Source organism: Pseudomonas sp. THAF187a (assembly GCF_009363395.1).
Lineage (GTDB): Bacteria > Pseudomonadota > Gammaproteobacteria > Pseudomonadales > Pseudomonadaceae > Aquipseudomonas > Aquipseudomonas khazarica.
The window spans coordinates 2,106,946-2,164,616 of sequence record NZ_CP045349.1 but is presented as its reverse complement, the minus strand read 5'-3'; the positions used below and the strand labels follow the sequence as shown (position 1 = coordinate 2,164,616).

General features: G+C 64.6%; 49 protein-coding genes and 7 tRNA genes (2 of these 56 only partly in view). 13 read left to right on the top strand and 43 right to left on the bottom strand.

The genetic code is table 11. The features are described 5' to 3' along the window. From atuF to FIV02_RS10020, 3 genes are all read left to right on the top strand, one after another. Nucleotides 1-568: the end of a geranyl-CoA carboxylase subunit apha gene (atuF, locus tag FIV02_RS10030; RefSeq protein ID WP_152488526.1), read on the top strand. 1,421 nt of this gene lie to the left of the window's left edge; 568 of the gene's 1,989 nt are visible here — the last part of the coding sequence; the start codon falls outside the window, past its left edge; the stop codon is at nt 566-568. A gap of 101 nt (nt 569-669) precedes the next feature. Further along, a complete protein-coding gene (locus FIV02_RS10025) occupies nt 670-1,494 on the top strand; it encodes an NAD(P)-dependent oxidoreductase (protein ID WP_152488525.1) in 825 nt (274 codons plus the stop codon). Nucleotides 1,495-1,747: 253 nt separating this feature from the next. After that, entirely contained in the window at nt 1,748-3,574 is a 1,827-nt protein-coding gene (locus tag FIV02_RS10020) for a long-chain-acyl-CoA synthetase (protein WP_152488524.1), read from the top strand. A 36-nt stretch (nt 3,575-3,610) separates the two neighbouring features. Here FIV02_RS10020 and FIV02_RS10015 read toward each other — a convergent pair whose 3' ends face one another. The 8 genes from FIV02_RS10015 to FIV02_RS09980 form a co-directional block, all read right to left on the bottom strand. Then, a complete protein-coding gene (locus tag FIV02_RS10015) occupies nt 3,611-4,102 on the bottom strand; it encodes a hypothetical protein (protein WP_256663114.1) in 492 nt (163 codons plus the stop codon). A gap of 91 nt (nt 4,103-4,193) precedes the next feature. After that, a complete protein-coding gene (locus tag FIV02_RS10010; RefSeq protein ID WP_152488522.1) occupies nt 4,194-4,874 on the bottom strand; it encodes a hypothetical protein in 681 nt (226 codons plus the stop codon). Then, nucleotides 4,871-5,443 (bottom strand): RNA polymerase sigma factor, encoded by a 573-nt coding sequence (locus FIV02_RS10005; RefSeq protein WP_152488521.1) that lies wholly within the window; start codon nt 5,441-5,443, stop codon nt 4,871-4,873. The genes FIV02_RS10010 and FIV02_RS10005 overlap by 4 nt, the downstream gene beginning before the upstream one ends. Continuing rightward, on the bottom strand, nt 5,440-7,143 hold the full coding sequence (locus FIV02_RS10000; protein WP_152488520.1) for a VWA domain-containing protein: 1,704 nt from the start codon (nt 7,141-7,143) through the stop codon (nt 5,440-5,442). Before FIV02_RS10000 ends, FIV02_RS10005 begins: the two co-directional genes overlap by 4 nt. A gap of 85 nt (nt 7,144-7,228) precedes the next feature. After that, complete coding sequence (locus FIV02_RS09995; RefSeq protein ID WP_047587759.1) at nt 7,229-8,674, bottom strand: PLP-dependent aminotransferase family protein; 1,446 nt, start codon at nt 8,672-8,674, stop codon at nt 7,229-7,231. 187 nt (nt 8,675-8,861) lie between these two features. Next, on the bottom strand, nt 8,862-9,674 hold the full coding sequence (locus FIV02_RS09990) for an OmpA family protein (RefSeq protein ID WP_037054375.1): 813 nt from the start codon (nt 9,672-9,674) through the stop codon (nt 8,862-8,864). Continuing rightward, nucleotides 9,674-10,024, bottom strand: coding sequence for a DUF4398 domain-containing protein (locus FIV02_RS09985; protein WP_152488519.1), 351 nt, complete (start codon nt 10,022-10,024; stop codon nt 9,674-9,676). The genes FIV02_RS09990 and FIV02_RS09985 overlap by 1 nt, the downstream gene beginning before the upstream one ends. 9 nt (nt 10,025-10,033) lie before the next feature. After that, nucleotides 10,034-10,867, bottom strand: coding sequence for an ABC transporter substrate-binding protein (locus FIV02_RS09980; protein WP_152488518.1), 834 nt, complete (start codon nt 10,865-10,867; stop codon nt 10,034-10,036). Nucleotides 10,868-10,980: 113 nt separating this feature from the next. On the opposite strand from FIV02_RS09980, the gene FIV02_RS09975 reads away from it, so the two are divergent. Then, on the top strand, nt 10,981-11,913 hold the full coding sequence (locus FIV02_RS09975; protein ID WP_152488517.1) for an alpha/beta fold hydrolase: 933 nt from the start codon (nt 10,981-10,983) through the stop codon (nt 11,911-11,913). 57 nt (nt 11,914-11,970) lie between these two features. Here the strand turns inward: FIV02_RS09975 and FIV02_RS09970 are convergent, their stop codons facing one another. Together FIV02_RS09970 and FIV02_RS09965 are read right to left on the bottom strand one after the other, a co-directional pair. Next, nucleotides 11,971-12,900: an electron transfer flavoprotein subunit alpha/FixB family protein gene (locus FIV02_RS09970; protein WP_152488516.1), complete on the bottom strand. Its 930-nt coding sequence runs from the start codon at nt 12,898-12,900 to the stop codon at nt 11,971-11,973. Then, nucleotides 12,901-13,650, bottom strand: coding sequence for an electron transfer flavoprotein subunit beta/FixA family protein (locus FIV02_RS09965; protein WP_037054384.1), 750 nt, complete (start codon nt 13,648-13,650; stop codon nt 12,901-12,903). A 323-nt stretch (nt 13,651-13,973) separates the two neighbouring features. On the opposite strand from FIV02_RS09965, the gene FIV02_RS09960 reads away from it, so the two are divergent. Next, entirely contained in the window at nt 13,974-15,638 is a 1,665-nt protein-coding gene (locus tag FIV02_RS09960; protein WP_152488515.1) for an electron transfer flavoprotein-ubiquinone oxidoreductase, read from the top strand. Nucleotides 15,639-15,780: 142 nt separating this feature from the next. Here FIV02_RS09960 and FIV02_RS09955 read toward each other — a convergent pair whose 3' ends face one another. The 15 genes from FIV02_RS09955 to leuC all read right to left on the bottom strand — a co-directional run bounded on the left by FIV02_RS09955 (nt 15,781) and on the right by leuC (nt 33,240). Beyond that, nucleotides 15,781-16,557, bottom strand: coding sequence for an SDR family oxidoreductase (locus FIV02_RS09955; protein ID WP_152488514.1), 777 nt, complete (start codon nt 16,555-16,557; stop codon nt 15,781-15,783). 2 nt (nt 16,558-16,559) lie between these two features. Further along, the gene (locus FIV02_RS09950) at nt 16,560-17,771 is read right to left on the bottom strand and encodes an O-succinylhomoserine sulfhydrylase (RefSeq protein ID WP_037054391.1); all 1,212 of its coding nucleotides are present in this window, start codon (nt 17,769-17,771) and stop codon (nt 16,560-16,562) included. Nucleotides 17,772-17,882: 111 nt separating this feature from the next. After that, complete coding sequence (gene purF, locus FIV02_RS09945) at nt 17,883-19,391, bottom strand: amidophosphoribosyltransferase (protein WP_047587742.1); 1,509 nt, start codon at nt 19,389-19,391, stop codon at nt 17,883-17,885. Between the two features lie 75 nt (nt 19,392-19,466). Further along, complete coding sequence (locus FIV02_RS09940; protein ID WP_037054393.1) at nt 19,467-19,988, bottom strand: CvpA family protein; 522 nt, start codon at nt 19,986-19,988, stop codon at nt 19,467-19,469. Between the two features lie 226 nt (nt 19,989-20,214). After that, on the bottom strand, nt 20,215-20,820 hold the full coding sequence (locus FIV02_RS09935) for an SPOR domain-containing protein (protein ID WP_134677815.1): 606 nt from the start codon (nt 20,818-20,820) through the stop codon (nt 20,215-20,217). A 15-nt stretch (nt 20,821-20,835) separates the two neighbouring features. Further along, on the bottom strand, nt 20,836-22,113 hold the full coding sequence (gene folC, locus FIV02_RS09930) for a bifunctional tetrahydrofolate synthase/dihydrofolate synthase (protein WP_152488513.1): 1,278 nt from the start codon (nt 22,111-22,113) through the stop codon (nt 20,836-20,838). Continuing rightward, entirely contained in the window at nt 22,110-22,994 is an 885-nt protein-coding gene (gene accD, locus FIV02_RS09925; RefSeq protein ID WP_037054398.1) for an acetyl-CoA carboxylase, carboxyltransferase subunit beta, read from the bottom strand. Before accD ends, folC begins: the two co-directional genes overlap by 4 nt. 120 nt (nt 22,995-23,114) lie before the next feature. Next, nucleotides 23,115-23,765, bottom strand: coding sequence for a phosphoribosylanthranilate isomerase (locus tag FIV02_RS09920; RefSeq protein WP_152488512.1), 651 nt, complete (start codon nt 23,763-23,765; stop codon nt 23,115-23,117). A 46-nt stretch (nt 23,766-23,811) separates the two neighbouring features. Beyond that, nucleotides 23,812-24,675: a tRNA pseudouridine(38-40) synthase TruA gene (gene truA, locus FIV02_RS09915; protein ID WP_152488511.1), complete on the bottom strand. Its 864-nt coding sequence runs from the start codon at nt 24,673-24,675 to the stop codon at nt 23,812-23,814. An 8-nt stretch (nt 24,676-24,683) separates the two neighbouring features. Continuing rightward, nucleotides 24,684-27,497, bottom strand: a complete 2,814-nt coding sequence (locus FIV02_RS09910; RefSeq protein ID WP_152488510.1) for a FimV/HubP family polar landmark protein — start codon at nt 27,495-27,497, stop codon at nt 24,684-24,686. A gap of 154 nt (nt 27,498-27,651) precedes the next feature. Beyond that, complete coding sequence (locus FIV02_RS09905) at nt 27,652-28,662, bottom strand: aspartate-semialdehyde dehydrogenase (RefSeq protein ID WP_152488509.1); 1,011 nt, start codon at nt 28,660-28,662, stop codon at nt 27,652-27,654. Nucleotides 28,663-28,797: 135 nt separating this feature from the next. Beyond that, the gene (asd, locus tag FIV02_RS09900) at nt 28,798-29,910 is read right to left on the bottom strand and encodes an aspartate-semialdehyde dehydrogenase (protein WP_150609276.1); all 1,113 of its coding nucleotides are present in this window, start codon (nt 29,908-29,910) and stop codon (nt 28,798-28,800) included. A gap of 56 nt (nt 29,911-29,966) precedes the next feature. After that, nucleotides 29,967-31,046, bottom strand: coding sequence for a 3-isopropylmalate dehydrogenase (gene leuB / locus FIV02_RS09895; protein ID WP_047584383.1), 1,080 nt, complete (start codon nt 31,044-31,046; stop codon nt 29,967-29,969). Between the two features lie 107 nt (nt 31,047-31,153). Next, nucleotides 31,154-31,801: a 3-isopropylmalate dehydratase small subunit gene (leuD, locus tag FIV02_RS09890; protein WP_047584382.1), complete on the bottom strand. Its 648-nt coding sequence runs from the start codon at nt 31,799-31,801 to the stop codon at nt 31,154-31,156. Between the two features lie 11 nt (nt 31,802-31,812). After that, nucleotides 31,813-33,240: a 3-isopropylmalate dehydratase large subunit gene (leuC, locus tag FIV02_RS09885; RefSeq protein ID WP_047584379.1), complete on the bottom strand. Its 1,428-nt coding sequence runs from the start codon at nt 33,238-33,240 to the stop codon at nt 31,813-31,815. A 221-nt stretch (nt 33,241-33,461) separates the two neighbouring features. Here leuC and FIV02_RS09880 point away from each other — a divergent pair, with 221 nt between their 5' ends. After that, nucleotides 33,462-34,343: a LysR family transcriptional regulator gene (locus FIV02_RS09880; RefSeq protein WP_037054419.1), complete on the top strand. Its 882-nt coding sequence runs from the start codon at nt 33,462-33,464 to the stop codon at nt 34,341-34,343. A gap of 102 nt (nt 34,344-34,445) precedes the next feature. Next, entirely contained in the window at nt 34,446-37,733 is a 3,288-nt protein-coding gene (locus tag FIV02_RS09875; protein ID WP_152488508.1) for a bifunctional diguanylate cyclase/phosphodiesterase, read from the top strand. Between the two features lie 57 nt (nt 37,734-37,790). Here FIV02_RS09875 and FIV02_RS09870 read toward each other — a convergent pair whose 3' ends face one another. Then, entirely contained in the window at nt 37,791-38,240 is a 450-nt protein-coding gene (locus FIV02_RS09870; RefSeq protein ID WP_047584376.1) for an Hsp20 family protein, read from the bottom strand. A 106-nt stretch (nt 38,241-38,346) separates the two neighbouring features. Next, complete coding sequence (locus tag FIV02_RS09865; protein ID WP_152488507.1) at nt 38,347-39,312, bottom strand: tRNA-dihydrouridine synthase; 966 nt, start codon at nt 39,310-39,312, stop codon at nt 38,347-38,349. A gap of 100 nt (nt 39,313-39,412) precedes the next feature. On the opposite strand from FIV02_RS09865, the gene FIV02_RS09860 reads away from it, so the two are divergent. Beyond that, the gene (locus FIV02_RS09860) at nt 39,413-39,808 is read left to right on the top strand and encodes a hypothetical protein (RefSeq protein WP_152488506.1); all 396 of its coding nucleotides are present in this window, start codon (nt 39,413-39,415) and stop codon (nt 39,806-39,808) included. Between the two features lie 7 nt (nt 39,809-39,815). On the opposite strand, the gene FIV02_RS09855 is transcribed toward FIV02_RS09860, so the two are convergent. Beyond that, nucleotides 39,816-40,265 (bottom strand): thioesterase family protein, encoded by a 450-nt coding sequence (locus FIV02_RS09855; protein WP_037054427.1) that lies wholly within the window; start codon nt 40,263-40,265, stop codon nt 39,816-39,818. 202 nt (nt 40,266-40,467) lie between these two features. On the opposite strand from FIV02_RS09855, the gene FIV02_RS09850 reads away from it, so the two are divergent. Further along, entirely contained in the window at nt 40,468-42,330 is a 1,863-nt protein-coding gene (locus tag FIV02_RS09850) for a diguanylate cyclase (protein ID WP_256663113.1), read from the top strand. Here FIV02_RS09850 and FIV02_RS09845 read toward each other — a convergent pair. From FIV02_RS09845 to FIV02_RS09800, 10 genes are all read right to left on the bottom strand, one after another. After that, nucleotides 42,300-43,139 carry an alpha/beta fold hydrolase gene (locus FIV02_RS09845; protein ID WP_037054430.1) on the bottom strand — a complete coding sequence of 280 codons (840 nt, stop codon included), beginning with the start codon at nt 43,137-43,139 and terminating at the stop codon, nt 42,300-42,302. The two genes, FIV02_RS09850 and FIV02_RS09845, sit on opposite strands and share 31 nt — an antisense overlap. A gap of 23 nt (nt 43,140-43,162) precedes the next feature. Further along, nucleotides 43,163-43,702, bottom strand: a complete 540-nt coding sequence (locus FIV02_RS09840) for a TetR/AcrR family transcriptional regulator (RefSeq protein WP_152488505.1) — start codon at nt 43,700-43,702, stop codon at nt 43,163-43,165. 171 nt (nt 43,703-43,873) lie between these two features. Further along, a tRNA-Glu gene (locus tag FIV02_RS09835) sits at nt 43,874-43,949 on the bottom strand. 48 nt (nt 43,950-43,997) lie between these two features. Then, nucleotides 43,998-44,073: transfer RNA gene (locus tag FIV02_RS09830), tRNA-Ala, on the bottom strand. Nucleotides 44,074-44,120: 47 nt separating this feature from the next. Continuing rightward, nucleotides 44,121-44,196 (bottom strand) — tRNA-Glu (locus tag FIV02_RS09825). A gap of 48 nt (nt 44,197-44,244) precedes the next feature. Then, a tRNA-Ala gene (locus tag FIV02_RS09820) sits at nt 44,245-44,320 on the bottom strand. 49 nt (nt 44,321-44,369) lie between these two features. Beyond that, nucleotides 44,370-44,445 (bottom strand) — tRNA-Glu (locus FIV02_RS09815). A 60-nt stretch (nt 44,446-44,505) separates the two neighbouring features. Beyond that, a tRNA-Ala gene (locus FIV02_RS09810) sits at nt 44,506-44,581 on the bottom strand. A gap of 191 nt (nt 44,582-44,772) precedes the next feature. Continuing rightward, the gene (gltX, locus tag FIV02_RS09805) at nt 44,773-46,254 is read right to left on the bottom strand and encodes a glutamate--tRNA ligase (protein WP_152488504.1); all 1,482 of its coding nucleotides are present in this window, start codon (nt 46,252-46,254) and stop codon (nt 44,773-44,775) included. Between the two features lie 35 nt (nt 46,255-46,289). Then, on the bottom strand, nt 46,290-47,210 hold the full coding sequence (locus FIV02_RS09800; RefSeq protein WP_037054083.1) for a LysR family transcriptional regulator: 921 nt from the start codon (nt 47,208-47,210) through the stop codon (nt 46,290-46,292). A 107-nt stretch (nt 47,211-47,317) separates the two neighbouring features. On the opposite strand from FIV02_RS09800, the gene FIV02_RS09795 reads away from it, so the two are divergent. After that, nucleotides 47,318-48,367: an HlyD family secretion protein gene (locus FIV02_RS09795; RefSeq protein WP_047584216.1), complete on the top strand. Its 1,050-nt coding sequence runs from the start codon at nt 47,318-47,320 to the stop codon at nt 48,365-48,367. A gap of 49 nt (nt 48,368-48,416) precedes the next feature. Continuing rightward, nucleotides 48,417-49,910 (top strand): MDR family MFS transporter, encoded by a 1,494-nt coding sequence (locus tag FIV02_RS09790; protein ID WP_172979211.1) that lies wholly within the window; start codon nt 48,417-48,419, stop codon nt 49,908-49,910. Between the two features lie 471 nt (nt 49,911-50,381). On the opposite strand, the gene uvrB is transcribed toward FIV02_RS09790, so the two are convergent. Next, the gene (uvrB, locus tag FIV02_RS09785) at nt 50,382-52,397 is read right to left on the bottom strand and encodes an excinuclease ABC subunit UvrB (RefSeq protein WP_152488502.1); all 2,016 of its coding nucleotides are present in this window, start codon (nt 52,395-52,397) and stop codon (nt 50,382-50,384) included. A gap of 246 nt (nt 52,398-52,643) precedes the next feature. Here uvrB and FIV02_RS09780 point away from each other — a divergent pair, with 246 nt between their 5' ends. Together FIV02_RS09780 and FIV02_RS09775 are read left to right on the top strand one after the other, a co-directional pair. After that, the gene (locus tag FIV02_RS09780) at nt 52,644-53,840 is read left to right on the top strand and encodes an amino acid aminotransferase (RefSeq protein ID WP_134677803.1); all 1,197 of its coding nucleotides are present in this window, start codon (nt 52,644-52,646) and stop codon (nt 53,838-53,840) included. Between the two features lie 217 nt (nt 53,841-54,057). Beyond that, nucleotides 54,058-54,133, top strand: a tRNA-Asn gene (locus FIV02_RS09775). A gap of 424 nt (nt 54,134-54,557) precedes the next feature. Here FIV02_RS09775 and FIV02_RS09770 read toward each other — a convergent pair. The 4 genes from FIV02_RS09770 to FIV02_RS09755 form a co-directional block, all read right to left on the bottom strand. After that, nucleotides 54,558-54,881 carry a helix-hairpin-helix domain-containing protein gene (locus tag FIV02_RS09770; RefSeq protein WP_152488501.1) on the bottom strand — a complete coding sequence of 108 codons (324 nt, stop codon included), beginning with the start codon at nt 54,879-54,881 and terminating at the stop codon, nt 54,558-54,560. 89 nt (nt 54,882-54,970) lie between these two features. Further along, nucleotides 54,971-56,956, bottom strand: coding sequence for a nucleoside-diphosphate sugar epimerase/dehydratase (locus FIV02_RS09765; RefSeq protein ID WP_152488500.1), 1,986 nt, complete (start codon nt 56,954-56,956; stop codon nt 54,971-54,973). Nucleotides 56,957-57,049: 93 nt separating this feature from the next. Continuing rightward, nucleotides 57,050-57,601, bottom strand: a complete 552-nt coding sequence (locus tag FIV02_RS09760; protein WP_152488499.1) for a sugar transferase — start codon at nt 57,599-57,601, stop codon at nt 57,050-57,052. Between the two features lie 22 nt (nt 57,602-57,623). Beyond that, nucleotides 57,624-57,671, bottom strand: partial view of an NAD-dependent epimerase/dehydratase family protein gene (locus FIV02_RS09755; RefSeq protein WP_152488498.1) — the 3' portion only. It continues 906 nt past the right edge of the window; the window shows 48 of its 954 coding nt (coding positions 907-954); the start codon falls outside the window, past its right edge; the stop codon is at nt 57,624-57,626.

Here is a 57,671-nt window from a genome sequence, read left to right as displayed (position 1 = left end):
AGCAGCCGCGCGCGCACATCAGCCGGGGCTGTCCGGCTGGCGCAACGCAGGCGGTGCGCCCTGGCGCTGCGTGCTCAAGCAGGGCGAGCACAAGCACGCCGTCGAGCTGGAGGTGGTCGCCGGCGGCCCTCAGGCACAACTTCGCGTGAGCCGGGGTGACGAGCAGCTGTGCCTGCGCCTGCTGGCCAGCGACGGACGCTGGCTGACCCTGGAGCTGGACGGCGTGCGCCGCCGCCAGGCTTATCACCACGAAGGCGAGCGCCTGTGGCTGTATGGCGAGCGGGGCAACCTGGAACTGCTGGACGTCACCCACGAACCGGCCGGGGGCCAGAATGCTGCCAGCAGCGGTGCGGTGAAGGCGCCGATGGACGGCGCCATCGTCGACGTCCTGACCAGCGAGGGCGCCAGCGTCAGCAAGGGCCAGCTGCTGCTGGTGCTGGAAGCCATGAAGATGGAGCACCCGCTCAAGGCGGGTGTCGATGGCATCGTCCGGCGGATCGGCGTCAGCCAGGGCGACCAGGTCAAGAGCCGTCAACTGCTGGTGGAAATCGAAGCTTCAGAAACCTGATGCGGGGTGGATGGCACTGCATCCATCCGCCCCGACACCATCCGGGTGGGTGAACGGAACGTCATCCGCCCTACGACAACAACGAGCCCCGGAGCACTCTCATGTCACTTTCTGCCAAGACCCTGTTCATCACCGGCGCCAGCCGTGGTATCGGCCGTGAAATCGCGCTCAAGGCCGCCGCCGAGGGCGCCAATATCGTCATCGCGGCCAAGAGCGCCGAAGCGCATCCCAAGCTGGAGGGCACCATCTTCAGCGTCGCCGCCGAAGTCGAGGCCGCTGGCGGCAAGGCGCTGCCCCTGCAACTGGACGTACGTGACGAACAGGCCGTGGCAGCCGCCATGGCCCGCGCAGCCGAGCATTTCGGCGGCATCGACGCGCTGGTCAACAATGCCGGCGCGATCAAGCTGGTGGGAGTGGAGCGGCTCGAACCCAAGCGCTTCGACCTGATGTACCAGATCAACACCCGCGCCGTGATGGTCTGCAGCCAGGCCGCCCTGCCCTATCTGAAACAGAGCGCCGGCGGGCATATCCTCAACCTGTCGCCGCCACTCAACCTCGACGCCAAGTGGTTCGCCCAGCATGGTCCCTATACCGTCACCAAGTACGGCATGAGCATGCTGACCCTGGGCATGAGCGAGGAATTCAAGAAGTACGGCATCAGCGTCAACTCGCTGTGGCCGAAGACCATGATCGCCACCGCCGCCATCGAGTTCGAGCTGGGCAGCCGCGACGCCTTCAAGCGTGCGCGCACCCCGGCGATCATGGCCGACGCGGCCCGTGCGATCCTGGCGAGCGAGGGCCGCAGCATCAGCGGACGCCTGCTGATCGACGAGGACATCCTGCGCGAACAGGGCCAGAGCGATTTCGAACAGTATCGCTTCGACCCCGCAGGCGGCAGCCTGATACCCGACCTGTTCGTCGACTGAACACTGCGACCCTTCGTAGCCCGGATGCAATCCGGGGGAACCCGAGCACCAATCCCCGGATTGCATCCGGGCTACGACTGCACGCAGGCCCATGGCGGAGCGGACCTGCTCTGCCACCCAGGCGTGCCCTGGAGAGCGACGCCTATTTGCCGATCTGCCCTCGTCCGCATGCGCCAGGGCCATGGCTGCGCCCAGCCGGGCCAACTAGAGTCAGGCCTCGCGTCCCACGACTGACACCCCAAGTGCGAGCCCCATGAGCCAAACCGATCTGATTTCGCCCATTCGCTTCCTGGCCCACCTGCCGCAGCACCTGCCACGCGTGCCGCGCATGCTGCGCGGCCTCTACTACGCCGGCATCCGCAACCGCGAGAAGCCGCTGTCACTGGCCTGGGCGCTGCAACGCGCCGCCCGGCATCACCCCGAACGCCCGGCGCTGATGGACGAGCAACGCCAGATCAACTACCGCGACTTCAATGCCTGGGCCAACCGCCTGGCCTGGGCGTTCAAGCGCGAAGGTGTCAGGCATGGCGACGTGATCGCGGTGATGCTGGAAAACCGCCTGGAGTTGCTGGCGATCCTCGCCGCCCTGAGCAAGCTCGGCGCTGTCGGCGCACTGATCAACACCACCCAGCGCGGCAAGGTCCTGGCGCACAGTTTCAATCTGGTCGAACCCCGCCTCCTGGTGATCGGCGACGAGCTGCTCGGAGCCTTCGAGGAAATCGCCGAGCACCTGCACGACCCGCATGCTCGCCGCTACTGGGTAGCCGATCAGGACTGCCTGGTCGATGCGGGACGGCCGCCGAGCGGCTGGGCCAATCTCATGCAGCTGAGCAGCGGCCAGGCGCAGGACAACCCACCGGACAGCCTGCGCGTCCGCATGAAGGATGCCTGCTTCCTGATCTACACCTCCGGCACCACCGGCCTGCCCAAGGCCTCGATCATGAGCCATGGCAAGTGGATCAAGGCATACGGCGGCTTCGGCCACTCCGGCCTGACCCTCAACGCGCACGATGTGCTCTACCTCACCCTGCCCTGCTACCACAACAACGCCGTCACCGTATGCTGGAGCGCGGCACTGGCCGGCGGTGCCGCCATTGCCCTGCGGCGCCGTTTCTCCGCCAGCGCCTTCTGGAGCGACGTGGCGCGCTACCGGGCCACCTGCTTCGGCTACATCGGCGAGCTGTGCCGCTATCTGCTCAACCAGCCCGTGCACCCGGCGGAGCAGAACAACAGCCTGCGCTGCATGATCGGCAACGGCCTGCGTCCGTCGATCTGGGCCGAGTTCAAGCAGCGCTTCGGCGTCCGGCAGATCACCGAGTTCTATGCTTCCAGCGAAGGCAACATCGGCTTCACCAACGTGTTCAACTTCGACAATACCGTCGGCTACACACCGGCCACCTACGCCATCGTGCGCTACGACCTGGAGAACGACTGCGTCCTGCGCGACGCGAAGGGTTTCCTGCACAAGGCCGACAAGGGTGAGGCGGGCCTGCTGATCAGCGAGATCAGCGCCAAATGGCCCTTCGACGGCTACACCGACCCGGCCAAGAGCGAGTCGGTGATCCTGCGCAATGTGTTCAAGAAGGGCGACGCCTGGTTCAACACCGGCGACCTGATGCGCGATATCGGCTGCAAGCACGCGCAGTTCGTCGACCGCCTCGGCGACACCTTCCGCTGGAAAGGCGAGAACGTCTCCACCACCGAGGTGGAGAACGTGCTCGGCGTCTTCCCCGGCGTGGAAGACGCGGTGGTCTACGGCGTGGAGATTCCCGCCACCAACGGCCGCTGCGGCATGGCTGCACTGCGCCTGACGCCCGGCAGCGATCTCGATGGCGCAGCGCTGGCGAGCTACCTCGACGCGGAGCTGCCGGCCTACGCCGCGCCCCTGTTCATCCGCCTGCTCGGCGAAGTGGAGACCACCGGCACCTTCAAGTACAAGAAAACCGATCTCAAACAGGCCGCTTACGACCCGGCCCGGAGCGACGACCCACTCTACGTGCGCCTGCCCGACACTGCGCACTTCCAGCGCCTGGACAGCGCGCTGCACGCGGCCATCGTGCGCCAGGACTATCGATTCTGATCAGGGTTGCCGGGCGGGTAGCGTCAATCCCGCCGCCTACCGCTTGAACTCGAACTGTACCTCGGCGCCTTCGATCGAATCCCAGTAATCGTCCTCGCGCTCATTGCTGATCAGTCGGCCGCTGATCTGGAATGGGCTCTGCAGCTCGGGCTTCTCGCCGAACAATGGCGGCAGCAGCGGTGCAAGATCCTCGCGAGTTTCGCCTTCCAGGGCCTGCGCGAACAGTTCCTGCGGCACGCTCAGGTCCAGTGCCGGCGTCGCTTCGGAGGTAGCTCGGGGCGCCTTGCCGACCTCGGCCTTGGGTTTCGCGGCAGGCTGCGGCTCGGCACGGGCGGGCGTGGCTTCGACCGCCTCGGCCGCAGGCTGCGCGTCGACAGGCGCTGTGCTGGCCACCTCGACTGCCGGCGCCTCGACGGCAGACTCGACCACCAGCGGAACGGATTCCGGCCGTTGCGCAACCGGGTCTGCTGCACGCTCGCAGGCGCTCAGCAAACCCAGGCACAACAGCAACAGAACGGACTTACGCATCATGGGACAACGGCAACTCGGTGAATGAGACAACCATGCTCCTCCGACCGGGCATGGCTGGCAAGCCGACTTACATGACCTTTACCTGACATCAGTCTTGCGGCGGTTGCGTGGCCAGATGCGTCAGTTCGGCCTCGATATCCAGCTGCGGGTAGTCGGCCTGCAACTGGTCGTACAGCTGCTGGGCCTTGCCCTTCTCCCCCGCTCGACGCAGCTCGAGCAGGCGCAGCAAGGCCTCGCGCGGCTCGCTCTGAACGACCAGCTCGGCCAGCGGTTCGCTTGCAGCGGTGCTGGCCATGGGGGCATCGGCCAACGCCGCCGGGGCGACCGGGGCGGCCTGGCGTACCATGGCCTCGCTCTTCATGCGCTCTCGCGGCTCGGCCATACGCGCCACCGACTCGTTCTCCGCCGCGCGCTTGGCCGCCATCTGCGCCGGCGGCGCCGGGCTCATGGCCACGCTCGGCGGCACGCTGTCGAAGGCCTCCGGCGTCTGCTCCAGCGTGCGCCAGGTCAGGCTGACGCCGATGCCCAGGCAGGCCACACCGGCCAGTGCTACCGACCAGCGCTGCCGACCGCTGCCGAACAGCCACTGGTGCAGGCGCGGCCCCCATCCGGCCTCGGCCGCAGCCGCGCCCTTGGCGTCGCGCGCGGCCGCGCTGGCCGCCATCAGGATGCGTGCATCCAGCTCGGCCGAGGGCTCGCCACTGCCGTGGGCACGGAAGTGCGCCAGCAGCGCCTGTTCGTGCTCCAGAGGTTCTCGTTCATCTGTCATGCGGACAACTCCTCGGTGGCCAGCAGCCGGCGCAACTTCTGCAGGGCGTAGCGCAGACGGCTCTTGACCGTCTCGGCCGGCGTGCGGGTCAACTCGGCAATCTCGTTCAGTTCCAGGTCGCCATGGGCGCGCAGCAGGAACACTTCGCGCTGCTCCTCCGGCAAGTCGGCCAGCGCCGCCTGCAGCCGCTCGCTGTCACACGTCAGCCCCCAGTGCTGCTCCGGCCCCGGCTGCGGGTCGACCTGGGCATGCTGGCCCTCATCGTAGGGCTCGTGTCCGGTCTGCTGCCGGCCGCTCTTGCGCCAGTGGTCGATCAGGCGATTACGCGCGATCTGATACAGCCAGGTCTTGAACAGCACGGCCTCGCGCTGCTCGCTCTGGCTGCGCACCAGGCTCATCCAGGTTTCCTGGAACACTTCCTCGGCCAGGGCATGGTCGCCGCACAGTCCGAGCAGGAAGCGAAACAGGCCTAGCCGATGGCGCTGGTACAACGCGTTGAAGGCCGCGGCATCGCCGCGGCGGTAACGCCGCAACAAGGCGGCGTCGTCATCCGTGAGAGGTGCGTTCACTGCAGGGCTCGTGTCTGGGTCGAGCCGGAAGTTTGCAGGCTCTGGGCGATTTCGGCCAGCTGAATGAACTCGCCACGCAGGCCAAAGCGATCCTCGCCCTTGGCCGAGCGCGCCAGTTCGATACTGCGCGCCAGGTCGAAGTCCCCGGTGTAGCGACCACCCTTGAGCTGCTGGGCGAACGCCGCCACCGCCGCAGCAAAGCGCAGGTCTTCGCTGGCAGTGGCGATCGGCTGCGCCTGCGTGCGCACGATGGGACGCTCCAGCAAGCGGCTCGTCGACGTGCCAGGAGCCTTGTAGCGGATGCGCAACCAGGCCAGCTCACCCGCCCTGCTCTCCGGTTGCGTGCGCGGCTGGTAGCGCAACGGCTCCAACCAGCCCTTGGCACCGGCCGGAACGATCTCGTACAGCGCGGTGACGCTGTGCCCGGCGCCGATCTCGCCCGCGTCAACCTTGTCGTTGCTGAAGTCCTCGCGCTTGAGCGCACGGTTCTCGTAACCCAGCAGGCGATACTCGCTGACCTGCGCCGGGTTGAACTCCAGCTGCAGCTTCACGTCGCCAGCTACCGTCACCAGCGTGGAACCCAGCTGGTCGACCAGCACCTTGCGTGCTTCACGCAGGTTGTCGATATAGGCGTAATTGCCGTTGCCGGCATCCGCCAGTTGCTCCATCAGGCGCTCGTTGTAGTTGTCCACGCCAAAGCCCAGGGTCGTCAGGGACACCCCGGTCTTGCGCTTGTCCGCAGCCAGTTGCTTGAGGCTGTCGAAGTCACTGATGCCGACGTTGAAGTCACCATCGGTGGCCAGCAGGATGCGGTTGATGCCGTCCTTCATCAGGTGTTTCTGCGCCTGCTGGTAGGCCAGATGAATCCCCGACTCCCCCGCCGTCGAGCCGCCGGCCGTCAGCTGCTCGATGGCGCCACGAATAGCCGCCTTGTCGCTGCCCGGCGTGGAGTCCAGCACCACCTGGCTGGCACCGGCATAGGTCACCAGCGACACGCGGTCTTGCGGGCGCAGCTGGTCGACCAGCAACTTCAGGGTGCCCTGCACCATCGGCAGGCCCTCCCGGCGGTGCATCGAGCCGGAGACATCGACGAGGAACACCAGGTTGGCCGGCGGCATCTCCTCGACGCGGCGATCAGACGCCTTGATGGCAATACGCAGCAGGCGCGTCTCCGGGTTCCAGGGTGTCACCGCCAGTTCGGTGCTGACGCCGAACGGCGCATCGCCCTGGGGCAACGGGTAGGCATAGGGGAAATAGTTGACCAGCTCCTCCAGGCGCACCGCATCCTGCGGCGGCAACTGCCCGCCGTTGAGGAAGCGTCGCACGTTGGCATAGCTGCCGGTGTCGACATCGATGCTGAAGGTGGACACCGGCGTCTCGCTGACGGCGAAGACCGGGTTGTCGGCGTAGGCCTGGTACTGCTCGCGCGACTCGTCGCGATAGCCTGGCGGCAGGACATCGGCGAGAGGTGCAGGCGCATGGGCGAGCTGCGCCATGCGCTTCTGGCTCGGCTCGGCGAGCATCTCCAGCGCGGCTGCCGGCTTGGCCGCGCGCTCACGCAGGACCGGTGCGGCTTCGGCTTTGCTGGCCTGCGCCTCGGGCTCCGGCCCGGAAGCACTGCACGCTGCCAATGCCAGCAAGGCACCAGCCGAGAACCCTACAGCAAGCGGGCGAACGAACGACGAACGATGGGGGAACATGTGGCACCTCCTGGGCAATGGCACGAGACCTTCGCTCAGGTAGACGCAGCCCCCTCCCCGGACGGGTTAACGCCCGCCGATATTTTCACAGTTCCCAGGCGCTGCCGGCTTCCTGGCACAACTGCGTGGCCAGCATGCCCAGCGTCATCAACGCCCGCTCCGCCTCGCGATTCCACGGGATGCCGCAGTTGAGGCGCACGCAATGGTTGAACTGCTCGGTGTTGCTGAAGATCAGCCCTGGCGCGATCGAGATGCCCTGCTGCAGCGCCCGCACATGCAGGTCCTTGGTGTTGACCCGCGCCGGCAGGCTGACCCAGAGAATGAAGCCGCCCTTGGGCCGGGTCATCTGCGTCCCTGCCGGGAAATACTGCTGCACCGCCAGCTGGAAGGCGCTGAGGTTCTTGCGGTACTCCTGGCGGATATGCCGCAGGTGGCGGTCATACCCCCCGTTCTCCAGGTAAGCCGCCACCGCCATCTGCGTGACGCTGCAGGCCGAGTGCGTGGTAAAGGTCTGCAGGCGCTGAATCTCGTCCTGATACTTGCCGGCGACGATCCAGCCGATGCGCACCCCGGGCGACAGCGTCTTGGAGAAGCTCGAGCAGTAGATCACCCGGCTCTCGCGGTCGTGCGACTTGAGCGCCTTGGTCGGCCCCTGCTCGAACATCAGCTCGCCGTAGATGTCGTCCTCGACGATCTGGAAATCATAGTCCCCGGCCAGGCGCAACAGCTGGCGCTGGCGTTCCTCGGGTATGGTGCCACCCAGCGGATTGGACAGCCGTGCGGTCAGCACCAGCGCCTTGATCGGCCACTGGTTGGCCGCCAGCTGCAAGGCCTCGAGACTGATGCCGGTAGTCGGGTCACAGGGAATCTCGATGACCTTGAGCCCGAGCAGGTCGGCCAGCTGCAGCAAGCCATAGTAGGTCGGCGACTCGACGGCGATCAGGTCGCCCGGCTTGGTCAGCACGCGCAGGCTCATCTGCAAAGCGTCGACGCAACCATGGGTGATCACCACCTCCGACGGATCGACCACCACACCCGCATCGCGCATGCGGATCGCCACCTGGCGGCGCAGCGGCTCGAAGCCGGGGCTGAACATGTAGCTGAACGCGCGTGGACTGTGAAAGCGGGTGACCTTGGCCAGTTGCTGGTGCAGCGCCCGAACCGGCAGGTAATCGACGTGCGGCACCGCAGCGCCGAGCGGGAACACCCCCTCGCGCCGCGACTCGGTCAGCACCTGATTGATGATGCTGGCACGGGTGACCAACCCAGGGCGCTCCACCTTGGCAATATCCGGCGTCGGCGCCGTCAGCGCGGGCGTCTGGTGCACGTAGAAGCCTGACTGGGGGCGCGCCCGGATCAGCCCCTGGTCCTCGAGGTTGGCATAGGCCTGCAGCACAGTGGCGTGGCTGACATTGAGCTGTGCGCTCATCTTGCGCACGGACGGCACCCGCTCCCCCGGCTGATAGACGCCACGACGGATGTCCTCGGCCAACTGCTGGGCGATGCGCTGATAGAGCAACAGATTGGTCATGGATCATCCTCCGGGTCACTGGACCGTAACAGTAACCGATTGCTACACAATTGTACCGGCACAGATTAGAACAGTTTCCTTCATACAGCACCCTCTGGGTATCTGTGTCTCGCCAGCAGCGCCAGAGGTCCGGATGACAGGCAACAAAAAACCCCGGCCAGTGCCGGGGTTCTGGGTAACGCCTGGGTCAGCGTTCGGCGCCGAGCCTGCCGCGCTCGTCGGAGAAGACGATCTCCACCCGGCGATTCTGCGCCCGCCCGCGCGCCGAGGCATTCTCGGCCACGGGGAAGTCGACACCATAGCCCGCGACCTGAATGCGCTTGGCGTCGATACCGAGGTCGACGAGCAGATCGGCCACCGCCTGCGCACGTGCGCGGGACAGCGCCAGGTTCTCTGCCGCATCGCCGGTGTTGTCGGTATAGCCTTCGATGCGTACACGCCGCTGTGGGTTGATCTGCAGGAACTGCACGAGCTTGAGCACCGTGCGGTTGGCCGCAGGCTGCAGATCCGCACGGCCGGCATCGAACAGCATGTCGCCGAGCGTCATCACCAGGCCACGCTCGGTCTCGCTGGTGGCCAGGCTGACCATCTGCTCCTCCAGCCAGCCATTGTGCTGCTGCACACTGAGTAGCTTGGCTTCACGCAGGGTCAGTTGCAGGCGCTGACGCTCCAGCTCGAGCTTGGCCGCGCGCTCCTGATTGAGGTTGATGTCGCTGTGCTGCCGGGCGATCTCGGCATAGCGCTGGCTGAGGTAGGCGTAGTGACGCACGTCCGCGGCGCTGCCCCAGTAACTCGACAGACGCTCAGCACGTGCCAGCGACTCACCGGCGCGGATCACGTCCTTGGGTGCTGCCCGCAGGACACCGGGGTCTTCCTTGACGGACTGGAAGCTCAGGCGCGCCTGCTCCAGCGTCTCTTCGTTCGCCGCCTGGTTCAACGCACAGCCACTCAGCAGCGCAGCCCCCAGCAACAGACCACCCAGATTGCCGAAAGCCCTCATCACATGGCCCCCAGCTGCTGGCGCAGTCGATTGATACGCTGATTGATTTCCAGCAACTGCTCATGCCCCTTGGCATTGATATGTTCGGCTTCGGCCAGGCGTGCATCCAGCTCGGCCTGCTCGGCCAGCAGACGCGCTGCCTTGTTCTCGCCGTCCTGCATCGCGGCCTGGGCCTGGGCGAACTTTTCTTCGGCCAGGCGCAGGGAGGCCGATTGCTCACCGTCCACGCCCAATGTCCGGGCCTGGGTCAGCGCCTGTTCGGTCAGGCGCAGTTGCTCGGTGGGAGCAGGATCGCTGGCGCAGGCGGTCAGGCCCAGCACCATGAGCAAGGGAAAGGTTCGTTTGATCACGCAAGTTTCCTACTGAGTAACGTCGCCAACCGGGTCGGGCTGCATCTGCTGCGCCTTCCACAACTCCATGTTGTGTTGCAGGAACTGCTCGGGCAGCCCGGCGGCGACCAATTCTGTCATCTTCCGCGCCAGCTGTCCGCGCAACCACGGCTCGTTGCAGGCCGAGTTGTGCGACAGGGTGAGGTACAGGCCCTCACTGGAGATCGGTGGGTCCAGCACCTCGAGATCATCGTCCACGCCCAGGGTCTCGGCCAGCGCCAGCCCGGGATAACGCTCGTAGAGCACATAATCGGTGCGCCCGAGCAGCAGCTTCTGAAACGCCTGGGTCAGGCTGGAAACACCTTCCAGGGTCAGGTTTTCCTTGGCGAAGCTATCGAACTGCTGGCCGAAGCTGTTGCCCACCAGGGTATCGCCGGTATGCCCCTCCAGGTCGATCCAGCTGCCATAGGCGAACCCTTCGTCCTTGCGCACCCAGACCACGCTGGGCGTGAAGAAGAACGCCGGATGCACGTAATCCATGTTCTCCAGACGCGGCAGCGTGATGAATGCGCCGGCGAGCAGGTCGACACGCCCGGTGCGCACCTCGTCCTGCGCCCGCGACCAGGGGCCGGTGTAGATCACGTCGACCACCACGCCCAGCTCCTTGGCCAGGTGCTTGAGCAGGTCGGCATTGGCCCCGATCAACTGCTGCGGGTTCTGCGGGTCGCGCCACAGGTAAGGGGGGTATTCCGGGTTACCGGTCGCCACCAGGCGCTCGCACTTGCCCGCAGCCAGGCCGGTAATCGGCATCAGGACCAAGGCGCACCACAGCAACAGCGACTTAAACGGACAACGCTTAGGCATCGGCTACTCTCGGTTCATGCGTTGATCGGCAGGATGACGAAGCATCCCGGAAACCTTCAGTGTTCATGCTAGCTTAATGGCGCCGCCATAATAATTCGCGATAAGGACGCGCCATGAAAAAACTGCTGCTCTTGCTACTGGCCCTGCTGTCAGCCAGCGCTGCCATCCTCTACGCCTTCCCCTCGACCCAGTTGGCGGGGTTGCGCCTGATCGAGCAGTATCGCGCCGGGCTCAGCCATGAACGACTGCGTGTCGGCGATCTTAACATCCATTACTACCGGGGAGGACCGGACACGGCCGAAACCCTGGTATTGATCCATGGCTTCGCTGCGGACAAGGACAACTGGCTGCGCTTCTCCCGCGACCTGACCCACGACTATCAGGTGATCGCGCTGGACCTGCCAGGCTTCGGCGACAGCGACCATCCCGCCGGCAGCTACGACGCCGGCACCCAGGCCGAGCGCCTGGCCGGCATTCTCGACGCGCTGGGAATCGAGCGCGCCCATGTTCTGGGCAACTCCATGGGCGGGCACATTGCCGCTCTCTACGCTGCGCGCTATCCGCAGCGTGTCAGCTCGCTGGCGCTGTTCGACAACGCCGGGGTCGACGCGCCGCACAAGAGCGAACTGTTCCAGTTGCTGGAGCGCGGCGCCGACAACCCGCTGGTGGTGCGCAGCCAGGAGGACTTCCAGCGCCTGCTGCAATTCGTCTTCGTCGAGCCCCCGTACCTGCCGGAGTCGCTCAAGCAGTACATGGCCGAACAGAGCATGGCCAACGCGGGCCACTACGACCAGGTGTTCCAGCAACTGGTCGAACGCTACATTCCCCTCGAGCCGGAACTGCCCAAGATCGAGGCCCCGACCCTGCTGCTCTGGGGCAAGCAGGATCGCGTGCTGGACGTGTCGAGCATCGACGTCATGCAACCCCTGTTGCACAGGTCCAGCGTGGCGATCATGGACAACGTCGGCCACGCCCCGATGCTCGAACGCCCCGAGGAAAGCGCCCTGCTCTACCGGCGCTTCCTCGACAGCCTGCAGCAGCCTTGAATCCAGGCAATAAAAAACCCGCTCATCAGAGCGGGTTTTTCGTAGCGGGAAAGCAGGTCAGACCAGCTTTTCCAGCTCCGGTACGGCTTCGAACAGGTCAGCGACCAGGCCGTAGTCAGCCACCTGGAAGATCGGCGCTTCTTCGTCCTTGTTGATCGCCACGATCACCTTGGAGTCTTTCATGCCGGCCAGGTGCTGGATCGCGCCGGAGATACCGACGGCGATGTACAGCTGCGGCGCGACGATCTTGCCGGTCTGACCGACCTGCATGTCGTTCGGCACGAAGCCGGCGTCGACAGCGGCGCGCGAAGCACCGACGGCAGCGCCCAGCTTGTCGGCCAGGGCGTACAGGTGCTTGAAGTTGTCGCCATTGCCCATGCCGCGGCCGCCGGATACGACGATCTTGGCAGCGGTCAGTTCCGGACGGTCGGACTTGGCCAGCTCTTCGCCGACGAAGGCGGACTTGCCGGCATCGGCCGGGCCGGATACCGCTTCAACGGCAGCGGAACCACCTTCGGCGGCAACGGCGTCGAAACCGGTGGAGCGCACGGTGATCACCTTGATGGCAGCCGAGGACTGCACGGTAGCGATGGCGTTACCGGCGTAGATCGGACGCTTGAAGGTGTCGGCGCTCTCGACCGCGATGATCTCGGAGATCTGGTCGACATCCAGCGCAGCGGCGACGCGCGGCAGGATGTTCTTGCCGTTGCTGGTAGCGGCAGCCAGGATGTGGCTGTAGCCCTTGCCCAGTTCGGCAACCAGCGGCGCGACGTTTTCCGGCAGCTGGTTGGCATAGGCGGCGTTGTCGGCCAGCAGAACCTTGGACACGCCAGCGACTTTGGCAGCGGCTTCGGCAGCAGCGCCAGCATTGGCACCGGCTACCAGCACGTGAATGTCGCCACCGATCTTCTGCGCAGCAGCGACGGTGTTCAGGGTAGCGGCAGCCAGGGCGGCATTGGTGTGTTCAGCGATAACCAGGATAGTCATTTAGATTACCTTCGCCTCGTTCTTCAGTTTCTCGACCAGTTCAGCCACGGACTTGACCTTGATGCCGGCGCTGCGAGCGGCCGGTGCTTCGACTTTCAGGGTCTTGACGGTGGAGGCAGTGGAAACGCCCAGCGCGTCCGGAGTCAGGGTCTCCAGCGGCTTCTTCTTGGCCTTCATGATGTTCGGCAGCGACGCATAACGCGGCTCGTTCAGACGCAGGTCGGTGGTGACGATCGCCGGCAGGTTCAGCGCAACGGTCTGCAGACCGCCATCGATCTCACGGGTCACGTTGACCTTGTCGCCAGCCACTTCGACCTTGGAGGCGAAGGTGCCCTGGCCGAAGCCAGTCAGCGCACCGAGCATCTGGCCGGTCTGGTTGTTGTCGCTGTCGATGGCCTGCTTGCCCATGATCACCAGCTGCGGCTGCTCCTTGTCGACCACAGCCTTGAGCAGCTTGGCCACGGCCAGGGAGTTCAGCTCGTCATTGGACTCGACCAGGACGGCACGGTCGGCGCCGAGAGCCAGCGCGGTACGCAGTTGCTCCTGGGCAGTGGCCGGGCCGATGGTGACGACGACGATTTCGCTCGCCACGCCCTTCTCCTTCAGGCGGACGGCTTCTTCCACGGCGATCTCGCAGAAGGGGTTCATGGACATCTTGACGTTGGCGAGGTCGACGCCGCTGTTGTCCGCCTTGACGCGAACCTTGACGTTGTAGTCAACCACTCGTTTGACAGCTACAAGAACCTTCATGGATTCCTCGTTACTCTCCGGTGAATAAGAATCTCGCCAAGGCGAGCCTGGTCAGCGATACAAATTGGCAGGAGCCAACCTTTTAGCCCAGACGGCGAGCGCAAAACCGCCCGTATCTTGACCCCGCGGCCTGGCTCGGTCAATACAGCGAACCGGCCGGTCATCCGCGATGTAGTAGGATTCTAACAGGCCTACAGAAAATTCAAACAAACGTTTGTATTGGCCCGCTGGAAGGGTGTAGATATAATGGCCGCGCCGCACTCAGGGATCGAGCTGCGCCCTCCAACATAAAACATCGAAGAGCCTTGAGTAGGAGATAGCCTGTGGAACGCGAATTTATGGAATTCGACGTCGTCATCGTCGGCGCCGGCCCGTCCGGCCTGTCAGCCGCCTGCCGACTGAAGCAGAAAGCCGCTGAAGCGGGCCAGGAGATCAGCGTCTGCGTGGTCGAGAAAGGCTCCGAAGTCGGTGCGCACATCCTCTCCGGTGCCGTATTCGAGCCACGCGCCCTGAACGAGCTGTTCCCTGACTGGAAAGAGCTGGGCGCCCCGCTGAACACCCCGGTCAAGCGCGATGACATCTATCTGCTGCGCGATGCCGACAAGGCTACCCGAATTCCTGACTTCTTTGTGCCAAAAACCATGCACAACGAAGGCAACTACATCATTTCCCTGGGCAACCTGTGCCGCTGGCTGGCGCAACAGGCCGAGAACCTCGGCGTCGAGATCTATCCCGGCTTCGCCGCCCAGGAAGCGCTGATCGACGAGAACGGCGTGGTACGCGGCATCGTCACCGGCGATCTGGGCGTGGACCGCGAAGGCAATCCCAAGGAAGGCTACTACACCCCCGGCATGGAGCTGCGCGCCAAGTACACCCTGTTCGCCGAAGGCTGCCGTGGCCACATCGGCAAGCAGCTGATCAAGAAGTACAACTTGGACAGCGAAGCCGACGCCCAGCACTACGGCATCGGCATCAAGGAAATCTGGGACATCGATCCGGCCAAGCACGAGCAAGGCCTGGTGGTGCATACCGCAGGCTGGCCGATGGACATCATGGGCACCGAGAACACCGGCGGCTCCTTCCTCTATCACCTGGAAAACAACCAGGTGGTGGTCGGCCTGATCATCGACCTGTCCTACGCCAACCCGCACCTGTCCCCGTTCGACGAATTCCAGCGCTACAAGCATCACCCGGTGATCGCCAAGTACCTGGAAGGCGGCAAGCGCGTCGCCTACGGCGCCCGCGCCATCTGCAAGGGTGGCATCAACTCGCTGCCGAAGATGGTCTTCCCCGGCGGCGCGCTGATCGGCTGCGACCTCGGGACCCTGAACTTCGCCAAGATCAAGGGCAGCCACACGGCGATGAAGTCCGGCATGCTCGCCGCCGACGCGATCGCCGAAGCACTGGCCGCCGGCCGCGAGGGTGGCGACGAGCTGACCAACTATGTCGACGGCTTCAAGGCCAGCTGGCTGTACGACGAGCTGTTCCGCAGCCGCAACTTCGGTGCCGCCATCCACAAGTACGGCGCCATCATCGGCGGCGGCATCAACTGGCTGGACCAGAACATTTTCGGCGGCAACGCGCCCTTCACGCTGCACGACAACAAGCCGGACTACGCCTGCCTGAAGCCGGCCGCCGAATGCGCGAAGATCACCTACCCGAAACCGGACGGCAAGCTGAGCTTCGACAAGCTGAGCTCGGTGTTCCTCTCCAACACCAACCATGAAGAAGAACAGCCCTGCCACCTCAAGCTGGCCGACGCGAGCATCCCGCTGGCGAAGAACCTGCCGCTGTACGACGAACCGGCGCAGCGCTACTGCCCGGCCGGCGTATACGAGGTGGTGACTCAGGAAGACGGCGAGAAGAAGTTCCAGATCAACGCGCAGAACTGCGTGCACTGCAAGACCTGTGACATCAAGGACCCGGCCCAGAACATCACCTGGGTGGCGCCAGAAGGCACTGGCGGCCCGAATTACCCCAACATGTAATTCGCCTCGGCATGAAAAAGGCTCCCTCGGGAGCCTTTTTCATTGCGCCATGCTGACGCCGGAGCGGACTGACGCGGGAGCGGACTTTAGCCGCGAAGGCTACGTTGCGAGCTCGCCACCAAAGCGCCTTCCACAGACCCGCTCAGTCCTGGTAGATCATCTTGCGGCTCATGCCGCCATCGATGACGAACTCCTGGCCGGTGATGAAGCCCGCCGCATCCGAGAGCAGCCAGGCGACCTGCGCCGCGACATCCTCGACCGTCCCGACCCGCCCGGCCGGATGCTGGGCATGATCGAACACCGACAACGGCTCCAGGCGCTGCTGTGACGGATCACGCGCATCGATCCAGCCAGGGCTGACGCAATTGACCCGGACGTCCGGGCCGAGGCTGATGGCCAGCGCATGGGTCAACGCCAGCAGGCCACCCTTGCTCGCGGCATAGGCCTCGCAATCGGCTTCGGACTGGCTGGCCCGGGTCGAGGCGATGTTGACGATGGCACCGCGATGTCCTCGCAGATAGGGCGCGCAATGCTTGGCCAGCAGCATCGGCCCGGTCAGGTTCACCGCCAGCATGCGATTCCAGCGCTTCAGATCGAGCGACTCCAGCGCCGGCGTATGCGGCTCGGCGATAGCGGCACTGCACACTAGGGCATCGAGGCGACCGAACTGCCCCAGCACCTCGGCAACACCGAGGCTCACCTGATCTTCCTTGGCCACGTCCATGGCCACGAACCAGGCGTTGTCACCCAGCGCACGCGCGACCCTGGAACCCCGCTCCCGATCGATATCGGCGAGCACCACCTGCCAGCCCTCGGTGATCAGCCAGGCGCTGATACCCAGGCCAATGCCACGCGCAGCACCAGTGACCAGCGCGACACGCCCGTTGTTGGGCGTATCGTCGTTACCCCACTCCAGCATGCTCAGAGTGCAGCCAGGCCGCGCGCAAGATCAGCTTTCAGGTCCTGCAGCTCTTCCAGGCCCACGGCAAGGCGGATCAGGCTGTCGCGGATACCGGCATTGGCGCGCTCCTGCGGCGTCAGGCGCCCATGGGACGTGGTCGCCGGGTGAGCGATGGTGGTCTTGGTGTCGCCCAGGTTGGTGGTGATGGACACCACCCGCGTGGCGTCGATCACCTTCCAGGCCGCGTCGCGACCGCCCTTGACCTCGAAGCTGACCACCGCACCGAAGGCGCTCTGCTGCCGCTTCGCCAGTTCATGCTGCGGATGGCTGGGCAGGCCGGCGTAGTAGACGCGCTCGACCTGCGGCTGCTGCTCCAGCCACAGCGCCAGCTGCAGGGCGCTCTCGCTCTGCGCGCGCATGCGGATGCGCAGGGTTTCCAGGCCCTTGATGAACAGCCAGGCATTGAACGGGCTCAGCGTCGGGCCGGCGGTACGCAGGAAACCCACCACTTCCTTCATCTGCTCGCTGCGCCCGGCCACCACACCACCCATGCCACGGCCCTGGCCGTCGATGTACTTGGTCGCCGAGTGCATGACGATATCGGCGCCCAGCTTCAGCGGCTGCTGCAGAGCCGGCGTGCAGAAGCAGTTGTCCACCGCCAGCAGGGCACCGTGCGCATGAGCGATTTCGGCCAGCGCCGCGATATCCACCAGCTCGGCCAGCGGGTTGGACGGCGACTCGACGAACAGCAGTTTGGTAGTGGGCTTGAACGCCGCCTGCCAGGCGTCCAGGTCGGCCAGCGGCACGTAGTCCACCTCGACACCGAAACGCTTGAGGTACTTCTCGAACAGGCTGATGGTGGAGCCGAACACGCTGCGCGATACCAGCACGTGGTCACCGCCGCTGCACAGGCTCATGACGATGGCGAGGATCGCCGACATGCCCGACGCCGTCGCGACCGCCTGCTCGGCGCCCTCCAGCGCGGCAATGCGCTCCTCGAAGGTGCGCACGGTGGGGTTGGTGTAGCGCGAGTACACGTTGCCCGGCACTTCGCCGGCGAAACGCGCAGCCGCATCGGCGGCCGTGCGGAACACGTAACTGGAGGTGAGGAACAGCGCCTCGCCGTGCTCGCCCTCTGGCGAGCGGCGCTGACCGGCACGCACCGCCAGGGTGTCGAAGCCTGCGTCGTCGAGATCGCTATCGAGTCGCCCAGCATCCCATTCCAGTGTCATCTTTCTACCTCACGAATAAGTAGCCCGGATGCAATCCGGGAACTTCAGTGTGACATTCCCCCGGATTGCATCCGGGCTACGACCGAGGGCAGGCGTCCCCTGCCCCGTGCTTCAGTTGTTGTGCAGATCGATGATCGCGCTGACAGCCTGCGACTTGGCCTTGCTGGCATCGTTGCGCGCCTGCTCGATGCGATTCAGGTAGGCCTCGTCGACATCGCCGGTCACGTACTTGCCATCGAATACCGCGCAGTCGAAGTTGTCGATCTTGATCTTCTTGCTGCCGCTGACCGCCTCGATCAGGTCCTGCAGGTCCTGGTAGACCAGCCAGTCGGCGCCGATCAACTCGCCCACCTGTTCGGTGGTGCGACCATGGGCGATCAGCTCATGGGCGCTGGGCATGTCGATACCGTAGACGTTCGGATAACGCACGGCCGGTGCGGCGGAGCAGAAGTAGACGTTCTTCGCCCCGGCTTCGCGTGCCATCTGGATGATCTGCTTGCAGGTGGTGCCACGCACGATGGAGTCGTCCACCAGCATCACGTTCTTGCCCCGGAACTCCAGCTCGATGGCATTGAGCTTCTGCCGTACGGATTTCTTGCGCGCCGCCTGGCCGGGCATGATGAAGGTACGGCCGATGTAGCGGTTCTTGACGAAGCCTTCGCGGAACTTGACGCCCAGGTGGTTGGCCAGCTCCAGCGCGGCGGTACGGCTGGTGTCCGGGATCGGGATGACCACGTCGATGTCGTGCTGCGGACGCTCGCGCAGGATCTTCTCGGCCAGCTTCTCGCCCATGCGCAGACGCGCCTTGTACACCGAGATGCCGTCCATGATCGAATCCGGACGCGCCAGATAGACGTGCTCGAAGATGCACGGCGCATAGCTCGGGTTCTTCGCGCACTGGCGGGTGAACAGACGGCCATCTTCGGTGATGTAGACCGCCTCGCCCGGAGCCAGATCACGGATCAGGGTGAAACCGAGCACGTCCAGCGCGACGCTTTCCGAGGCGATCATGTACTCGACGCCTTCGTCGGTGTGACGCTGACCGAAGACGATCGGACGAATGCCATTGGGGTCGCGGAAGCCGACGATGCCGTAGCCGGTGATCATCGCCACCACCGCGTAACCGCCGACGCAACGCTCGTGCACGTGGGTGACCGCGGCGAACACGTCTTCCTCGGTCGGCTGCAGCTTGCCGCGCTGCGCCAGCTCGTGAGCGAAGACGTTGAGCAGCACCTCCGAATCGGAGTTGGTGTTCACGTGACGCAGGTCGGACTCGTAGATTTCCTTGGCCAGCTGCTCGACGTTGGTCAGGTTGCCGTTGTGCGCCAGGGTGATGCCGTACGGCGAGTTGACGTAGAACGGCTGCGCCTCGGCCGAGCTGGAGCTGCCAGCGGTCGGGTAGCGCACATGACCGATGCCCATGTCGCCCACCAGGCGCTGCATGTGGCGCTGCTGGAACACATCACGCACCAGGCCGTTGTCCTTGCGCAGGAACAGGCGACCATCATGGCTGGTCACGATGCCGGCAGCGTCCTGGCCGCGATGCTGAAGGACGGTAAGCGCGTCATACAGCGCCTGATTGACGTTCGACTTGCCGACGATACCGACGATGCCACACATGTGCCACGACCCCTGCTAGATAGTTCAGGCTAATTCAGCGACCAGCGCAGCGGTTGCTCCGCACTGGCCACTCTTTTAAAGCAGATCGGCTGGGTGAGCCGCTCCACCGGAAAACCACTGACCGGACCACCCCAGAATGAGGTTCTTCGACCAGTCGGCGACCATCAGAAAATGCGGCACCAGCTGTGACTGCTGCCACCATTCGTCCTGCTCCACCGGTGCCAGGCTGACCAGCCCCACCAGCAGCACCACCAGCAGGCCACCCCGTGCGGCGCCGAATACCATGCCGAGAAAACGGTCGGTACCGGACAGGCCAGTCACGCGAATCAGCTCGCCGATGAGAAAGTTGACCAGAGCGCCGACCAGCAAGGTGGCGATGAAGAGAATGGCACAGGCCGCTATCACCCGTGCAGAAGGCGTATCGATAAATTCGACGAGATGCTGGGCCAGCGCGCCGCCGAACATCCAGGCGACGATGCCCGCGATGATCCAGGTCAGCAGCGACAGGGCTTCCTTGACGAAGCCGCGCTTCAGGCTGATCAAACTCGATATGGCGATGACGGCGATGATCGCCCAATCGACCCAGGTGAATACCACGGTGCGGCCTACCAGCGGAAAAGGCGGAACATTTTACCAGAGCCCGGCGCATCGGGTAACCGGGCGATGAAAAGTCCCGCCTTTCAGGCCATGTAAAAATGTAGCGAGCGAAGGTCAGGCAAGGCAAACAACGACGTCGCGCTCGGCTTTACGGGCTGCAAATACGCATTGCGAGCCGTCCCTTGACGAAGCATGGCCGAGCGCAGAAGTTTTCACTCAGCCGGCTTCAACCGGCCTCTGGCTGAAAACGCACGACGAAACCGCTGAGCTTGTGCTGGCGATTGAGCTGGTCACGCAGGCGCTCGGCCTCGGCACGCTCGATCAGCGGACCGACGAAGACCCGATTCATCCCCTCGAACGTGCGGATGTACGCGTTGTAGCCCTGGCTGCGCAGGGTCTTCTGCAAGGTTTCCGCACCGCTGCGGCTGGAGAGACTGGCCAGTTGCACCGACCAGCTGATCGGCAGGCTGTTGGCATCCAGGCGAGCGTCCGGCTTGGCCGGCGCCGTGGTCGCCACTGGCGCGGGTTTGCTCGGCTCCGGCTTGCTCGGCTCGACGACAGGCTTCGGCTGCTCCTGCACCTCGACCACCTGCGGCGCCTCGTCCTCGACCGGAATGGGCTCCTGCGGCAACACCTCGGGCTCGACCACCTCGGCCGGCTGCACGATGATCTCGGCAGTCGCCGGCGCTTGCGGCATGTCCGGAGCGTCGACCACGACGCGGCGCATCTCGTCCTCGCGCGACAGCAGCATCGGCAGGAAAATCACCGCCAGTGCCACCAGCACCAGAGCACCGACCATGCGCTGCTTGAGCCCCTTGTCCAGCATTGCCATCCCCCAATCCCCTTATCAAGCCGGGCGGGCCAGCCAGTCCAGGGCCTCGGCCACGCAGAAAAACGATCCGAACAACAGAACCTCGTCACCCTCGGCCGCCCGCTCGCACTGTGCATCCAGTGCGGCATGCACATCCGGGTGCAGCGTCACCACAGCCCCCAGCCCTTGCAGGTGGTCCGCGAGGGCCTGCGCCGGACGCGAACGTGGCGTGGCGAGTGGCGCCACGGCCCACTCGTCGACCTGACCGAGCAGCGGCGCGACAACCCCCGGCAGATCCTTGTCCGCCAGCAGACCGAACACGGCCCGACGCTTGCCGCTCACCGGGCGACTCTGCAGACGCTGCGCCAGATAATCGGCGGCATGGGGATTATGCCCAACATCGAGCAACAGTGTGAGTGCCTTGCCATGCCAATCCACCTGGCGACGATCCAGACGCCCGGTCACCCGGGTCGCCCGCAGGGCCCGGCGGATCGCCTCGGCGGACCAGGGCAGCGGCAGCAGCGCGTAGGCCTGCAAGGCCAGCGCGGCGTTTTCCATCGGCAGATCGAGCAGCGGCAGCTGTTCAAGCCGCAGCACCCTGCCCTGTGTATCGAGACCGTACCAAGACCAGTCCTGCTCATCGACGCTCAGGTCATAGTCACGCCCGCGCAGGTAAAGCGGCGTGTCCAGGTTCAGCGCCTGGTTGAGCAAGGGCTGTGGCGGATCGAGGTCAGCGCACAGCGCCGGCTTGCCGGCGCGCATGATCCCGGCCTTCTCGAACGCCACCGACTCGCGCGTGTCGCCCAGCCAGTCGGCATGGTCCAGGCCGATGCTGGTGATCAGCGCCAGGTCGGCATCGACGAGATTGACCGCATCCAGACGCCCGCCGAGCCCGACCTCGAGCACCACGGCATCCAGCCCAGCGCGCTCGAACAGCCAGAAGGCCGCCAGCGTGCCCATTTCGAAGTAGGTCAGGGAGATTTCACCGCGCGCCACCTCGACCGCCGCAAAGGCCTGGCAGAGCTCCGCGTCGCTCGCCTCGCACCCCTGCAGGACGACACGCTCGTTGTAGCGCAGCAGGTGCGGCGAACTGTAGACACCGACGCGCTGCCCCTGCTCGGCGAGCAGGCTGGCAAGAAAGGCACAGGTAGAGCCCTTGCCGTTGGTGCCGGTCACGGTGATCACCAGCGGCGCGGGCTTGCCCAGGCCGAGCCGCCGCGCCACCTCGCGCGAGCGATCCAGGCCCATGTCGATGGCCGAGGGATGCAGTTGCTCGAGGTAGGCGAGCCACTCGCCCAGGCTACGTTCGATCATGCAGTGGCCGGCAGCGCAACCGGAGAAGGACGGTTCATCAGTTGTGCCAGCAGGCGAGCCAGACGCGGACGCAGCTCGTTGCGCGAAATGATCATGTCGATGGCGCCATGCTCCAGCAGGAACTCGCTGCGCTGGAAGCCTTCAGGCAGCTTCTCGCGCACGGTCTGCTCGATCACGCGCGGCCCGGCGAAGCCGATCAATGCCTTGGGCTCTGCCACGATCACGTCGCCGAGCATGGCCAGGCTGGCGGAGACGCCGCCGTAGACAGGATCGGTCAGTACCGAGATGAACGGCAGGCCTTCTTCACGCAGGCGCGCCAGCGCAGCGGAGGTCTTGGCCATCTGCATCAGCGAGATCAGCGCCTCCTGCATGCGTGCGCCACCGGAAGCGGAGAAGCACACCAGCGGGCAACGGTTCTCCAGGGCGTAGTTGGCCGCCTGCACGAAGCGCTCGCCGACGATGGCGCCCATGGAGCCGCCCATGAAGGAAAATTCGAACGCGCAGACGGCGATCGGCATGCCTTCGAGCGTACCGCTCATAGAAATCAGCGCATCCTTCTCACCGGTCTGCTTCTGTGCGGCGGACAGGCGATCCTTGTACTTCTTGCTGTCGCGGAATTTCAGGCGATCGACGGGTTCCAGATCGGCGCCCAGCTCTTCGCGACCATCGGCATCGAGGAACAGGTCGATACGCGCACGCGCGCCGATGCGCATGTGGTGGTTGCACTTGGGGCAGACGTCCAGGGTCTTTTCCAGCTCGGGACGATAGAGCACAGCATCGCAGGACGGACACTTGTGCCACAGGCCCTCGGGCACAGAGCTCTTCTTCACCTCGGAACGCATGATCGAGGGGATGAGTTTGTCTACCAACCAGTTGCTCATGCTGTCATTTCTCCATAACCGTTGGTTCGGATGGACGCCTCATCATGAAGCCCCCACCTCCAGCAATTCTTTTCTGCCGCATCGATGGCGCGCACAAACGTGCCATGGCGGCGTGACAGGCTAATTGACGGCCCCGCCGCAGTCGCCGTCACATTGCGCGTCAACGACCGCCCGCACGAACGCGCGAATCTTGCTTGCATCCTTTATGCCTTTGCTCGCCTCCACCCCGCCACTGACGTCGACGGCATAAGGCCTGACCTGACGAATCGCGCTGGCGACGTTGCTCGCATCGAGGCCGCCGGCCAGAATGATGGGCCGGCTCACGTCTTGCGGCACCAGAGACCAGTCGAACGCCGCACCGGTACCCCCGGGCACGCCCTCGACGAAGGTATCGAGCAGGATGCCCCGCGCACCGGCATAGGGCGCCATCGTCGCAGCGACATCCTCCCCCGCACGCACCCGCAGCGCCTTGATGTAAGGGCGAGCGAAGCCTTCGCAGTCGGCCGGCGACTCGTCGCCATGAAACTGCAGCAGATCCAGGGGCACCTGCGCCAACAGGAGCTGCAACTGCTCACGCGGCATGTTCACGAACAATCCGACGCTGGTCACGAACGGTGGCAGGGCCTGCACGATCGCCACCGCCTGCTCGACACTGACCGCGCGCGGGCTCCTGGCGTAGAACACCAGGCCGATGGCATCCGCACCGGCCTCGACGGCTGCCAGCGCATCCTCAACCCGGGTAATGCCGCAAATCTTGCTGCGCACGCGCATCGACTTCACACCTCTTGATCAGCGAACGCCGGATGTTAGCAAAGGCCTAGTCCGCCCGCACATCCGCCAGCCCGGAGAGAAAGTGCGGCCCCAGGTAGCGCGACGGCAATTCGAACTCGTCGGGGTACTCCACCTGAATCAGATAGAGCCCGTAAGGATGTGCCGTCACCCCACCACTGCGCCGCTCCGCTCGCTCCAGCACCTCGCTCACCCAGCCTGTCGGACGCTCTCCGGCGCCAATGGTCATCAGCACTCCGGCGATATTGCGCACCATGTGATGGAGGAAGGCATTGGCCCGAACGTCCAGCACGATGAAGCGGCCATGCTCGATGACTTCCAGGTGATGCACGGTCTTGATCGGCGACTTGGCCTGGCACCGGGTAGCACGGAACGCGCTGAAATCATGGGTACCGACCAAGGCACGGGCCGCTTCACGCATGCGCGCCACATCCAGCGGACGGTGATTCCAGGTCACCTCCTCGGCCATGTGCGCCGGGCGGATCGGGTCATTGTAGATGACATAGCGATAACGCCGCGCCATGGCGCTGAAGCGCGCATGGAAATGCGCCGGCATCACCTTCGCCCAGGTCACGCTGATGTCCTTGGGCAGGTTCATGTTGGCGCCCATGATCCACGCGTGCAGCGACCGTTCGACAGTGGTGTCGAAATGCACCACCTGGCCACTGGCATGCACCGATGCATCGGTGCGCCCGGCACAGTGAATGTTCACCGGCGCACCGCCAGCAACCTTGGACAGGGCACTTTCCAGGCACCCCTGAATGGAGGCGACCTGGCCGCTCTGGCGCTGGAAACCGCGGTAACGTGCGCCCTTGTATTCGAGGCCCAGGGCGATTCTGGAAAAGCCAGCGGCCGCCATTTCGGCGGCCGCTACAGGTACTGCTTCAGACATAGATTCGATCAAACCAGCTTGGCAATCATCTCGCGAGCTTCCTGCTGCTGGGCGTCGCTGCCTTCGGCAACCACTTCGTCGAGGATGTCACGCGCCCCCTCGGTGTCGCCCATGTCGATGTAGGCGCGCGCCAGGTCCAGCTTGGTCGCGGTCTCATCGGTGCCGGAGAGGAAGTCGAAGTCATCGTCACCCTCCAGCTCGCTGGCGATACCGTCGGCTGGCGCCAGCGGCGCGTCCTGCGGCTCGTCGAGGTCGGTGGAGAGCTGGTCCAGCTCGGCCGTGACTTCATCCAGCTGCGCCGCGAAGCTGTCGGCTTCCACCGCAGGCTGGGCCGGGGTCTCGTCGTCGAGCGACAGATCGAAATCCGCCGGCAGGTCGAGGTCGGCAGCAGGTGCTTCGTCCGGCAGATCGAGGCCGAGGTCGGCCAGATCATCGGCCGGCTGAGCAGCCGGGGCGTCGTCGTCCAGGCTCAGCAGGAACTCGTCGGCATCGTCCGCAGCCGCCGTCGACGGCTCATCCAGATCCAGGCTGAAGTCGGACAGGTCATCGGCAGACTGCGACAGCTCGACCTTGTCGTCATCCAGGGACAGATCGAAGCTCAGGTCATCGTCGCTGGCCGCTGCCGGTGCAGCCGGCTCGTCGACCAGACCGAAATCCAGGTCGTCATCCAGCGACAGCGGCGCTTCTTCCGCCTTGGCAGACTGCATGTCGCCACCCAGGTCGGACTCGAGATCATCGAGGCTCAGGTCGAAGGCATCGTCGAGGTCGTCAGCGGCTGCAGCAGCCGACTCGTTGCGCGGCTCGTCCAGACCGAGATCGTCGAGGCTGAACTCGCCGATATCGTCCGAAGACGCCACGGCAGCCGCCGCGCCAGCGCCGGCAAAGGCAGCGATGGCAGGATACTTGGCCTTGAGCTGCTCGGCTTCGGCGTTCACGCCACCGAACTCGCGCAGTTCGTTGTCCTGGCGGGCGAAACCTTCGCGATCGCCCAGCTCGGCATAGACTTCCATCAGTTTCAGACGCAGGTCGCTGCGGTGCGGCTCGTCATTGATCGCGTTCTGCAGCAGCTCGGCAGCCTGGTTGAAACGACCATAGGCGATGTAGATGTCCGCCTCACCCAGGGCATCGCCGGTCTGCGCGGAAACGCGCTCCTCGGCGCCAGCCGGTGCAGCGGCGGCGGCTGGCTCGTCCTCGAGGCCGGCGAAGGTGTCTTCGGGCATGTCGAGTTCAGGGGCGAAGCCCTGGTCTTCGGCCAGCTCGTCACCCAGTTCGTCATGCTGCTCCGCTTCTTTCATCGCATTGCGGCGCGACAGAGCCATCAGGCCGACCAGCAACAGCAGCAGTGCACCACCGCCCGCCAGACCCAGGGTCATCGGGTTGCTCATCAGGTCATCGATGAAGCTCTGCGGAGCGGGGGCGGGAGCCGGAGCAGCAGGCTTGCTCTCCTCGACCGGCTGCACTGGAGCGGCTGGTTCAACGGCAGCAGCCGGCTCACTGGCCGGCTGTTCGGTGGCGGCGGCGCCGTCTTCGACGGGCGCCTCCGGCTCTTCGGAATAGTTGTAGTCAGTCGCCGCCTCTTCAGGCGGCGAGACCGGAGGCGTCGCCGCCTCCGAGGCCGGCGGCACCGCTTCGGGTTCCGCAGCGGGCGCCTCCACTTCCGGAGTCACCTCGGGTGTTTCAGGCGTTGGCGCTGCGGCCGGAGTAGCAGCCATATCGGCCTGCATCTTGGCCAGCTGGTTGTCCTTGAGTTCAATCAGGCGCTGCAGCTTGTCCAGCTGACTCTGCAGATCGCCAACCCGGCTCTGCAGCTCGGCATTCTCACGACGCGTCGAGTCGAGGCTTTCCTGCGTCACCGCCAGCTTGTCGGCCAGGGCCTTGCTGTCGGCCGAACCGGTGTCACTGCCACGCGTGGACTTGCCCGCATCGGCGGCGACCAGCTTCAGGCTGTCCCCGGTCTTCGCCGTGGACGGTGCGGCACCAGCCTCGGCACGGCGGGTGGCATCCAGCTGCCGCGACGCGACAGCACGGCCTTCACGCCAGGCAGCGTTCTGCTCGGCAACCTGGGCGACCGCTTCGGCGTTGCTGCGACGGCGAATCTGCTGCTCATCCGGCAGGCGCAGCACCTGACCGCTCTTCATGCGGTTGATGTTGCCGCCGATGAAGGCATCGGGATTCAGATCCTGAATGGCCAGCATGGTCTGATTGACCGAGCCACCGTCGACGCGCTGGGCGATTTCCCAGAGGGTGTCGTTGGCCGTGGTCTTGTATTCGTTGCCGCTGATGGCGCGCGAAGCGGGCGCCGGGGCAGTCGGACGCGGCGCGGCGGCCGGCTTGCTGCTGGCAGTGGGCGTTGCTGCCGGGCGCGGCGCCGGGGCTGCTGCCGGCAACTTGGGCGCGGCCGCTACGGTCGTCTGCGGGGAGTACAGCGGCGGGTCCAGCAGCAGCGTGTATTCACGCAGCAGTCGACCGTTCGGCCAGAGCACTTCCACCAGGAAGTTGAGATAGGGCTCGCGCACCACCTTGCTGGAGGTGACACGAATCACGCTCTTGCCGTTCGGCTTCAGCACAGGGGTGAATTTCAGATCGGTCAGGAAATACTGACGATCGACACCCGCCTTCACGAAGTCTTCGGGAGAAGCGAGGCTGGGAATGACTTCGTTGGAGGCCAGATCACGGACCTCCAGCAATTCGATTTCCGCTACCAACGGCTGATTCAACGAGGATTGCAGGGTAACTTCACCCAACCCCAGCGCATGCGCCATACCGGAAGACAGCGCAGAAGCCGCTGCGATTGCCAGCACTAGTTTGCGAACCCGAACCATAGCGTTATCCCTTGTTTTATCTTTTTCTCGGCTTGCGAGAAGGTCTTGGTAATTGCTGCCTGCCTCCGCTCCAGGAGCGGCTCCCCATTCAGCAATCAACTCAGCCAGTATTGCCAAGCTAGAAAGATTCTTCAAATTTCTAGGTAAGTATCTTTTACAGATAGTGTTTTATCAATAACTCGGCTATTTGCACAGCATTCAGGGCGGCGCCTTTTCTCACATTATCAGACGCAATCCACAAATTGAGTTGCCGTGGATCGCTCACACCACGACGAACGCGCCCAACATAGACCAGATCCTGGCCGACCGCGTCACCCACCGCCGTCGGATAATCGCCCGCCTCGACCAGCTCGATTCCCTCGGCCGTTTCCAGCAGACGCTGCACCGCCGCGATATCGATATCCACGTCACTCTGCATGGCGAGTGCCAGGCTGTCACCGAAGAATACCGGCACCAGAGCGCAGGTCGCCCCCACCGCCAGCCCGGGCAAACCCGACAGTTGCTGCAGCTCGGCGGTCAGGCGCTTCTCCAGTTCAGCATGCCCCTGCTCGTCCACCGCACCGACCTGCGCCAGCACATTGAAGGCGATCTGCCGATCCACCGCCTGGGTTTCCAGCGGGCGGGCATTGAGCAGCTCGGCCGTCTGCCGCGCCAGCTCCTGCACGCCACTGCGACCCAGCGTGGAAATCGACAGCATGGCATTCAGCTGCACCTGGCGTGGCTGCAACAGCGGCTTCAGCGCTGCCAGCACCACCGCGCAGGCAGTCGCCGAAGGCGTCGGCACGCTGACCTGCCACGGCGCAGTCAGCCCTGGGGTTGCGCTCTCGCCCAGCTCGGGCAGGACGCACGGCGCCAGATCCAGCGGCAAGGCGGCACTGAGATCGATCAGCGAACAGCCGGCAGCACGCACGGCCTCGTGAAAAGCCCGCGTCACCTCCACGCCCGCAGCAAAGAATGCCAGCTGGACCTGCGTGAAATCGAACGTCTCGAGCGACCTGACCCGCAGCTGACGCCCGCGGAAGGAGAGGCTCTGCCCAGCGGACTCGCTACTGGTCAGGAGATGCAGGTCCTTGACCGGGAAGTCGCGCTCCTCGAGCAGTTCGACCAGCGCCTCACCGACATGACCGGTGGCGCCGACCAGGGCGATATTGATGGTTTTGCTCATGCTTCGATCTGCCGCACAAAAGGAGCGGCACTGTAACCGCGCCCTTCTTGCCACCGCAACTGCAAGCCCGGAAACGACGAAGCCCCGCTACCGAGGTAGCGGGGCTTCGTCTGCATCACGCGTCTGCGGTGCGCCTCAGCGCTCCAGCAGGATTCGCAGCATGCGCCGCAGCGGCTCGGCCGCGCCCCACAGCAGCTGGTCACCCACGGTGAAGGCGCCCAGGTACTGCGAGCCCATGTTGAGCTTGCGCAGGCGGCCGACCGGTACGCTCAGGGTGCCGGTCACGGCAGTCGGGCCGAGGTCGCGGATGGAATCTTCACGATGGTTCGGCACCAGCTTGACCCAGGGGTTGTGCTGACTGATCAGGCCTTCGATGTCGGCCATCGGCACATCCTTGTTCAGCTTGATGGTCAGCGCCTGGCTGTGGCAACGCATGGCGCCGATGCGCACGCAGATGCCGTCGACCGGGATCGGGCTCTTGAAGCGGCCGAGGATCTTGTTGGTCTCGGCCTGCGCCTTCCACTCTTCACGGCTCTGGCCGTTAGGCAGTTCCTTGTCGATGTAGGGGATCAGACTGCCAGCCAGCGGCATGCCGAAGTTGTCGACCGGGAAGTCTTCGCCACGCATGGCCTCGGCGACCTTGCGGTCGATGTCGAGGATGGCGCTGGCCGGGTCGGCCAGGTCGTCCGCGACAGCGCCGTTGATCGCACCCATCTGCTTGATCAGCTCACGCATGTTCTGCGCACCGGCACCGGAGGCGGCCTGATAGGTCATGGCGCTCATCCACTCGACCAGGCCGGCTTCATACAGGCCACCGAGCGCCATCAGCATCAGGCTGACGGTGCAGTTGCCGCCGATGTAGTTCTTGCTGCCGGCATCCAGCGCCTGGTCGATCACCTTGCGGTTGACCGGGTCGAGCACGATCACCGCACTGTCGTCCATGCGCAGGCTGGAGGCGGCATCGATCCAGTAACCCTGCCAGCCGGCTTCACGCAGCTTGGGGAAGACTTCGTTGGTGTAGTCACCGCCCTGGCAGGTCAGGATCACGTCCAGGCCTTTCAGGTCGTCAATGTTGTAGGCGTCCTTCAGCGGCGCAATGTCCTTGCCAATCGCCGGCCCTTGGCCGCCAACGTTGGAAGTGGTGAAGAACACCGGCTCGATCAGGTCGAAATCCCGCTCCTCCAGCATGCGCTGCATGAGCACGGAACCGACCATGCCACGCCAACCGATCAGACCTACACGTTTCATAACGACTACACCTATATAAACAGCCCGCCGGAACCACCCCGGCGGGGCTGGAAAGATTACAGACTACGCAGCGCTTCGACTACTGCATCACCCATCGCGGAGGTACCGACCTTGGTCTTGCCCTCGGACCAGATGTCACCGGTACGCAGGCCCTGATCCAGCACCAGGCTCACGGCTTTCTCGATGGCATCAGCGGCGGCGACCTGGCCGAAGCTGTAACGCAGCATCATGGACACCGAGAGAATGGTGGCCAGCGGGTTGGCGATGCCCTGGCCGGCGATGTCCGGCGCGGAGCCGTGGCACGGCTCGTACATGCCCTTGTTGTCGGCATCCAGCGAGGCCGACGGCAGCATGCCGATGGAACCGGTGAGCATCGACGCCTCGTCAGACAAAATGTCACCAAACATGTTGTCGGTGACCATCACGTCGAATTGCTTGGGCGCACGCACCAGTTGCATGGCAGCGTTGTCGACGTACATGTGGCTCAGTTCGACGTCCGGGTAGTCCTTGGCCACTTCCTCGACCACGGCGCGCCACAGCTGGCTGGACGCCAGCACGTTGGCCTTGTCCACCGAGCACAGCTTCTTGCCACGGACACGGGCCATGTCGAAGCCGACCTTGGCGATACGGCGGATCTCGCTCTCGCTGTACGGCAGGGTGTCGTAGGCCATGCGCTCGCCGTTCTCCAGCACCTTGCTCTCGCGCGGCTGGCCGAAGTAGATGCCGCCGGTCAGCTCACGCACGATGAGAATGTCCAGGCCGGCGACGATTTCCGGCTTGAGGCTGGAGGCCTCGGCCAGTTGCGGGTACAGCAGCGCCGGGCGCAGGTTGCCGAACAGGCCCAGCTGCGAACGGATCTTCAGCAGGCCACGCTCCGGACGGATGGCCGGGTCGATGCTGTCCCACTTCGGACCGCCAACGGCACCGAGCAGAATCGCATCGGCCGCGCGCGCGCGCGCCAGGGTCTCGTCGGCCAGCGGCACGCCGTAACGGTCGATGGCCGCACCGCCGAGGTCATCGAAGCTCAGTTCGAAGCCCAGGCTGTACTTGTCGTTGGCCAGGTTCAGCACCTTGACCGCCTCGGCCATGATCTCCGGACCGATGCCGTCGCCAGGGAGAACCAGAATCTGTTTCATAAGAAGATTTCCTTCGGAAATAGCTACAAGCTTCAAGCTGCAAGCCACAAGCCACAAGCGCAAGCCGCTTTCACTCGCAGCCTGAAGCTTGCGCCTTGCAGCTCCTGTTATTTGATCGCGCCGAACAGCCAGGGACTGCCCTGCTGGTAGCCGGCCTCGAAGGCCTTGATCGCGTCCTGATCCTGCAGGGTCAGGCCGATGTCGTCCAGGCCGTTGAGCAGGCAATGCTTGCGGAAGGCATCGACCTCGAAGCTGTACTGCACGCCATCGGGACGGGTCACGGTCTGCGCCTCGAGGTCGACAGTCAACTGGTAACCCTCGGTGGCCTCGGCCTGCTCGAACAGCGCATCGACCTCTGCATCCTTGAGGATGATCGGCAGCAGGCCGTTCTTGAAGCTGTTGTTGAAGAAGATGTCGGCGAAGCTCGGTGCGATCACCGTGCGGAAACCGTACTCGTCCAGCGCCCAGGGCGCATGTTCACGCGAAGAGCCGCAGCCGAAGTTCTCGCGCGCCAGCAGCACGCTGGCCCCCTGGTAACGCGGGAAGTTGAGCACGAACTCCTGGTTGACCGGGCGCTTGGAGTTGTCTTGGTTCGGCTGGCCGATATCCAGGTAGCGCCACTCGTCGAACAGGTTCGGACCGAAACCGGTGCGCTTGATCGACTTCAGGAACTGCTTGGGAATGATCTGATCGGTGTCGACGTTGGCCCGATCGAGCGGGCAGACCAGGCCGGTGTGTTGGGTAAAGGCTTTCATCTTCTAGCTCCTCAGGCCTGGATCAGTTCACGAACGTCGATGAAGCGACCGGTCACCGCCGCAGCGGCAGCCATGGCCGGGCTCACCAGGTGGGTACGACCACCCGCGCCCTGGCGGCCTTCGAAGTTGCGGTTGGAGGTGGACGCGCAATGCTCGCCACTGCCCAGCTTGTCCGGGTTCATCGCCAGGCACATGGAGCAGCCCGGCTCACGCCATTCGAAACCGGCCTCGATGAAGATCTTGTCCAGCCCCTCAGCCTCGGCCTGCGCCTTGACCAGGCCGGAGCCCGGCACCACCAGCGCCTGCTTGACGGTCGCCGCGACCTTGCGCCCCTTGGCCACTTCGGCGGCGGCACGCAGGTCTTCGATGCGCGAGTTGGTGCAGGAGCCGATGAACACACGGTCGAGCTGGATCGCGGTGATCGGCTGGTTGGCAGCCAGGCCCATGTACTTCAGCGCACGGGTGATCGAGTCCTTCTTCACCGGGTCGGCCTCGACAGCCGGGTCCGGCACGTTCTGGTCGACGGCCAGGACCATTTCCGGCGAGGTGCCCCAGCTGACCTGCGGCTTGATCTCGGAGGCGGCAAGCTCGACCACGGTGTCGAACACCGCATCGGCGTCGGAGACCAGGTTCTGCCACTGCGCCACGGCCTTGTCCCAGTCGCTGCCCTTGGGCGCGAACGGACGATCCTTGACGTAGGCGATGGTCTTCTCGTCCACCGCCACCAGGCCGACACGGGCACCGGCCTCGATGGACATGTTGCAGATGGTCATGCGCCCTTCCAGCGACAGGTCGCGGATGGCGCTGCCGGCGAATTCCAGGGCATGGCCATTGCCACCGGCGGTGCCGATCTTGCCGATCACGGCCAGCACGATGTCCTTGGCAGTGACGCCGAACGGCAGCTTGCCCTCGACGCGCACCTGCATGTTCTTCATCTTCTTGGCCACCAGGCACTGGGTGGCGAGCACGTGCTCGACCTCGGAGGTGCCGATACCGTGCGCCAGCGCACCGAAGGCGCCATGGGTGGAGGTGTGCGAGTCGCCGCAGACCACGGTCATGCCCGGCAGGGTGGCGCCCTGCTCCGGACCGACCACGTGGACGATGCCCTGGCGCACGTCGTTCATCTTGAACTCGAGGATGCCGAAGTCATCGCAGTTCTCGTCCAGGGTCTGTACCTGAATGCGCGACACTTCGTCGGCGATGGCGTCGAGGCCGCCCTGGCGCTCGGCCCGGGTGGTCGGCACGTTGTGATCCGGGGTGGCGATGTTGGCGTCGATGCGCCACGGCTTGCGCCCGGCCAGACGCAGCCCCTCGAAAGCCTGCGGCGACGTCACTTCGTGAAGGATGTGACGATCGATGTAGATCAGCGAGGAACCGTCATCGCGACGTTTCACTTCGTGCATTTCCCAGAGCTTGTCGTAGAGCGTCTTGCCGGCCATCAGCGTTACCTCATCAGCGTGTTTCTATGCCAGGGCGAAAAGGCCCTTTGGCTTATGGGGTGAAATGCTATGATCGCGGCACGAATAACTCAAATTCATATTTTTCATCCAGGAGATTCCCCAAAGGAATCTGTCCACGCCGCAAGCTGCAAGTGACAAGCCGCAAACAATGCCGCGCGACTCGACTTGCCGCTTGCAGCCTGCCGCTAGGAGCTGCCGTTATGGATCTGGCCAACCTCAACGCCTTCATCGCCATCGCCGAAACCGGCAGCTTTTCCGAAGCCGGCGAGCGCCTGCACCTGACCCAGCCTGCGGTCAGCAAACGCATCGCCGGGCTAGAACAACAGCTGGGCGTGCGCCTGTTCGATCGCCTAGGCCGCGAGATCGGTCTGACCCAGGCCGGTCGCGCCCTGCTGCCACGCGCGTACCAGATCCTCAATGTGCTGGACGACACCCGCCGCGCCCTGACCAACCTCTCGGGCGAAGTCAGCGGTCGCCTGACCCTGGCCACCAGTCACCACATCGGCCTGCACCGCCTCCCTGCCCTGCTGCGCGCCTTTACCCGCGCGCACCCGCAGGTCGCGCTGGACATCCAGTTCCTCGACTCGGAAGTGGCCTATGAAGAAGTGCTGCATGGCCGCGCCGAGCTGGCGGTGATCACCCTCGCCCCGGAAACCCGCGAACCCATCCGCGCCGTGGCCGTCTGGGACGACCCGCTCGACTTCGTCGCCGCGCCCGAGCACCCGCTGGCACGCAGCCAGGCCGTCAGCCTGGCGGACGTCGCGCAGCACCCTGCCGTTTTCCCCGGCGGCAACACCTTCACCCACCACATCGTCCAGCGCCTGTTCGAGGCGCAGGGGCTGACGCCCAACATCGCCATGAGCACCAACTACCTGGAAACCATCAAGATGATGGTCTCCATCGGCCTGGCCTGGAGCGTGCTGCCGCGCACCATGCTCGACGACCAGGTCGCTCGCCTGCCGCTGCCCGGCATCCAGCTCACGCGGCAGCTGGGCTACATCCTGCATACCGAGCGCACGCTGTCGAACGCGGCCAGGGCCTTCATGGCGCTGCTCGACAGTCAGCGCGACGACCTTGCGTAGGCGGCCAACCTGCGACTAACGTGGCGATAGACCACTACGCAGGAAGCCAAATGCCTTCGACGCCCGCCATGCTTCTCACGCGCACCAGAGGAGGGTTCGGCCATGGCCAGATCGACTGACCAGACACCGCCCCTGCCGCACATTCCGGCGATGGACCCCGTCGAATTCGAGCAGGCCTGGCAGGATGCGCAACGCTTGCTGGCCGCGCTGAACGGCGCCCACCTCGGCACCTGGTACTGGGACATCCGCAGCGGCCAGGTGAACTGGTCGCGTGGCGCACAGGCCCTGTTCGGCCTGGACCCCAACCGCCCGGTCACCCGCGAGCTGCGCTACATCGAGCTTATCCCCGAGGAGGAGCGCGCCGAGGTCCTGGCGACCTTCCACAACATCCTCAAGGGCGAGCCGATCAGCAAGGCCCTGCGCCACCGCATACGCTGGCCCGATGGCAGCCTGCACTGGCTGGAGATCACCGGCAGCCTGCAACACGAGGCCGATGGCCGCCCGCGCATGTTCGGCGTGATCCGCGACATCAGCGCCCAGCAGGAACGCGCGGAAGCGCTGCGCGCCTCGGAAGAACGCTTCGCCAGCCTGTTCCGCCTGAGTCCCGACATCATGATGCTGGTGCGCTACGACGACAGCGAGATCGTCGAGGTCAACCAGCACTTCACCCAGGCCTTTGGCTGGGGCGCGAGCGAGGTGCTCGGCCGCCCCACCGCCGACCTGGATATCTGGGTGCATAACGCACAGCGCGACCACCTGCGCCAGCAGGCCCCTCTCAGCCAGGACCCCGTGATCCAGGAAGTGCAGCTGCGTACCCGCAGCGGCGAGATCCTCGACGGCATCCTCTCGAGCCAGTACATCGAACTGCAGGGCGAGCGCCTGATGCTCTGCACCTTCCTCGACACCAGCGAACGCAAGCGCGCCGAGAACGCCCTGCGCGCCAGCGAGGAAAAATTCGCCAAGGCCTTCATGCACACGCCGGACGCGGTCGCCATCACCGAGCGCGCGACCGGCCGCTTCATCGAGGTCAATCGCAGCTTCGAGCAGCAGTTCGGCTGGAGCAGCACCGAGGCGGTGGGCCGTACCTCGCTGGAGCTGGGTGTCTGGGCCGACCCCGATGACCGCCTGCGGATGCTCGAAGCGCTCGAGGCCGGCAGCCTGAACAACCTGGAGGTGCGCCTGTTCAGCCGCGACGGCAGCGTCAGCATCAACCTGCTGTTCGGCGGCGTCATCGAACTGGACGGTGTCGAATGCCTGGTGCTCACCGTGCGCAACATCACCAGGCAGCGCGCCCAGGAGCAGGCGCTGCAGGAGAGCAAGCAGCGCCTGAAACTGGCGCTGGAGTCCGCCGATCTGGGCACCTGGGACTGGCACATCCCCAGCAGCCGCCTGTTCGCCAGCGCCAGGGCCGCGGAGCTGCAGGGCTTGTCGGCGACACCGTTCGAAGGCGCCTTCCTGGACTTCTTCCGCCAGGTACCGATGGCCGACCGGCACAGCCTGCGGCAGAGCTACCAGCAACTGGTCGAGGAACGCCGCAACCACTACCAGGTCACCTACCGGGTGCAACTGAAAGATGGCGGCCTGCGTTTTCTCGAGAGCACGGCCAAGCTGCAGCTCGACGAACACGGGCAGCCGCTGCGCATGGTCGGCACACTGGTGGACATCAGCGAACGGGTCGTGCACGAGCAGCGCGTCAGGGCCTCGGAGGAGAAGTTCGCCAAGGCCTTCCACTCCAGCCCGGATGCCATCACCATCACCGAGCGCGACAGTGGCCGCTACATCGAGGTCAACGAAGGCTTCTCGCGCATCACCGGCTACCAGAACGCGGAAGTGATCGGCCGCACCTCGCACGACCTGAACATCTGGGCCTATCCCGATGAACGTGCGCGGATGATCGAGCACCTGACCCAGCATGGCCATGTCCTGCACATGGAAATGCATGGCCGCCACCGCGACGGCGAAGTGCGCCTGGTCGACGTGTCCGTGCAGACCATCGAACTCAACGGCGTGACCTGCCTGCTGCTCACCGCCCGCGACATCAGCGAGCTCAAGCAGGCCCAGGCGCAGGTCCAGCACCTGGCGTATCACGACGCGCTGACCAACCTGCCCAATCGCGCCCTGCTGATGGATCGCCTGACCCAGCAGATCTCCCTGCTCAAGCGCCACGATCTGCGCGGTGCCCTGCTGTTTCTCGACCTCGATCACTTCAAGCACATCAACGACTCGCTCGGCCACCCGGTGGGCGACGCCGTGCTGCGCCTGGTCACTGCGCGCCTGGAAGCCAGCGTGCGCCTGGAAGACACCGTGGCGCGGCTCGGCGGCGACGAATTCGTGGTGCTGCTCTCGGGCCTGGAAGGGAAACGCTCCGAGGTGACCCGCCAGGTGCGCCAGGTCGCGGAAAAGCTGCGGCAACTGCTGGCGGAGCCGATGCTGCTGGACGGCCATCGCCTGCAGGTGACCCCGAGCATCGGCGTCGCCCTGATTCCCGACCACGGCAACACCCCGGCGGACCTGCTCAAGCGCGCCGACATCGCCCTCTACCGCGCCAAGGACTCCGGGCGCAACGCCATCCAGCTCTTTCGCTCCACCATGCAGGAAGCCGCCAGCGCCCGCCTGCGCCTGGAGAACGATTTGCGCCTGGCCCTGGCGCGCGGGGAGTTCGAGCTGCACTTCCAGCCCCAGGTCGACGCCCGCGACGGCAAGGTGGTCGGCGCCGAGGCCCTGCTGCGCTGGCAGCATCCGCAGCTGGGCCCGCAGTCACCGGCGCAGTTCATCCAGGTTCTGGAAGAGAGCGGCCTGATCATCGAGGTCGGCAGCTGGGTGCTCGCCGAAGCCTGCCACTTCTGCTCCCAGCTGCTGGTCGACGGGCTGATCGACAGCGAGCGCTTCAGCCTGTGCGTCAACATCAGCCCGCGCCAGTTCCGCCAGCACGAGTTCGTCGAGCGGGTCGCCAAGAGCCTGAAGGACAGCCGGCTGCCGAACGCCATGCTCAAGCTGGAGGTGACCGAGGGCATCGTCATCCAGAACATCGACGATACCGTGGGCAAGATGCTGCGGCTGAAGAAGCACGGCGTCAGCTTCGCCATGGACGACTTCGGCACCGGCTACAGCTCGCTGACCTACCTCAAGCGCCTGCCGATGGACATGCTGAAGATCGACCAGTCGTTCGTGCGCGACGCCACCAGCGACCCCAACGATGCCGAGATCATCCGCGCCATCATCGCCATGGCCCGCAGCCTGGACCTGGAACTGATCGCCGAGGGCGTCGAACAGCAGGAACAGCTGGACTTCCTCCAGGCCCTCGGTTGCCACCTCTATCAGGGCTACCTGTTCAGCAAGCCACTGCCCCAGGACGCCTTTCGTCAGCTCTTGCAGGCACAGGGTCGCTGACCCCCGAAACGCAGAAGGCGCCCAGTGGGCGCCTTCCTTTCGCAGCATGAACGGGGATCAGCTTTCCAGTGCCGGGCGCTGGCTGCCGATCGGGATGCGCTTGGCCTTGGCCTCTTCCGGCACGATGCGCTCCAGCTCGACATTGAGCAGGCCGTTGACCAGGTTGGCGCCCTTGACCTCGATATGGTCGGCCAGGCGGAACGACAGCTTGAATGCGCGCTGGGCGATGCCCTGGTGCAGGTAGCTGACGCTTTCCGCGCTGCGATCACGCTTGTTGCCGACCACGGTCAGCACGCCACGCTCGACCTGCAGTTCCAGGTCGTCCTCCTCGAAACCGGCAGCCGCGACCACGATGCGGTAGTGGTCCTCGCCGTGCTTCTCGACGTTGTAGGGAGGGTAGGAGCTGCCAGCGTCGTTGCTACGCAGGGCAGATTCGAAAAGATCGTTGAAACGGTCGAAACCGACGGACTGGCGGAACAGGGGGGCCAGGGACAGTACGTTGCTCATGAGTATTCTCCTGATGATTCAGCAAGTGTCATAGCGCGGGACCCGACTTCGGCATCCCGCAGTCACTTATCTGAGGCCACCCGGAAAAATTTCAAGGCCCTGCCTGTCAAGCCCTGTTCGCACCCACCGCGACAGCCCCGAGCAGGCGGTCGATGCGCTCGCAGTCCTGCTCGCCGCGGACCTCGGCGAACAGCGCGACGGCCTCGGGGTAGGTGCGGGTCAGCATCGCCAGCCACTGCTTCAGGCGCCCCGGCGCGTAACGCGGCGCCAGCTTGCGCCGGGCCTGCTGCCAGAAATCCAGCAGCAACGGCTGCAGTTCGGCCCAGCCCATTTCCTGCGGTTCCTCACCCGCCCTGAGCGCCGCGATCTGCCGCGCCAGGCCCGGCCGCGAGACCAGTCCGCGGCCCAGCATGATGTCGTCCACCCCGCTGATCTCACGGCAGCGCCGCCAGTCATCCAGGGTCCACACCTCGCCGTTGGCGAACACCGGAACGCCGACCACCTCCTGCACCCGCGCCACCCACTCCCAGTGCGCCGGCGGCTTGTAGCCCTCGACCTTGGTCCGTGCATGCACCACGATCTGGCTCGCCCCACCTTCGGCCAGCGCCCGCGCGCAATCGAGCGCACCTTCCTTGCCCTCGAACCCCAGGCGCATCTTGGCCGTGACCGGAATCTCGGCCGGCACCGTGCGCCGCACCTCGCGGACGATGGCATGCAGCAGCTCCGGCTCCTTGAGCAGCACCGCCCCACCCCGCGACTTGTTCACGGTCTTGGCCGGGCAGCCGAAGTTGAGGTCAATCACCGGCGCGCCCAGGGTGCAGGCGAATGCCGCGTTATCGGCCAGGCACTGAGGATCGGAGCCGAGAAACTGCACGCGCATCGGCGTACCGGCCCGGGTGCGCGCACCGCCGAACAGCTCGGGGGCCAGCTTGTGGTAGGTGGCGGCCGGCAGCAGCCGTTCGCTGACGCGAATGAACTCGGTGACGCACCAGTCGATGCCGCCGATGCGGGTCAGTACGTCGCGCAGGATCTCGTCGACCAGCCCCTCCATGGGTGCCAGGGCGATTTGCATGAGGTTGTCCGGGAAAATGGGGCGCACAGTTTAAGGGGTCGCGCGCCGTGCGCAAGATGGGCGACACTGATTGCATGGATAGCCACACGGAGCTGCCGTCATGCGTCATACCGCACTCGTTCTGCTCGGCCTACTGTGCCTGGGCGCCCATGCCAGCGACACCCTGCCACGCGGCGTCGAACATCGCCCCCCGGCCCCTGCCGTCGGTGCGCCGGCCCGCCTGATCTTCAGTCGCGACAACAACGCACCGAACGCCTGCAATGTGGAGCTGTACGTCAATCAGCAGGTAGTGGCGAAACTCGGCCCGGACGAGCGCACCAGCCTGGACCTGCCCAGCGGCGAGCTGAGCATCGCCGTGGCCATGTCACCCGATGGCTACTGCGGCGGCCGTGGCCCCGGAACGGCCCAGTCGATAGTGCTGGGCCCGGGTGAAACCCGGCATTTCGCCATCGTGGTGAAAGCGGAGCAGGTGTTTCTCGCCCCGCTGTTCAACTGAGGGCGAGTCACAGCTCCAACGGATAAGGCTGCAACAGCGCCTGGCCATAGCCCTCGACGAACTCCACCGGCATACGCTTGGGGCGGCCACTGGACAGCTCGATGCAGACGAAGGTGGTCTTGGCCCGCAGCAGCGTCGTACCGTCCTCGGGGCGCAGCAGCTGGAAACGCCGATCCATCTTCAGGCGCTGATCGGATTCGACGATCCAGGTCGCCATCTGCAGACGCTGCCCCTCATAGGCGCTGGCCAGGTAGTCGATCTCGTGCCGGACGACCGCCATGGCGCGGTCCAGGCGCCGGTACTCCACCAGGTCCAGCCCGAGGAACTGCGAGTGGCGCCAGGCACAGCGCTCCAGCCAACTGACGTACACCGCGTTGTTGGCATGTCCGAGCCCATCGATATCGTCAGCCGTGACATCGATATCGATCAGAAAGGGGCTGGGCAGGTCCCAGGTCATGGTCTTGTCTCCAGGCTTGCCGCAGAGGCTGCGGACGGGGATTGATGCCGAGCGCCGGTTCGCACGCCTGGCGACGCCATCAGCCGCGACTCGACGCCAGCATGATACGCCGCAACGCCGGTCCGTGCAGGGCCGAGCTTTCATCGCGTCATCTCAAAGCGCCATAATGCCGCGCAAGTGCCCGAGAGCCGAGAACGAGCAATTGACTGCCGCCCTGCGCCTACTGATGCTTCTGCTGCTGCCAGCCCTGTCCTGGGCGGGCAGCCTGCCGCTGCCGATCGGCCAGGCGCAGGTCCTGCCCGGCCCCTACATGCAGTACTGGAAGGACCCGAGCGGCAGCGCCGACTTCACCGACGTGCGCAACCTGCCCGACTCGGCCTGGCAGGAGGTCGGCCGGCGCGACGCCAGCTTCGGTTACGGCGGCAGCGCCTACTGGCTGCGCCTGGACGTTCACAACCCCCACCCACGCTCGCTCGGCTGGGTGCTGCTGGTCGGCAACCCCCTGCTCGATCAGCTGGATGCCTACGGCCTGGACGGCAAGCGTATCTACCGTGCCGGCGACCAGCGTCCGTTCGACTGGCGCTGGGTCGAGCATCGCCAGCTGCTGCTGCCGCTGCAGGTCGGACCTGGCGAAAAGCGCCGCATCTGGCTGCGCATGCAGACTGCGGGCTCGGCCAACCTCAGCGCCAGCCTGATGACCCGCGACGCCTTCGACCACCAGGAACAGCGCAGCCTGCTGCTGCAGGGCCTGTTCTTCGGCGCGCTGATCGCGATGTTCATCTACAACCTGAGCATCTTCGGCATCACCCGTGATCGCAACTACCTCTGGTACAGCCTGTTCGTCGCCAGTTTCGGCTTCTACCAGTTCATCCAGCTGGGCTTCGCACTGCAGTGGCTCTGGCTCAATGCCCTGACCTGGCACCAGCTGAGCTTTCCGTTCGCCTCCGCGCTGGCCACGCTGTTCGGCATCCAGTTCACCTACGGCGTGCTGGAGCTGGACAAGGCGCCAAAGGCCTATCGCCGGACGACCAGCATCCTCAAGGCCTGCACCTGGCTGGTCCTGGGCATGGCCCTGTTCGGCCCCTACACTCCGGCCCTGATGGGCAGCTTCGTCATAGTGGCCGCCTGTGCGATAGCGGCCTTCGTGATCACCCTGCTGCGCTGGCGTGCCGGCTTTGCCGCGGCGCGCCTGTTCGCCCTGGGCTGGTTCGTGCTGATCAGCGCCAGCCTCGCCAGTATTCTGACCGGCACCGGCCTGCTGCCCTACTCCTTGCTCACCCTGCACATCCAGCAGATCGGCGGCCTGATCGAGATGACGGTATTCTCCGTCGCCCTCGCCGCACGCATTCGCCAGGCCCAGGAGGCCGAGCGCACAGCCCAGGCCAGGCTGATCGACCAGGAACGTCGCCTGCGCAACGAACAGGCCAAGCACCTGGAGCTGCAGACGAGGATCAGCGAGAGCCTGGACCAGCGCGTGCAGGAGCGCACCGCCACCTTGCAGGACACCCTGCAGCAGCTCTCGAGGGCCAACCTGCGCCTGGCCGAACAGAATCGCCGCGACGGACTCACCGGCCTGTTCAATCGCCAGACCCTGAACGAAGAACTGGTGCGCGCCTACGCCCGCGCCGAGCGCAGCCGGCAATCGATCGCCGTGCTGATGCTGGATCTGGATCACTTCAAGCAGGTCAATGACCGTTATGGCCATCTCGCCGGCGATGCCTGCCTGCGTCATGCAGCCGAGCGCTTCCAGCAGCGCCTGCGCAGCAGCGACCTGCTGGCCCGTTTCGGCGGCGAGGAGTTCGTCGCCCTGCTCGACAACACCGACCTGACGGGCGCCCTGGACCTGGCCGAGCAGTTGCGCGAGGACCTGGCCCAGCACCCCTGCCCCTACCAGCAGCAGGACATCCCGCTGAGCCTGAGCATCGGCCTCTACGCCGGCGTGCCCAGCGAACCGGGCTGCGCCGAACACTGGCTGGACCTGGCCGACCGCGCGCTGTATCGCGCCAAGGCAGCCGGGCGCAATCGCGTGGCCAGCTACGACGCCACGGCCTTCAGCGACGCCTGACGCACCTCGCCGAGCAGGTCGAGCACGGCCCGCACGATCGCCGGATCACCCAGCAGCCGCTGGTGCCCACCCGCCGGCAGGCGCAGCAGCTGACTGTCGAACCAGGCCTGGTGGATCAACTCGGCCTCGCTGACCGGCACCATGGCATCGTCCTCGGCGTGCACGACCAGTCCCGGAACGTTCAGCTGATAGCGCTGCACGTCGAGGTGCGCAGCGGGAATGCCTGCATGGGTTTCCACCTGACGCACGAAGTGCGCACGAGCCGCCGCAGGCAAACCCATGAAATGGGCGAAGCCCCGCAACACGCCGAGAATCCGGCTCGGCGCCGCGATGCTGACCAGCGCGTCGGTGCGCAGGCCCATCTGGATGGCCAGCAGCGCGCTGGCCCCACCCATCGAATGGCCGATGACCGCCTGCAACGGCGGCAGCTCGCTGGCCGCCTCGAGCAAGGCGCGGGCAAACAGCACGACATTCGCCTCACGCCCCGGTGAACGCCCATGGGCGGGCGCATCCAGCGCCACGACACCATAGCCGGCATCGACCAGGCCACGGATCAGCAGCGCGAACTGGGTCGGCCGCCCCTCCCAGCCATGCATCAACAACACCGTTGGCCCGCTGCCCCAGCGCAACGCCGAGAGACCGAAACGCAGCGTGATGCGCTCGGCGCTGTTCAGCAACGGCAGCTCCCAGTCGCGCGGCGGCAGGTTGCGCGGCGTCATGAAGCGTTCGCGCAGTCGGCTGGCGAGCAGTTGCGGGGCCACTCGCCCCAGAGCTGCATTGACGCCACGCACCCATGTCATCTGGTTCATCATCGTCTCCTCGAAAGCCGATCTCACAGCACCGCCGCTTTGGCGGCACGCAACAAGCGGTCGGACAGCTCACCGGCGCCCAATGCCCGGGCAAGCGCCAGACCACCCACCATCAGCGCCAGGTCAGCCAGCGCCGTATCCGCCTCCTCCGGCGTGGCGCTCATCTGCGCCACCATCTGCTCCACGTGTTCGACCAGGGCCAGGCGGAAGCCGTCCGGCAGGCGTTCGATCTCCGCCAGCGTGCTGGGCAGCGGACAGCGATCACCAGGCTCGTCGCGATGCCGACGCGACAGGTAGAAGGCTGCCAGCAGCGCCCTGCGCTCCCTGCCGTCCAGGCGCTGATCGACGCCAGCCAGGCGCTCCCTGCGCACACCGAGCAACTGCCTGAACGCCTCCAGCATCAGCGCATCCTTGCTGCTGAAATGCGCATAGAAGCCACCCACCGTGAGCCCCGCCGCCGCCATCACCTCGGCAACGGCCGGGTCGCCAGGGCCGCGCTCGGCAAGGACTCGCCCAGCGGCCACGAGAATGCGCTTGCGGGTTTCGTGCTTGCGTTCGGTCATGGCTGCCGTTCCTTTATATGACGACCACAATATTACAGTCATCATCTTTTCTTGCAAGCAGCCGCGACGACCATCGGTCGCCTTCACGGCAGCGACAGGAATGAGCAGGCAAACAAAAAGGGGCCACCTCGTGAGAGGCAGCCCCTGGGTTCCGCAAATGCGGCAAGAAAATGGCGTCCCCTAGGGGACTCGAACCCCTGTTACCGCCGTGAAAGGGCGGTGTCCTAGGCCACTAGACGAAGGGGACGAAACCTTCGAACGACAAGGCCAGCACGAGGCTGGCCTTGAGTGTGATTGGTGGAGCTAAACGGGATCGAACCGTTGACCTCTTGCATGCCATGCAAGCGCTCTCCCAGCTGAGCTATAGCCCCGAAACCTTGCGGTCGGCTCGCAACGCCTACGCGTTGCGACTGGAAAATGGCGTCCCCTAGGGGACTCGAACCCCTGTTACCGCCGTGAAAGGGCGGTGTCCTAGGCCACTAGACGAAGGGGACGAAACCTTCGAACGACAAGGCCAGCACCTGGCTGGCCTTGCGTGTGTTTGGTGGAGCTAAACGGGATCGAACCGTTGACCTCTTGCATGCCATGCAAGCGCTCTCCCAGCTGAGCTATAGCCCCGAAACCTTTCGGTCTGGCTGCAACGCCTGAGCGTTGCGGCTGGAATAAGTGGCGTCCCCTAGGGGACTCGAACCCCTGTTACCGCCGTGAAAGGGCGGTGTCCTAGGCCACTAGACGAAGGGGACGCAAGACCCTGATCGTGAATCGACTCACATCGATTCTGGCACTCCCGAAGGAGTCGAGATTGGTGGAGCTAAACGGGATCGAACCGTTGACCTCTTGCATGCCATGCAAGCGCTCTCCCAGCTGAGCTATAGCCCCATCTCGAGGACGGGGCGCATGTTAAGAGCGCCCCGATTGCCTGTCAACAACATTTTTCCTTCCGGCCCAAAGTTTTTGCCACTAGAACAACTACTTAGAGCCCACACAGGGTAAAACCGAGCGTGGAAGGCGCTTTGGCGACGGTAGCGGAGTCCATCGCGGCCAACACCCCCACAGGATCGCGCCACGACTCAGTTGATGGCCGCCAGCAGCTTCTCCCACTCCTTGGTCTCTTTCTTCGAGGTGCCACCGAGCAGCTCCAGGGCCTGGCGCAGGCGGAAGCGGGTCAGGTCCGGGCCGAGAATCTCCATGGCGTCGAGCACTGACACCGAGCTGGCCTGGCCGGTGATGGCGGCGAACATCAGCGGCATGGCATCACGCAGCTTCAGCTCGAGGTGCTCGACCACAGCCTGGATGCAGCCGGTGATGCGCTCCTTCTCCCACTGCCGCAGCGACTCCAGCTTCCACAGGATCAGCTGCATCAGCTGGCGAACCTGGTCAGGCGACAGCTTCTTGTGCTCGAACAGCTTGGCGTCGAGGTTCAGGCCACCGGAGAAGAAGAAGCCGGCCAGCGGTGCGATCTGGCTGAAGGTTTCCACCCTGCCCTGCACGTGCGGCGCGATCTTCATCAGGTACTCGGGGTTGAGCGCCCACTTCTGCACTTCGGCGGCGAAGGTTTCCACCGGCAGCTCACGCAGCCACTGGCCGTTGAGCCAGGACAGCTTCTCCAGGTCGAAGATCGGCCCACCGAGCGACACTCGGTTGATGTCGAAATGTTCGATCATCTCGGCCAGGGAGAACTTCTCGCGCTCGTCCGGCATCGACCAGCCCATGCGCCCCAGGTAGTTGAGCATGGCCTGCGGCAGGTAGCCCATGCGCTCGTAGAAGGTGATGCTGGTGGGGTTCTTGCGCTTGGACAGCTTGCTCTTGTCCGGATTGCGCAGCAGCGGCATGTAGCACAGCGCCGGCTGCTCCCAGCCGAAGTATTCGTACAGCTTGATCAGCTTGGGCGCCGACGGCAGCCACTCCTCGCCACGCAGCACGTGGGTGATGCCCATCAGGTGGTCGTCGACCACGTTGGCCAGGAAATAGGTTGGCAGGCCATCGACCTTCATCAGCACCTGCATGTCCATGCGATCCCAAGGGATCTCGACATCGCCACGCAGCATGTCCGGCACGACGCAGACACCCTCGCTGGGCACCTTCATGCGCACCACGTGCGACTCGCCGGCGGCGATGCGCGCTTGCGCCTCGGCGGGCTGCAGATGCATGCAGTGGCCGTCGTAACGCGGGGTTTCCTTGTTGGCCATCTGCTGCGCGCGCACTTCATCGAGGCGCTCGGCGGAACAGAAGCACGGGAAGGCATGGCCCTTGCTGACCAGCTCGTCGGAATATTTCTTGTAGATCTCGCCACGCTCGCTCTGCCGGTACGGGCCGTGCGGACCACCGACGTCCGGGCCCTCGTCCCACTCGATACCCAGCCAGCGCAGTGCGTCGAAGATCTGCTGCTCGGACTCGCGGGTCGAACGCAGCTGGTCGGTGTCTTCGATACGCAGGATGAACTGGCCACCGTGCTGGCGAGCGAAGCACAGGTTGAACAATGCGATGTAGGCGGTGCCGACATGGGGGTCGCCGGTCGGCGATGGCGCGATACGGGTACGAACGGTGGTCATGAATGCTCTCGGAAGGAAGACACGAGGTGTATTGATCAAGCGGGCGATGTTATCAGGCCTGCCGCCCCCGGCTCCAGCGACCCGCCACGGGTGATCGGCAAGCTGGCGATGAGGAAGTCGAGGAAGGTCTTGACCTTCATGGCCTGGAAGCGTCGTGACGGGTAGATGGCGTAGACCTCGCCCACCGGCAGGCGCGCCTCCGGCAGCAGCTCGACCAGGCGCCCGCTGCGCACCGCCTCCTCGCTGATCATGACCGGCAACCCGCAGATCCCGGCGCCAGCCAGTGCCGCCTCACGCGCGAAGGTGATGTTGTTGCAGGTCATCACCCGCTGGCAGGGCAGGTTCTCGCCCAGCAGCGGCCAGTAACGCGGCGCATCGTGCTGCAGGAGGATCGCCCGATGCCCCTCCAGCTCGGCCACGCTGCGCGGCACGCCGTGCGCGGCCAGATAGGACGGACTGGCGCACAGGCGCCGGCCACTCTCGAACAACTTGCGCGCGATCAGGGTCGAGTCCTGCGGCTGCCCCACCTGGATGGCGATGTCCACGCCCTCCTCCAGCGGGTCGACCAGGCGCGAGGTCAGCTCCACCTCGGCGTTGATCTGCGGGTACTGGCGCATGAACTCCCCCAGCACTCGCCCGAGGAACAACTGACCGAACTCGATCGGCGTGGTGATACGCAACAGCCCGGAAGGCTCACGCTGCAACTGCATGACGGCCTGCTCGGCCTCGGCGAAGTCGAGCATGATCTGCCGGCAGCGCTCGTAGTAGGCCTGCCCCACCTCGGTCAGGCGCAGCTTGCGCGTGGTGCGATTGAGCAGGCGCACACCGAGGCGCTCCTCGAGCAAGGCGATGCGCCGGCTCACGGTGGACTTCTGCATGCCCAGGCTGGTCGCCGCCTGGGTGAAACTGTGGCACTCCACCACTCGGGTAAAGATCAGTGCGTCATCAAGCCCCATGATTGTTCCTCATAAGCAACAAAGCATGCCAAGTCTAGAGTCTACTAGCGCAAAGGGAACACTGTTAAATTCGCTTACATTTCTCCGCCGCTTCCCGAGCCTCACGCATGCCCGCCAAACTGCAACGCCGTCTTCTCGTCTTCGTGACCCTGCTGGTGCTGATCGCCGGCGCCCTGCTCATCCAGTGGCTGTTGATCGGTCGCTACCAGGAAAGCACCGACAACGCCTACGTGCAGGGTGAAATCACCCGCGTCTCCAGCCAGCTCAATGCGCGCATCGAAAAGGTGCTGGTGCGCGACAACCAGCACGTGGAAGCCGGCCAGTTGCTGGTCGAACTGGAGAACAGCGATTTCCGCCTGGCCCGCCAGCGCGCCCTCGCCGCCCTGGAGACCCACCAGGCCGAACGCGCCCAGGCACAGAGCAAGCTCGACCAGCAAGGCAGCCTGATCGCCGCCAGCCAGGCCGACGTCGCCGCCAGCCAGGCTACCCTGGAACGCGCGCAGATCGACCTTGGCCGCGCCCAGACGCTGCGCAAGCCGGGCTATGTCTCCGAAGAACGCGTGACCACGCTGGCCGCCGACAACCGCGTGGCCCGCTCGCAACTGGCCAAGGCCCAGGCGGACCTGCAGGCCCAGCGCCAGCAGGTGGCCAGCCTCGAAGCCGAACTCAAGCGCCTGGATGCCCTGATCCTTTCCGCCCAGGCCGATCTGGAACAGGCCGACCTCAACCTTTCGCGCACACAGATTCATGCGCCGATCAGCGGCATGGTCGGCCAGCGCTCGGCCCGCGAAGGCCAGGTGGTACAGAACGGTGCCTACCTGCTCTCGCTGGTACCCGATCAGGACATCTGGGTGCAGGCCAACTTCAAGGAAACCCAAATCGGCCGCATGCGTCCAGGGCAGAAGGCCGAGTTGCTGTTCGACAGCTATCCCGACACCCCCATCGAGGGCCACATCGACAGCCTGTTCGCCGCCTCCGGCGCCCAGTTCAGCCTGCTGCCGCCCGACAACGCCACCGGCAACTTCACCAAGGTGGTGCAGCGCATCCCGGTCAAACTGACCTTCTCCGCCGACAACCCGTTGCACGGACTGATCCGCCCCGGCATGTCGGTGGAAGTCACCATCGACCTGCGCAGCGACGAACACCATGGCGGGTGATGCACTGATCCGCCCGACCGAGGAGCCCAGCCGCCGCGACTGGATCGCGGTGATGAGCGCGATGCTCGGCGCCTTCATGGCGGTGCTGGACATCCAGATCACCAACTCCTCGCTGAAGGACATCCAGGGCGCGCTGTCCGCCACCCTGGAGGAAGGCTCGTGGATCTCCACCTCCTACCTGGTGGCCGAGATCATCATGATCCCGCTGACGGCCTGGCTGGTGCAGCTGCTGTCGGCACGGCGCCTGGCCGTCTGGGTCTCGGTGGGCTTCCTGATCGCCTCGCTGCTCTGCTCCATGGCCTGGAGCCTGGAGAGCATGATCGTGTTCCGCGCGCTACAGGGCTTCACCGGTGGCGCACTGATCCCGCTGGCGTTCACCATGACGCTGATCAAGCTGCCCGAGCATCACCGCGCCAAGGGCATGGCGCTGTTCGCCATCACCGCCACCTTCGCGCCCTCCATCGGCCCCACGCTTGGCGGCTGGCTGACCGAGAACTGGGGCTGGGAATACATCTTCTACATCAACGTGCCGCCCGGCCTGATCATGATCGCCGGCCTGCTCTACGGCCTGGAGAAGAAGGCGCCGCACTGGGAACTGCTGAAGACCACGGACTACGCCGGCATCGTCACCCTGGGCATGGGCCTGGGCTGCCTGCAGGTGTTTCTCGAAGAAGGTCATCGCAAGGACTGGCTGGAGTCGCAGCTGATCGTCGGCCTCGGCAGCGTGGCGCTGGTCAGCCTGATTCTGTTCGTCATCCTGCAGATCTCACGCCCCAATCCGCTGATCAACCTCGGCGTCCTGCGCGAGCGCAATTTCGGCCTGGCGAGCATCTCCAGCGTGGGGCTTGGCGTGGGGCTGTACGGGTCGATCTACGTGCTGCCGCTGTACCTGGCGCAGATCCAGGGCTACAACGCCATGCAGATCGGCGAAGTGATCATGTGGATGGGCGTGCCGCAGCTGTTCCTGATCCCGCTGGTGCCCAAGCTGATGAAGATCATCTCGCCGAAATGGCTGTGCGCCCTGGGCTTTGCCCTGTTCGGTGCAGCGAGCTTCTTTTCCGGCGTGCTCAACCCGGACTTCGCCGGCCCGCAGTTCAACCATATCCAGATCGTGCGCGCGCTTGGCCAGCCACTGGTGATGGTCACCGTCTCGCTGATCGCCACGGCCTACATCCTGCCGCAGGACGCCGGCTCGGCCTCGAGCCTGTTCAACATCCTGCGCAACCTCGGCGGCGCCATTGGCATTGCCCTGCTCGCCACCCTGCTCGACGCACGCGCCAAGGTCTACTTCGATTACCTGCGCGAATCCATCGTGCCGACCAACCCGCAGGTGGAACAGCGCCTGCAACTGCTGACGCAGACGCTGGGCAGCGAGCAGGCCGCGCTGGCCAGATTGAGCCAGATCGTCCACGAACAGGCGACGATCATGGCCTACAACGACGCCTTCCACTTCATCGGCATTGCCCTCGCCGTGAGCATGCTGGCGATTCTGCTGACCCGAAAACTGCCGCAGAACATGGCAGGCGGTGGCGCAGCGCATTGAGCCCCGCCCGTCGTAGGGTGGATGCCGCTTGTTGCATCTACCAGGCGCGGTGGATCGATGAAGCGCGATCCACCCTACGCCAACACCTCCCCCGTAGGAGCGGCTTCAGCCGCGAACCCAACCGTAGGGTGGATGCCGCCTTTTGCATCCACCAGGGGACGGTGGATCGATGAAGCGCGATCCACCCTACGCAGACTCCTCGCCCGTAGGAGCGGCTTCAGCCGCGAATCCAGCCGTAGGGTGGATGCCGCCTTTTGCATCCACCGGGGACGGTGGATCGATGAAGAGTAATCCACCCACGCCGACACCTCACCCGTAGGAGCGGCTTCAGCCGCGATCCCAGCCGTAGGGTGGACGACGCTCCATCCGTCCACCACCTGCGCACGCAACGGTGGATGAGAAGAGCGTCATCCACCCTACGCGACACGCAGAGGCGTAGCCCGGATGCAATCCGGGGGCGACCGCCCGAGATCAGACCTGCAACAGCCGGTCCCGCAGCTTCTGAATCTCGTCACGTAGCTGCGCCGCGGCCTCGAACTCCAGGTCGCGTGCCAGGGCATACATCTTCTCTTCCAGCTGGCGAATGCGCTTGGTGATCTCGCTCGGCGAGCGCAGCTCGGCCTCGTAACGCGCGCTCTCCTCCGCAGCCTTGGCCATACCCTTGCGCTTGTTGCTGCGCGCCCCCGGCACCACCGCGCCTTCGAGGATGTCCTTGACGTCCTTCTGCACGCCCCTGGGCACGATGCCGTTGGCCTCGTTGAAGGCGATCTGCTTGGCGCGACGTCGCTCGGTCTCACCGATGGCGCGCTGCATCGAGCCCGTCATGTTGTCGGCATAGAGAATGGCCTTGCCGTTGAGGTTACGCGCCGCACGGCCGATGGTCTGGATTAGCGAGCGTTCGCTGCGCAGGAAGCCCTCCTTGTCCGCATCGAGAATCGCCACCAGCGACACCTCGGGCATGTCCAGGCCCTCACGCAGCAGGTTGATGCCCACCAGCACGTCGAAGGTGCCCAGGCGCAGGTCACGGATGATCTCCACCCGCTCCACCGTGTCGATGTCCGAGTGCAGGTAGCGCACCTTGACGTCGTGATCGCCCAGGTAGTCGGTCAGGTCTTCCGCCATGCGCTTGGTCAGGGTGGTGACCAGCACACGATCACCCGTCGCCACACGCAGACGAATCTCCGACAGCAGGTCGTCGACCTGGGTACGCGCCGGGCGCACTTCCACTTCGGGGTCGACCAGCCCGGTCGGCCTTACCACCTGCTCCACCACGCGCCCGGCATGCTCGCCTTCATAGGGGCCGGGCGTCGCGGAAACGAAGATGGTCTGCGGGCAGGCCGATTCCCACTCCTCGAAGCGCATCGGCCGGTTATCCAGCGCCGACGGCAGGCGAAAACCGTACTCCACCAGCGTTTCCTTGCGCGAGCGGTCACCCTTGTACATGGCGCCGACCTGCGGTACCGAAACGTGGGATTCGTCGATCACCAGCAGCGCCTCGTCCGGCAGGTAGTCGTACAGGGTCGGCGGTGGCGCACCCGCCGGGCGCCCCGACAGGTAGCGCGAGTAGTTCTCGATGCCGTTGCAGTAGCCCAGTTCCAGGATCATCTCCAGGTCGAAGCGGGTGCGCTGCTCCAGGCGCTGCGCCTCGACCAGCTTGTTCGCGCCGCGCAGGTACTCCAGGCGCTGCTGCAGCTCGACCTTGATGTGCTCCACGGCCTCCAGCAGCGTTTCGCGCGGGGTGACGTAGTGGCTCTTGGGGTAGAAGGTGAAGCGCGGCAGCTTCTGGATCACCTCGCCGGTGAGCGGATCGAAGGCACTGATGCTCTCCACCTCGTCGTCGAACAGCTCGACGCGAATGGCCTCGAGATCCGACTCCGCCGGGAAGATGTCGATCACATCGCCACGCACCCGGAAGGTGGCGCGGGCAAAATCCATGTCGTTGCGCGTGTACTGCAGCTCGGCCAGCCGGCGCAACAGGGCGCGCTGGTCCATCTTGTCGCCCCGGTCGAGGTGCAGCACCATCTTCAGGTACTCCTCGGGGCTGCCCAGGCCGTAGATCGAGGACACGGTGCAGACCACGATGACATCCTGGCGCTCGATCAGCGCCTTGGTCGCCGACAGGCGCATCTGCTCGATATGGTCGTTGATCGAGGCGTCCTTCTCGATGAAGGTGTCCGACGACGGCACATAGGCTTCCGGCTGGTAGTAGTCGTAGTAGGAAACGAAGTACTCCACCGCATTGTTCGGGAAGAACGCCTTGAACTCGCCATAGAGCTGTGCCGCCAGCGTCTTGTTCGGCGCCAGGACCAGGGTCGGCCGCTGCACCTGGGCGATCACGTTGGCGATGGAGAAGGTCTTGCCCGAACCGGTCACCCCCAGCAGTGTCTGGTGCGACAGGCCGGCCTCCAGCCCCTCGACCATCTGCCGAATCGCCTCGGGCTGATCACCGGCAGGCTTGAAGCGGGTCACCAAATGAAAATCGGACATGCAGCACCTCGACAAATTAGCTGTGACGCATCCCGTCGGACGGCGTCAAAAGCCATGAATTGCGGGGCGAGTTGGCAATAGCGCCAAGTAGAGTCGAATTACCTGGCAAAAGGCCTTAATTCAGGGCTTTGCGCTGTCGCCCCCTGGATTCAGGGTCGTTATACTAACGCCCCGTTTACGCGCTCCCTAGCGCTTTCGTTGGGGACGCCTGGCCACCCACCCCTCACTCGAGCTGCCGCACCCATCATGAGTCTCTTCTCCGCCGTCGAAATGGCTCCGCGCGATCCCATCCTGGGCCTCAACGAAGCATTCAACGCAGACACCCGCACCACCAAGGTCAACCTTGGCGTAGGCGTCTACTACAACGAGGAGGGGCGAATTCCGCTGCTGCGCGCCGTCGCAGAAGCCGAAAAGGCGCGCATCGAGGCCCACGCCCCGCGTGGCTACCTGCCGATCGAAGGCATCGCAGCCTATGACAAGGCCGTACAGGAACTGCTGTTCGGCAAGGGCGCAGCCCTGATCGAGGACGGCCGCGTAATCACCACCCAGGCCCTGGGCGGCACCGGCGCACTGAAGATCGGCGCCGACTTCCTCAAGCGTCTGCTGCCGGACGCCACCGTTGCCATCAGTGATCCGAGCTGGGAAAACCACCGCGCGCTGTTCGAGTCCGCCGGGTTCCCGGTGCAGAACTACCGCTACTACGATCCGTTCAGCAATGGCGTGAACCGTGGCGGCATGCTCGAAGACCTGCGCAACCTGCCGGCCCGCTCCATCGTCGTACTGCACGCCTGCTGCCACAACCCGACCGGCGTCGACCTGCAGCTGGAAGACTGGAAAGCCGTGCTGGACGTACTGCGCGAGCGCGAGCACGTACCCTTCCTCGATATCGCCTACCAGGGTTTCGGTGACGGCATCGAGCAGGACGCCGAGGCCGTGCGCCTGTTCGCCGAGTCGGGCCTGGAGTTCTTCGTCTCCAGCTCCTTCTCCAAGTCGTTCTCGCTGTATGGCGAGCGCGTCGGCGCCCTGTCGCTGGTCACCAGCAGCCGTGAAGAATCGACTCGCGTGCTGTCGCAGCTCAAGCGTGTGATCCGCACCAACTACTCCAACCCGCCGACCCACGGCGCCACCGTGGTCGCCAACGTGCTCAACAGCCCTGAGCTGCGCGCCATGTGGGAAGCCGAACTGGGCGAAATGCGTGATCGCATCCGCAGCATGCGCCTGGCCATGGTCGAGCAACTGGCGGCGCTGGGCGCCAAGCGTGACTTCGGCTTCGTCGCCGAGCAGCGCGGCATGTTCTCCTACTCCGGCCTGACCGTGGAGCAGGTAGAACGCCTGAAGAACGAGTTCGGCATCTACGCCGTCGGCACCGGCCGCATCTGCGTCGCCGCGCTGAACCACGGCAACCTGGACAGCGTGACCCGCGCGATTCACGCCGTACTCTAAGCTTCGCCAGTAACCTGCAAAAACGCCGGCTTGCAAGCCGGCGTTTTTGTATGCACTACAGCCACCTCCGCAGGAGGGGCTCCAGCCGCGATCGGCTGCCGTCGCGGCTAAAGCCCCTCCCACGGGACCAGCGCTGCACAGGCTACATCGCAGTGAAGCCGAAGCCAGAGCAAAGTATTGACTTCCCCTTTTTAATCAGTAACATACGCACCGTTGTTCCGCGATAGCTCAGTCGGTAGAGCAAATGACTGTTAATCATTGGGTCCCTGGTTCGAGTCCAGGTCGCGGAGCCAAATTCAAAAGCCTCGGTTGATCCGGGGCTTTTTTGTGCCTGCCGGACTCTCACCAGGGACTACGTCCCAGGTTATTCGCTTCGCTCACCCCCTCGGGGCCGCGCTGAAGCGCGTTCAGTTGCGCTGTCGAGTCCAGGTTGCGGAGCCAAATTCAAGAGCCCAGCCTAGTGCTGGGTTTTTTATTGCCTGCAGACTCTCACCAGGGACTGCGTCCCAGGTTATTCGCTTCGCTCACCCCTTCGGGGGCGCGCTGAAGCGCGTTCAGCTGCGCTGTCGAGTCCAGGTCGCGGAGCCAAGAGGGCCACGTGAGTCGCCACCTGGTTGATGCCTTCCCACTCCCTGCTCCTGGACTGGCCCCGGTCAGCACCCACAAAAACGCAAAAGGCCGGTCAAGGACCGGCCTGGGCAGGGACGCCCGCAAGCGTCATTTCACACTCAGCTTGTCGCGATTCTTCTCCAGCGTCGCCTCGCCAATTCCCTTCACCTCCAGCAACTCATCGACCGTGGCGAAATCACCGTGCTCCTCACGGTACGCGACGATCGCCTGAGCCTTGGTCGCACCGATGCCGGCCAACTCACGTTGCAGCGTTGCCACATCAGCGGTATTCAGATTGACCAGACCGGTTTGCACCACCTGAGTGGCAGCCGCTTTCGCAGGCTCGGTCTTGGGGGACTCAGCTGCAGTCACGGCCAGGGGAAGGGAAACGAGGACAGCCAAAAGCAGTGAAGAAAGACGAACTTTCAACATGGGAAACACTCCTTGTAAATGAAAAAGCGAAGCCTTCTTGGCTTCGCCCTCCAAACTACACCTTATCCCCCGGCTGTCAAATCCTCGCCTCAGCGCTCCCGGTTTCGCAGGTGGATCCAGTCGACGATCTCACCCTCAGGCACGTAGCCATGTACCGTCTCGCGCAGCAACATGCGCACGCGCGCGTAGTCATCCTCGTCGACGGCTGCCAGCAGCGCCTGAAGACGCGCCTTGAGCTCCTCCCAGGGCAGCATGTCCTCCTCGGCACGCATGATCATCGGATGCTCGGTCGGCTTCACATCCTCGCCAATCAGCAGCTCCTCATAAAGCTTCTCGCCGGGACGCAAGCCCGTGAACTCGATGGTGATGTCGCCATGCGGCGTGCTCTCGTCGCGGACGGAAAGTCCGGAGAGGCGAATCATCTTCTCAGCCAGATCGGCAATCTTCACAGGCGAGCCCATGTCGAGCACGAACACGTCGCCGCCCTGCCCCATCGACCCCGCCTGGATCACCAGCTGCGCAGCCTCGGGAATGGTCATGAAATAACGCGTGATGTTCGGATGCGTCACCGTCACCGGCCCACCCTGCTTGATCTGCTCCCTGAACAGCGGAATGACCGAACCGGAAGAACCCAGCACGTTACCGAAGCGCACCATGGTAAAGCGCGTCTTGTTGACCTGGTGGACGCCCTGCTCCTGGCCGAAGAGCAACGGCGCCGACTCACGACTCAGCGCCTGCAGCACCATCTCGGCCAGGCGCTTGGTGCTGCCCATGACATTGGTGGGACGCACGGCCTTGTCCGTGGAAATCAGCACGAAGTTGGCGACCCCCGCCTTGATCGAGGCCTGCGCAGCATTGGTGGTACCCACCAGATTGTTCAGCACCCCCTCGGCAACATTGTGCTCGACCATCGGCACATGCTTGTAAGCCGCGGCGTGATAAACGGTATTCACCCGCCAGGTCTGCAGAATGTCGAACAAGCGCTCGAAGTTACGAATAGACCCCAGAATCGGCACCAGCCGGATAGACAGCGACTCCCGCTCGATCCGCTGCTGCAACTCGTTGTGAATGCTGTAGAGATTGAACTCGCTGTGCTCGAAAAGCAGCAAGGTGCGCGCACCACTGGCCAGTATCTGCCGACACAATTCGGAACCGATGGAACCACCGGCTCCCGTTACCAGCACGACCTGATCCTTGATGCAGCGCTCGAACAGATCCTGGCGAGGCGGCACCGCATCACGACCAAGCAGATCGGCGATGTCGACCTCCTGGATGTCCTCAACCTTCACACGCCCGCTGGCTAGATCAGTGAAGCCAGGAACACTGCGCACATGCAGCGAATAGGGCTCCAGCGCGTCGAGAATCTCACGCCTGCGCGCCCGCGAGATCGATGGCATGGCCAGGAGAATCTCGTCTGCCCCGGTCTCATCGATCATCTGCTGGATATGCTTGGGCGTATAAACACGTAGCCCTGCAATGACGCGGTTGGCCACCCCCGCATCATCATCCACGAATGCGACCGCCCGCATGGCCCGCCCCAGACGTAGCGCGGCAACCAACTGATTGCCTGCAGTCCCCGCGCCATACACGGCAACACGCGATATGCAGGCGTTGGTCTCACGCTGCCTGGCAATGGGCTCAAGCCACGAACCGATGAAAAACTGGCGCATTCCAAGGCGCAGGCCGCCAAGCAGCAGCAGACTCAACCACCAGTAATTGAACACCATAGAACGCGGCACAAGCGCTGTAGGACCTCGGTACCAGTAGACCGCAAGCGCCAGTACCAATGCCGAGAGAGACACGGCCTTCGCGATGGTGATGAGTGCATCACTGCCCACATAGCGCATCACCGCCCGATACATGCCCAGCCGAACAAAAATGGGCAGCGCGATCAGCGGTGCGACGATGAACAACCAGCCATGCCCAGAAAAAGGCTTGGCCGCATCGATTTCTCCCAGGCGAACTGCAAATGACAGCCAGAGTGCAACCCAGATGAGGATGGTGTCAGCCAACAATTGCAAGAGGCGCTTCTGACGCCTGGGCAAGCCGACCAGAAACTGGCGCACACCGTTCATCCTCACTCCTCAGATCGCCTTACCACAAAAAATGTCGTTTCAGCCAGATACATGCAACTTCGCCACTCGGCATGGACACTCGGATCGAGAGCCTTAATGCACAACCCGATCACCTGCACCTTTACCCAGTGCCGTTTGCAGAATCAGGCTGAAGTAGAGAGAAACCGACATCGACCGGATCATCTTCTCATCGGTCTCGGCAAGCAAAGCCGGTGTCGACATATCGATCCCCTGCACCTGGGCCAGCCCCGTGATACCTGGGCGAACACCATACACACCGCGCGCATCCCGCTCAGTGATCAGCTCGCCCTGATTGAACAGATTAGGCCGGGGTCCAACCAGGCTCATCTCGCCTTTCAGCACGTTCCAGAGCTGTGGCAACTCGTCGAGCTTGGTCTTGCGCAGAAAGCCCCCCAAGCGCGTGATCGAAGTACTGGAGGCCAGATGGCTCGCGACAGAAGCGGTATCCACGGCCATAGTCCGAAACTTGACCAAGGTAAACGGCCGCTTTCCACGGCCTACACGCTCCTGACGAAACATCGGAGATCCCGTGTCCAGCAACCCGAGCACATAGATCAGAATCAACACCGGGAAGCCAAAGACCAAACCCAGCAAGGACAGAGCAACATCAAAAACTCGAATCACAAACCCAACCTCAGAAAGCCTGTCAATCTGACAGCAGGAAACAACGCTTCAGCCCCGCCTCAACGGTGAA

Coding starts and splice junctions, on each gene's coding strand:
- FIV02_RS10025 (WP_152488525.1), top strand. CDS start 670: ATGTCACTTTCTGCCAAGACCCTGTTCATCACCGGCGCCAGCCGTGGT.
- FIV02_RS10020 (WP_152488524.1), top strand. CDS start 1,748: ATGAGCCAAACCGATCTGATTTCGCCCATTCGCTTCCTGGCCCACCTG.
- FIV02_RS10015 (WP_256663114.1), bottom strand. CDS start 4,102: ATGCGTAAGTCCGTTCTGTTGCTGTTGTGCCTGGGTTTGCTGAGCGCC.
- FIV02_RS10010 (WP_152488522.1), bottom strand. CDS start 4,874: ATGACAGATGAACGAGAACCTCTGGAGCACGAACAGGCGCTGCTGGCG.
- FIV02_RS10000 (WP_152488520.1), bottom strand. CDS start 7,143: ATGTTCCCCCATCGTTCGTCGTTCGTTCGCCCGCTTGCTGTAGGGTTC.
- FIV02_RS09995 (WP_047587759.1), bottom strand. CDS start 8,674: ATGACCAATCTGTTGCTCTATCAGCGCATCGCCCAGCAGTTGGCCGAG.
- FIV02_RS09990 (WP_037054375.1), bottom strand. CDS start 9,674: ATGAGGGCTTTCGGCAATCTGGGTGGTCTGTTGCTGGGGGCTGCGCTG.
- FIV02_RS09980 (WP_152488518.1), bottom strand. CDS start 10,867: ATGCCTAAGCGTTGTCCGTTTAAGTCGCTGTTGCTGTGGTGCGCCTTG.
- FIV02_RS09975 (WP_152488517.1), top strand. CDS start 10,981: ATGAAAAAACTGCTGCTCTTGCTACTGGCCCTGCTGTCAGCCAGCGCT.
- FIV02_RS09970 (WP_152488516.1), bottom strand. CDS start 12,900: ATGACTATCCTGGTTATCGCTGAACACACCAATGCCGCCCTGGCTGCC.
- FIV02_RS09965 (WP_037054384.1), bottom strand. CDS start 13,650: ATGAAGGTTCTTGTAGCTGTCAAACGAGTGGTTGACTACAACGTCAAG.
- FIV02_RS09955 (WP_152488514.1), bottom strand. CDS start 16,557: ATGCTGGAGTGGGGTAACGACGATACGCCCAACAACGGGCGTGTCGCG.
- FIV02_RS09950 (WP_037054391.1), bottom strand. CDS start 17,771: ATGACACTGGAATGGGATGCTGGGCGACTCGATAGCGATCTCGACGAC.
- purF (WP_047587742.1), bottom strand. CDS start 19,391: ATGTGTGGCATCGTCGGTATCGTCGGCAAGTCGAACGTCAATCAGGCG.
- FIV02_RS09935 (WP_134677815.1), bottom strand. CDS start 20,820: ATGGCAATGCTGGACAAGGGGCTCAAGCAGCGCATGGTCGGTGCTCTG.
- folC (WP_152488513.1), bottom strand. CDS start 22,113: ATGATCGAACGTAGCCTGGGCGAGTGGCTCGCCTACCTCGAGCAACTG.
- accD (WP_037054398.1), bottom strand. CDS start 22,994: ATGAGCAACTGGTTGGTAGACAAACTCATCCCCTCGATCATGCGTTCC.
- FIV02_RS09920 (WP_152488512.1), bottom strand. CDS start 23,765: ATGCGCGTGCGCAGCAAGATTTGCGGCATTACCCGGGTTGAGGATGCG.
- truA (WP_152488511.1), bottom strand. CDS start 24,675: ATGTCTGAAGCAGTACCTGTAGCGGCCGCCGAAATGGCGGCCGCTGGC.
- FIV02_RS09910 (WP_152488510.1), bottom strand. CDS start 27,497: ATGGTTCGGGTTCGCAAACTAGTGCTGGCAATCGCAGCGGCTTCTGCG.
- FIV02_RS09905 (WP_152488509.1), bottom strand. CDS start 28,662: ATGAGCAAAACCATCAATATCGCCCTGGTCGGCGCCACCGGTCATGTC.
- asd (WP_150609276.1), bottom strand. CDS start 29,910: ATGAAACGTGTAGGTCTGATCGGTTGGCGTGGCATGGTCGGTTCCGTG.
- leuB (WP_047584383.1), bottom strand. CDS start 31,046: ATGAAACAGATTCTGGTTCTCCCTGGCGACGGCATCGGTCCGGAGATC.
- leuD (WP_047584382.1), bottom strand. CDS start 31,801: ATGAAAGCCTTTACCCAACACACCGGCCTGGTCTGCCCGCTCGATCGG.
- leuC (WP_047584379.1), bottom strand. CDS start 33,240: ATGGCCGGCAAGACGCTCTACGACAAGCTCTGGGAAATGCACGAAGTG.
- FIV02_RS09880 (WP_037054419.1), top strand. CDS start 33,462: ATGGATCTGGCCAACCTCAACGCCTTCATCGCCATCGCCGAAACCGGC.
- FIV02_RS09875 (WP_152488508.1), top strand. CDS start 34,446: ATGGCCAGATCGACTGACCAGACACCGCCCCTGCCGCACATTCCGGCG.
- FIV02_RS09870 (WP_047584376.1), bottom strand. CDS start 38,240: ATGAGCAACGTACTGTCCCTGGCCCCCCTGTTCCGCCAGTCCGTCGGT.
- FIV02_RS09865 (WP_152488507.1), bottom strand. CDS start 39,312: ATGCAAATCGCCCTGGCACCCATGGAGGGGCTGGTCGACGAGATCCTG.
- FIV02_RS09860 (WP_152488506.1), top strand. CDS start 39,413: ATGCGTCATACCGCACTCGTTCTGCTCGGCCTACTGTGCCTGGGCGCC.
- FIV02_RS09855 (WP_037054427.1), bottom strand. CDS start 40,265: ATGACCTGGGACCTGCCCAGCCCCTTTCTGATCGATATCGATGTCACG.
- FIV02_RS09845 (WP_037054430.1), bottom strand. CDS start 43,139: ATGAACCAGATGACATGGGTGCGTGGCGTCAATGCAGCTCTGGGGCGA.
- FIV02_RS09840 (WP_152488505.1), bottom strand. CDS start 43,702: ATGACCGAACGCAAGCACGAAACCCGCAAGCGCATTCTCGTGGCCGCT.
- gltX (WP_152488504.1), bottom strand. CDS start 46,254: ATGACCACCGTTCGTACCCGTATCGCGCCATCGCCGACCGGCGACCCC.
- FIV02_RS09800 (WP_037054083.1), bottom strand. CDS start 47,210: ATGGGGCTTGATGACGCACTGATCTTTACCCGAGTGGTGGAGTGCCAC.
- FIV02_RS09795 (WP_047584216.1), top strand. CDS start 47,318: ATGCCCGCCAAACTGCAACGCCGTCTTCTCGTCTTCGTGACCCTGCTG.
- uvrB (WP_152488502.1), bottom strand. CDS start 52,397: ATGTCCGATTTTCATTTGGTGACCCGCTTCAAGCCTGCCGGTGATCAG.
- FIV02_RS09780 (WP_134677803.1), top strand. CDS start 52,644: ATGAGTCTCTTCTCCGCCGTCGAAATGGCTCCGCGCGATCCCATCCTG.
- FIV02_RS09770 (WP_152488501.1), bottom strand. CDS start 54,881: ATGTTGAAAGTTCGTCTTTCTTCACTGCTTTTGGCTGTCCTCGTTTCC.
- FIV02_RS09765 (WP_152488500.1), bottom strand. CDS start 56,956: ATGAACGGTGTGCGCCAGTTTCTGGTCGGCTTGCCCAGGCGTCAGAAG.